Source organism: Streptococcus sp. HMSC076H09 (genome assembly GCF_001811765.1).
Classification (GTDB): Bacteria; Bacillota; Bacilli; order Lactobacillales; family Streptococcaceae; genus Streptococcus; species Streptococcus agalactiae.
Window position 1 is genome coordinate 1 of record NZ_KV806589.1, and the last position, 57,671, is coordinate 57,671.

The 57,671-nt window shown below is 38.4% G+C and carries 66 protein-coding genes (1 of these 66 running past the window's edge); 1 reads left to right on the forward strand and 65 read right to left on the reverse strand.

Annotated elements, in window-relative coordinates; all coding sequences use genetic code 11:
- Positions 1-342: 342 nt before the first annotated feature.
- The 44 genes from rplQ to purD all read right to left on the reverse strand — a co-directional run bounded on the left by rplQ (position 343) and on the right by purD (position 33,328).
- Positions 343-729, reverse strand: coding sequence for a 50S ribosomal protein L17 (gene rplQ / locus HMPREF2818_RS00795; RefSeq protein ID WP_000331497.1), 387 nt, complete (start codon positions 727-729; stop codon positions 343-345).
- Positions 730-743: 14 nt separating this feature from the next.
- Complete coding sequence (locus tag HMPREF2818_RS00800; protein WP_000568977.1) at positions 744-1,682, reverse strand: DNA-directed RNA polymerase subunit alpha; 939 nt, start codon at positions 1,680-1,682, stop codon at positions 744-746.
- Positions 1,683-1,731: 49 nt separating this feature from the next.
- Positions 1,732-2,115 (reverse strand): 30S ribosomal protein S11, encoded by a 384-nt coding sequence (gene rpsK, locus HMPREF2818_RS00805; protein ID WP_001118387.1) that lies wholly within the window; start codon positions 2,113-2,115, stop codon positions 1,732-1,734.
- 17 nt (positions 2,116-2,132) lie between these two features.
- Positions 2,133-2,498: a 30S ribosomal protein S13 gene (gene rpsM, locus HMPREF2818_RS00810; protein WP_000090785.1), complete on the reverse strand. Its 366-nt coding sequence runs from the start codon at positions 2,496-2,498 to the stop codon at positions 2,133-2,135.
- Positions 2,499-2,515: 17 nt separating this feature from the next.
- Complete coding sequence (rpmJ, locus tag HMPREF2818_RS09655; protein WP_000868345.1) at positions 2,516-2,632, reverse strand: 50S ribosomal protein L36; 117 nt, start codon at positions 2,630-2,632, stop codon at positions 2,516-2,518.
- A 25-nt stretch (positions 2,633-2,657) separates the two neighbouring features.
- A complete protein-coding gene (gene infA, locus HMPREF2818_RS00815) occupies positions 2,658-2,876 on the reverse strand; it encodes a translation initiation factor IF-1 (protein WP_001040189.1) in 219 nt (72 codons plus the stop codon).
- Positions 2,877-2,991: 115 nt separating this feature from the next.
- Positions 2,992-3,630 (reverse strand): adenylate kinase, encoded by a 639-nt coding sequence (locus HMPREF2818_RS00820; protein WP_001050420.1) that lies wholly within the window; start codon positions 3,628-3,630, stop codon positions 2,992-2,994.
- Positions 3,631-3,724: 94 nt separating this feature from the next.
- Positions 3,725-5,029 carry a preprotein translocase subunit SecY gene (secY, locus tag HMPREF2818_RS00825; protein WP_000478891.1) on the reverse strand — a complete coding sequence of 435 codons (1,305 nt, stop codon included), beginning with the start codon at positions 5,027-5,029 and terminating at the stop codon, positions 3,725-3,727.
- 20 nt (positions 5,030-5,049) lie between these two features.
- Positions 5,050-5,490, reverse strand: coding sequence for a 50S ribosomal protein L15 (gene rplO / locus HMPREF2818_RS00830; RefSeq protein WP_000766093.1), 441 nt, complete (start codon positions 5,488-5,490; stop codon positions 5,050-5,052).
- A 124-nt stretch (positions 5,491-5,614) separates the two neighbouring features.
- Complete coding sequence (gene rpmD / locus HMPREF2818_RS00835; RefSeq protein ID WP_000057245.1) at positions 5,615-5,794, reverse strand: 50S ribosomal protein L30; 180 nt, start codon at positions 5,792-5,794, stop codon at positions 5,615-5,617.
- Positions 5,795-5,808: 14 nt separating this feature from the next.
- A complete protein-coding gene (gene rpsE / locus HMPREF2818_RS00840) occupies positions 5,809-6,303 on the reverse strand; it encodes a 30S ribosomal protein S5 (RefSeq protein WP_000874200.1) in 495 nt (164 codons plus the stop codon).
- Positions 6,304-6,321: 18 nt separating this feature from the next.
- Positions 6,322-6,678 carry a 50S ribosomal protein L18 gene (gene rplR / locus HMPREF2818_RS00845; protein WP_001865622.1) on the reverse strand — a complete coding sequence of 119 codons (357 nt, stop codon included), beginning with the start codon at positions 6,676-6,678 and terminating at the stop codon, positions 6,322-6,324.
- Between the two features lie 100 nt (positions 6,679-6,778).
- A complete protein-coding gene (rplF, locus tag HMPREF2818_RS00850) occupies positions 6,779-7,315 on the reverse strand; it encodes a 50S ribosomal protein L6 (protein WP_000086620.1) in 537 nt (178 codons plus the stop codon).
- Between the two features lie 109 nt (positions 7,316-7,424).
- Entirely contained in the window at positions 7,425-7,823 is a 399-nt protein-coding gene (gene rpsH, locus HMPREF2818_RS00855; protein WP_000245501.1) for a 30S ribosomal protein S8, read from the reverse strand.
- Between the two features lie 154 nt (positions 7,824-7,977).
- Positions 7,978-8,163 (reverse strand): type Z 30S ribosomal protein S14, encoded by a 186-nt coding sequence (locus HMPREF2818_RS00860; RefSeq protein WP_001085698.1) that lies wholly within the window; start codon positions 8,161-8,163, stop codon positions 7,978-7,980.
- Positions 8,164-8,180: 17 nt separating this feature from the next.
- Positions 8,181-8,723: a 50S ribosomal protein L5 gene (rplE, locus tag HMPREF2818_RS00865; RefSeq protein WP_000013545.1), complete on the reverse strand. Its 543-nt coding sequence runs from the start codon at positions 8,721-8,723 to the stop codon at positions 8,181-8,183.
- A 23-nt stretch (positions 8,724-8,746) separates the two neighbouring features.
- On the reverse strand, positions 8,747-9,052 hold the full coding sequence (rplX, locus tag HMPREF2818_RS00870; protein WP_000497687.1) for a 50S ribosomal protein L24: 306 nt from the start codon (positions 9,050-9,052) through the stop codon (positions 8,747-8,749).
- 79 nt (positions 9,053-9,131) lie between these two features.
- On the reverse strand, positions 9,132-9,500 hold the full coding sequence (rplN, locus tag HMPREF2818_RS00875) for a 50S ribosomal protein L14 (protein WP_000615920.1): 369 nt from the start codon (positions 9,498-9,500) through the stop codon (positions 9,132-9,134).
- Between the two features lie 24 nt (positions 9,501-9,524).
- On the reverse strand, positions 9,525-9,785 hold the full coding sequence (rpsQ, locus tag HMPREF2818_RS00880; RefSeq protein ID WP_000440811.1) for a 30S ribosomal protein S17: 261 nt from the start codon (positions 9,783-9,785) through the stop codon (positions 9,525-9,527).
- Positions 9,786-9,810: 25 nt separating this feature from the next.
- Entirely contained in the window at positions 9,811-10,017 is a 207-nt protein-coding gene (gene rpmC / locus HMPREF2818_RS00885) for a 50S ribosomal protein L29 (RefSeq protein WP_000775731.1), read from the reverse strand.
- 9 nt (positions 10,018-10,026) lie between these two features.
- The gene (gene rplP, locus HMPREF2818_RS00890; RefSeq protein WP_000960950.1) at positions 10,027-10,440 is read right to left on the reverse strand and encodes a 50S ribosomal protein L16; all 414 of its coding nucleotides are present in this window, start codon (positions 10,438-10,440) and stop codon (positions 10,027-10,029) included.
- A 3-nt stretch (positions 10,441-10,443) separates the two neighbouring features.
- Positions 10,444-11,097, reverse strand: coding sequence for a 30S ribosomal protein S3 (rpsC, locus tag HMPREF2818_RS00895; RefSeq protein WP_000529929.1), 654 nt, complete (start codon positions 11,095-11,097; stop codon positions 10,444-10,446).
- Between the two features lie 12 nt (positions 11,098-11,109).
- Positions 11,110-11,454: a 50S ribosomal protein L22 gene (gene rplV / locus HMPREF2818_RS00900; protein WP_000818141.1), complete on the reverse strand. Its 345-nt coding sequence runs from the start codon at positions 11,452-11,454 to the stop codon at positions 11,110-11,112.
- 15 nt (positions 11,455-11,469) lie between these two features.
- Positions 11,470-11,748, reverse strand: a complete 279-nt coding sequence (gene rpsS / locus HMPREF2818_RS00905; RefSeq protein WP_000533765.1) for a 30S ribosomal protein S19 — start codon at positions 11,746-11,748, stop codon at positions 11,470-11,472.
- A 98-nt stretch (positions 11,749-11,846) separates the two neighbouring features.
- The gene (rplB, locus tag HMPREF2818_RS00910; RefSeq protein WP_000511737.1) at positions 11,847-12,680 is read right to left on the reverse strand and encodes a 50S ribosomal protein L2; all 834 of its coding nucleotides are present in this window, start codon (positions 12,678-12,680) and stop codon (positions 11,847-11,849) included.
- 17 nt (positions 12,681-12,697) lie between these two features.
- Positions 12,698-12,994: a 50S ribosomal protein L23 gene (locus HMPREF2818_RS00915; RefSeq protein WP_001055343.1), complete on the reverse strand. Its 297-nt coding sequence runs from the start codon at positions 12,992-12,994 to the stop codon at positions 12,698-12,700.
- Positions 12,994-13,617, reverse strand: coding sequence for a 50S ribosomal protein L4 (gene rplD, locus HMPREF2818_RS00920; protein WP_000024418.1), 624 nt, complete (start codon positions 13,615-13,617; stop codon positions 12,994-12,996). Before rplD ends, HMPREF2818_RS00915 begins: the two co-directional genes overlap by 1 nt.
- A gap of 23 nt (positions 13,618-13,640) precedes the next feature.
- Entirely contained in the window at positions 13,641-14,267 is a 627-nt protein-coding gene (gene rplC / locus HMPREF2818_RS00925; protein WP_000160206.1) for a 50S ribosomal protein L3, read from the reverse strand.
- 136 nt (positions 14,268-14,403) lie between these two features.
- Positions 14,404-14,712, reverse strand: coding sequence for a 30S ribosomal protein S10 (rpsJ, locus tag HMPREF2818_RS00930; protein WP_001284518.1), 309 nt, complete (start codon positions 14,710-14,712; stop codon positions 14,404-14,406).
- Positions 14,713-14,917: 205 nt separating this feature from the next.
- Positions 14,918-16,198 (reverse strand): MATE family efflux transporter, encoded by a 1,281-nt coding sequence (locus HMPREF2818_RS00935; RefSeq protein ID WP_001270716.1) that lies wholly within the window; start codon positions 16,196-16,198, stop codon positions 14,918-14,920.
- 104 nt (positions 16,199-16,302) lie between these two features.
- Entirely contained in the window at positions 16,303-17,793 is a 1,491-nt protein-coding gene (gene thrC / locus HMPREF2818_RS00940) for a threonine synthase (RefSeq protein ID WP_001029130.1), read from the reverse strand.
- Between the two features lie 120 nt (positions 17,794-17,913).
- Positions 17,914-18,930: an alcohol dehydrogenase AdhP gene (gene adhP / locus HMPREF2818_RS00945; protein WP_000649197.1), complete on the reverse strand. Its 1,017-nt coding sequence runs from the start codon at positions 18,928-18,930 to the stop codon at positions 17,914-17,916.
- 179 nt (positions 18,931-19,109) lie between these two features.
- Positions 19,110-21,752 (reverse strand): bifunctional acetaldehyde-CoA/alcohol dehydrogenase, encoded by a 2,643-nt coding sequence (gene adhE / locus HMPREF2818_RS00950; RefSeq protein WP_000137036.1) that lies wholly within the window; start codon positions 21,750-21,752, stop codon positions 19,110-19,112.
- 268 nt (positions 21,753-22,020) lie between these two features.
- Positions 22,021-23,799, reverse strand: a complete 1,779-nt coding sequence (locus HMPREF2818_RS00955) for an acyltransferase family protein (protein WP_001220911.1) — start codon at positions 23,797-23,799, stop codon at positions 22,021-22,023.
- On the reverse strand, positions 23,796-24,176 hold the full coding sequence (locus HMPREF2818_RS00960; protein ID WP_000787702.1) for an MORN repeat-containing protein: 381 nt from the start codon (positions 24,174-24,176) through the stop codon (positions 23,796-23,798). Before HMPREF2818_RS00960 ends, HMPREF2818_RS00955 begins: the two co-directional genes overlap by 4 nt.
- A gap of 6 nt (positions 24,177-24,182) precedes the next feature.
- On the reverse strand, positions 24,183-24,620 hold the full coding sequence (locus tag HMPREF2818_RS00965; protein ID WP_000754817.1) for a low molecular weight protein-tyrosine-phosphatase: 438 nt from the start codon (positions 24,618-24,620) through the stop codon (positions 24,183-24,185).
- A gap of 151 nt (positions 24,621-24,771) precedes the next feature.
- A complete protein-coding gene (gene ruvB, locus HMPREF2818_RS00970; protein WP_000196633.1) occupies positions 24,772-25,770 on the reverse strand; it encodes a Holliday junction branch migration DNA helicase RuvB in 999 nt (332 codons plus the stop codon).
- A 288-nt stretch (positions 25,771-26,058) separates the two neighbouring features.
- Positions 26,059-26,961 carry a helix-turn-helix domain-containing protein gene (locus tag HMPREF2818_RS00975; protein ID WP_000912098.1) on the reverse strand — a complete coding sequence of 301 codons (903 nt, stop codon included), beginning with the start codon at positions 26,959-26,961 and terminating at the stop codon, positions 26,059-26,061.
- A 152-nt stretch (positions 26,962-27,113) separates the two neighbouring features.
- Positions 27,114-28,412 (reverse strand): adenylosuccinate lyase, encoded by a 1,299-nt coding sequence (gene purB / locus HMPREF2818_RS00980; RefSeq protein WP_000893937.1) that lies wholly within the window; start codon positions 28,410-28,412, stop codon positions 27,114-27,116.
- A gap of 85 nt (positions 28,413-28,497) precedes the next feature.
- Complete coding sequence (locus HMPREF2818_RS00985; RefSeq protein ID WP_001867169.1) at positions 28,498-29,601, reverse strand: DUF6287 domain-containing protein; 1,104 nt, start codon at positions 29,599-29,601, stop codon at positions 28,498-28,500.
- 365 nt (positions 29,602-29,966) lie between these two features.
- Positions 29,967-30,224, reverse strand: a complete 258-nt coding sequence (locus HMPREF2818_RS00990; protein WP_000590468.1) for a hypothetical protein — start codon at positions 30,222-30,224, stop codon at positions 29,967-29,969.
- A gap of 9 nt (positions 30,225-30,233) precedes the next feature.
- Positions 30,234-31,307 carry a 5-(carboxyamino)imidazole ribonucleotide synthase gene (purK, locus tag HMPREF2818_RS00995; protein ID WP_001048172.1) on the reverse strand — a complete coding sequence of 358 codons (1,074 nt, stop codon included), beginning with the start codon at positions 31,305-31,307 and terminating at the stop codon, positions 30,234-30,236.
- Positions 31,294-31,785 (reverse strand): 5-(carboxyamino)imidazole ribonucleotide mutase, encoded by a 492-nt coding sequence (purE, locus tag HMPREF2818_RS01000; RefSeq protein WP_001875905.1) that lies wholly within the window; start codon positions 31,783-31,785, stop codon positions 31,294-31,296. Before purE ends, purK begins: the two co-directional genes overlap by 14 nt.
- Before the next feature lie 280 nt (positions 31,786-32,065).
- Positions 32,066-33,328: a phosphoribosylamine--glycine ligase gene (gene purD / locus HMPREF2818_RS01005; RefSeq protein ID WP_000772162.1), complete on the reverse strand. Its 1,263-nt coding sequence runs from the start codon at positions 33,326-33,328 to the stop codon at positions 32,066-32,068.
- 282 nt (positions 33,329-33,610) lie between these two features.
- Here purD and HMPREF2818_RS01010 point away from each other — a divergent pair, with 282 nt between their 5' ends.
- A complete protein-coding gene (locus tag HMPREF2818_RS01010; protein ID WP_000158189.1) occupies positions 33,611-34,414 on the forward strand; it encodes a MurR/RpiR family transcriptional regulator in 804 nt (267 codons plus the stop codon).
- Between the two features lie 22 nt (positions 34,415-34,436).
- Here HMPREF2818_RS01010 and HMPREF2818_RS01015 read toward each other — a convergent pair whose 3' ends face one another.
- The 21 genes from HMPREF2818_RS01015 to HMPREF2818_RS01115 all read right to left on the reverse strand — a co-directional run.
- A complete protein-coding gene (locus HMPREF2818_RS01015; protein WP_000573442.1) occupies positions 34,437-35,414 on the reverse strand; it encodes an alpha/beta fold hydrolase in 978 nt (325 codons plus the stop codon).
- Between the two features lie 7 nt (positions 35,415-35,421).
- Positions 35,422-36,303, reverse strand: coding sequence for an ROK family protein (locus tag HMPREF2818_RS01020; RefSeq protein ID WP_000198868.1), 882 nt, complete (start codon positions 36,301-36,303; stop codon positions 35,422-35,424).
- 16 nt (positions 36,304-36,319) lie between these two features.
- Positions 36,320-37,237, reverse strand: coding sequence for a dihydrodipicolinate synthase family protein (locus HMPREF2818_RS01025; protein ID WP_000654093.1), 918 nt, complete (start codon positions 37,235-37,237; stop codon positions 36,320-36,322).
- Positions 37,234-37,896: a YesL family protein gene (locus HMPREF2818_RS01030; RefSeq protein ID WP_000710137.1), complete on the reverse strand. Its 663-nt coding sequence runs from the start codon at positions 37,894-37,896 to the stop codon at positions 37,234-37,236. Before HMPREF2818_RS01030 ends, HMPREF2818_RS01025 begins: the two co-directional genes overlap by 4 nt.
- A gap of 19 nt (positions 37,897-37,915) precedes the next feature.
- Positions 37,916-38,359, reverse strand: coding sequence for a NanQ anomerase/TabA/YiaL family protein (locus HMPREF2818_RS01035; RefSeq protein WP_000638661.1), 444 nt, complete (start codon positions 38,357-38,359; stop codon positions 37,916-37,918).
- A 12-nt stretch (positions 38,360-38,371) separates the two neighbouring features.
- A complete protein-coding gene (locus HMPREF2818_RS01040; RefSeq protein WP_000730582.1) occupies positions 38,372-39,202 on the reverse strand; it encodes a carbohydrate ABC transporter permease in 831 nt (276 codons plus the stop codon).
- Between the two features lie 9 nt (positions 39,203-39,211).
- A complete protein-coding gene (locus tag HMPREF2818_RS01045; RefSeq protein WP_001260027.1) occupies positions 39,212-40,099 on the reverse strand; it encodes a carbohydrate ABC transporter permease in 888 nt (295 codons plus the stop codon).
- An 87-nt stretch (positions 40,100-40,186) separates the two neighbouring features.
- Positions 40,187-41,503, reverse strand: coding sequence for an ABC transporter substrate-binding protein (locus HMPREF2818_RS01050; protein WP_000023462.1), 1,317 nt, complete (start codon positions 41,501-41,503; stop codon positions 40,187-40,189).
- A 46-nt stretch (positions 41,504-41,549) separates the two neighbouring features.
- Positions 41,550-42,248: an N-acetylmannosamine-6-phosphate 2-epimerase gene (locus HMPREF2818_RS01055; protein WP_001120326.1), complete on the reverse strand. Its 699-nt coding sequence runs from the start codon at positions 42,246-42,248 to the stop codon at positions 41,550-41,552.
- 246 nt (positions 42,249-42,494) lie between these two features.
- On the reverse strand, positions 42,495-43,799 hold the full coding sequence (locus HMPREF2818_RS01060) for a surface immunogenic protein Sip (RefSeq protein WP_000783422.1): 1,305 nt from the start codon (positions 43,797-43,799) through the stop codon (positions 42,495-42,497).
- Between the two features lie 146 nt (positions 43,800-43,945).
- The gene (locus HMPREF2818_RS01065) at positions 43,946-44,845 is read right to left on the reverse strand and encodes a lytic exoenzyme target recognition domain-containing protein (RefSeq protein WP_001045908.1); all 900 of its coding nucleotides are present in this window, start codon (positions 44,843-44,845) and stop codon (positions 43,946-43,948) included.
- A gap of 192 nt (positions 44,846-45,037) precedes the next feature.
- Positions 45,038-46,588 (reverse strand): bifunctional phosphoribosylaminoimidazolecarboxamide formyltransferase/IMP cyclohydrolase, encoded by a 1,551-nt coding sequence (gene purH / locus HMPREF2818_RS01070; protein ID WP_000197236.1) that lies wholly within the window; start codon positions 46,586-46,588, stop codon positions 45,038-45,040.
- An 18-nt stretch (positions 46,589-46,606) separates the two neighbouring features.
- Positions 46,607-47,227 carry a hypothetical protein gene (locus tag HMPREF2818_RS01075; protein WP_000183891.1) on the reverse strand — a complete coding sequence of 207 codons (621 nt, stop codon included), beginning with the start codon at positions 47,225-47,227 and terminating at the stop codon, positions 46,607-46,609.
- Positions 47,228-47,245: 18 nt separating this feature from the next.
- Positions 47,246-47,809: a phosphoribosylglycinamide formyltransferase gene (purN, locus tag HMPREF2818_RS01080; RefSeq protein WP_000686116.1), complete on the reverse strand. Its 564-nt coding sequence runs from the start codon at positions 47,807-47,809 to the stop codon at positions 47,246-47,248.
- A 167-nt stretch (positions 47,810-47,976) separates the two neighbouring features.
- Entirely contained in the window at positions 47,977-48,999 is a 1,023-nt protein-coding gene (gene purM / locus HMPREF2818_RS01085) for a phosphoribosylformylglycinamidine cyclo-ligase (protein ID WP_001291337.1), read from the reverse strand.
- A gap of 27 nt (positions 49,000-49,026) precedes the next feature.
- Positions 49,027-50,481: an amidophosphoribosyltransferase gene (gene purF / locus HMPREF2818_RS01090; RefSeq protein ID WP_000220683.1), complete on the reverse strand. Its 1,455-nt coding sequence runs from the start codon at positions 50,479-50,481 to the stop codon at positions 49,027-49,029.
- A 411-nt stretch (positions 50,482-50,892) separates the two neighbouring features.
- Positions 50,893-54,618 (reverse strand): phosphoribosylformylglycinamidine synthase, encoded by a 3,726-nt coding sequence (locus tag HMPREF2818_RS01095; protein ID WP_001042254.1) that lies wholly within the window; start codon positions 54,616-54,618, stop codon positions 50,893-50,895.
- A 122-nt stretch (positions 54,619-54,740) separates the two neighbouring features.
- Positions 54,741-55,445, reverse strand: coding sequence for a phosphoribosylaminoimidazolesuccinocarboxamide synthase (gene purC, locus HMPREF2818_RS01100; RefSeq protein WP_000184494.1), 705 nt, complete (start codon positions 55,443-55,445; stop codon positions 54,741-54,743).
- 123 nt (positions 55,446-55,568) lie between these two features.
- Complete coding sequence (locus HMPREF2818_RS01105) at positions 55,569-55,808, reverse strand: phosphopantetheine-binding protein (RefSeq protein ID WP_000085641.1); 240 nt, start codon at positions 55,806-55,808, stop codon at positions 55,569-55,571.
- Between the two features lie 10 nt (positions 55,809-55,818).
- Positions 55,819-56,811, reverse strand: coding sequence for a phosphate acyltransferase PlsX (gene plsX / locus HMPREF2818_RS01110; RefSeq protein WP_000716823.1), 993 nt, complete (start codon positions 56,809-56,811; stop codon positions 55,819-55,821).
- 77 nt (positions 56,812-56,888) lie between these two features.
- A protein-coding gene (locus HMPREF2818_RS01115) for a CPBP family intramembrane glutamic endopeptidase (protein ID WP_000420128.1) crosses the window boundary here: on the reverse strand, positions 56,889-57,671 show its 3' portion. It continues 96 nt past the right edge of the window; the window shows 783 of its 879 coding nt (coding positions 97-879); its start codon lies beyond the right edge, outside the window; it ends in the stop codon at positions 56,889-56,891.

Sequence of the window (57,671 nt, forward strand, 5' to 3'; positions counted from 1 at the left end):
TAAATATTTCTACTTCCTGTCAATACTATTTTTGTATTTTATAAATTTAGTATAGACATAACTATTCCTCTATATTCAATTAAGAGAAATTATATAACCACTATTGAAAAATGTAGTCTAGCGATTAAACTCTTTGCTCATCGAAAATATCCAATAAATATAATACATAAAACGCCTGCTTACGAAATATAAACAAAATTGTTTGCATTTCGTAAACAAGCGTTACCTATTTAACAATATATGATGAGTGTTCCCGCTGAGAATAATTCTCAGCGGTAGACCAGAGCTAGACTAAGAATCGATTGATTCCATCATCATAACACTCAACAAAATTGATAAAAATTATACTAATTCAATAATTGCCATTGGGGCAGCATCGCCACGGCGTGGTTCTGTTTTAAGAATACGAGTGTATCCTCCGTTACGTTCAGCATAACGAGGTGCGATGTCGTCAAAAAGTTTTTGAAGAGCTGTTGTTGATGTATATTTATCAGAAGCTTCATCATAGTTTTCTGATGCAATTTCATTACGTACATAAGCAGCAGCTTGACGACGAGCATGTAAATCACCACGTTTACCTAGAGTAATCATTTTTTCAACTGTTTTACGGATTTCTTTAGCACGTGCTTCAGTAGTTACAATTGATTCGTTGATAAGAAGATCGGTTGTCAAATCACGAAGCATTGCCTTACGTTGTGAGCTAGTGCGTCCTAGTTTACGGTAAGCCATTATGTCCTCCTATTTTATTTATCGTTTTTTAATCCAAGACCTAGATCGGCAAGTTTAATTTTAACTTCTTCAAGACTCTTACGTCCTAAGTTTCGGACTTTCATCATTTCAGGCTCAGTTTTTTCTGTTAAATCAAATACTGTATTAATTCCAGCACGTTTTAAACAGTTATATGAGCGCACTGACAAATCAAGTTCCTCAATTGTGCGGTCAAGCACTTTCTCATCGTTCACTTTCTCTGTTTCCTTCATTACTTCAGTTGCTTTAGCAACCTCTGTTAAATCAGTAAACAAGTTTAAGTGTTCAATTAAGACGCGAGCTGAAAGACCAAGAGCATCCTCAGGAATGATTGTGCCATTTGTCATGATTTCAATAGTTAATTTATCAAAGCCATCGTTACTACCTACACGAGCAGGTTCAACTTGATAATTAACTTTTTTCACTGGTGTATAGATTGAATCTACAGCCAATGTTCCCACTGGTGCATCATCTTTTTTATTTCCTTCTGCTGGAACATAACCTCGGTTTTTAGCAACTGTCATTGTTGCTTTCAAACTGTGACCTTCAGCAATTGTGAAAAGATAATGGTCAGGGTTTACAATTTCGATATCACTATCTGTTAAAATATCTCCGGCAGTAATTTCTGCAGGACCTTCAACGTCTAGTTCGATAATCTTTTCGTCTTCGACGTAAGATTTCACAGCAAGTCCTTTTACATTAAGGATGATTTGCATCACATCTTCACGTACACCTGGGATAGTATCAAATTCGTGTAATACTCCATCAATTTTGATTGATGTGACTGCTGCACCTGGAAGTGAAGACAGAAGCACACGACGAAGAGAGTTTCCTAGAGTTGTACCGTAGCCACGTTCTAGTGGTTCGATGACAAATCTGCCGTAATCTTTATTTTCATCAATTTTTGTTATTATTGGTTTTTCAAACTCAATCATTTAGTTACTCCCTCTTAAACGAAAAGTTGTGTACTATAAAATGCTATGATTATACACGACGACGTTTTGGAGGACGAGCACCATTATGTGGTACAGGAGTCACATCACGAATTGCAGTTACTTCAAGACCAGCTGCAGCAAGGGCACGGATAGCAGATTCACGACCTGAACCAGGACCTTTTACAGTAACTTCAACAGTTTTAAGACCGTGTTCTTGTGCAGATTTAGCAGCAGCTTCAGCAGCCATTTGAGCAGCAAATGGAGTAGATTTACGAGAACCTTTAAATCCAAGAGCACCAGCTGATGACCATGCAAGAGCGTTACCATGCACATCTGTAATCATAACAATAGTGTTATTGAATGTAGCGTGAATATGAGCAACACCAGATTCGATGTTCTTTTTCACACGACGTTTGCGTGTTGGTTTAGCCAATTGTTTTACCTCCTATTTTATTTTTTCTTACCTGCAATCGCAACAGCTTTACCTTTACGAGTGCGAGCGTTATTTTTAGTATTTTGTCCACGGACAGGAAGTCCACGACGGTGACGGATTCCACGGTATGAACCGATTTCCATCAAACGTTTAATATTCAAGTTTACCTCACGACGTAGGTCACCTTCAACTTTGATTGCATCAACTTCACGACGGATAGCGTCCTCTTGATCTGGTGTCAAATCTTTAACGCGGATATCTTCAGAAATACCTGCAGCTGCTAAGATTTTTTTAGATGTAGAAAGACCAATTCCGTATACATAAGTAAGTGAAATTACTACACGTTTGTCATTTGGAATATCAACTCCAGCAATACGAGCCATTTTATCTCCTTTCTATATTATCCTTGACGTTGTTTGTGTTTTGGATTTGTCGGACAAATTACCATAACACGACCGTTACGACGAATAACTTTACAGTATTCGCAAATTGGTTTAACCGATGGTCTTACCTTCATGTTTTAATCCCTCCAATTATTTCGACTATTTAAAGCGGTATGTGATGCGTCCACGTGTTAAATCGTATGGGCTCATTTCAACAGTAACACGATCACCTACCAAAATACGGATGTAGTTTTTACGGATTTTTCCTGATACAGTTGCCAAAATTTGGTGTCCATTTTCCAACTCAACAGTAAACATTGCGTTAGGCATAGTTTCAACAACTTTACCTTCAATTTCAATCACATCTTCTTTTGCCACGCAAAAGTACCCCCTAAATTTCGATTTGATGTCCTCTATAAAGAGGTAACAATTATAAGTCAGACTAACTTAGTATATCATTACTAATCTACTTATGCAAGTAGATTAGCATAATTTATTTGAGTTCTAGCAACGCTTTTTCAACATCTGCAAAAACTTCTGTTATTTCTTGATTACCTTCAATATCTGTAACAAGACCAAGCTTACGATAGTGTTCAAGAATAGGTTCTCCTTGAGCAATATTAACGTCCAAGCGACGTTTGACAGTTTCAGGCTTATCATCTTCACGTTGATAGTAATCTTCTTCTTTATAATCTACTGGTGGGTTGAACACTTTGTGGAAAGTTTCACCAGTTTTACGATTGATAATACGACCACTCAAACGCTCTATAAGACATGATGGATCCACTTTAATATTAATAACACCATCTAAGCGTAGTCCTAGTTCTTCAAGCGTAGCATCTAAGGCGTGTGCTTGTTCAATAGTACGTGGATATCCATCAAGTAAAAAACCTTTTTCTGCGATATCATCCTCAGCTAAGCGCTCTTTTACAATCCCGTTTGTTACTTCATCAGGAACCAATTCACCTTTATCAATATAACTTTTAGCTAAACGTCCCATTTCGGTTTGATTAGCCATTGCGGCGCGGAACATATCCCCTGTTGAGATGTGAGCAACACCAAATTCTTCAACGATCTTAGCTGCTTGAGTACCTTTACCAGCACCAGGCAAACCCATAATTAAAAGATTCATTATAGTCTCCTTATTTTGTTTTTAAATAAATCCAACACAGCATGTCGGACTTATTAAAAAACAAAATAGAAGGTTGACAGAGTCAACCTATATTCTATTCTGTTGTATTCATGAATCCAACATAGCGTCTCTTCAAAAGATAGCCCTCGAGTTGTTTCATACCTTCAATACCCGTTGCAATCAAAATGAGTAAGCTTGTCCCACCTAACGCAATACTTGATGACAAATGCAACGCTTGTTGAGCAATAATTGGTAACAAGGAAATAAATGCTAGAAATACTGAACCAATTGTTGCTAATTTTTTCAATAGCGATGACATATATTCTTCTGTTTCTCGTCCTGGTCGAATACTTGGAATGTAGGACGAATTTTTTTGAAGATTCTCTGCTGTCTTTTCAGGGTTTACTTGTACAAAAGTATAGAAGAAAGAGAACAGAATAATCAAGATAGCATAGATAATCATACCGACTGGGGTTTGATAATTAAGTAATTCTTGGAGTTTAGTAAGCCAAGGAATTTCTTTGCCATTTTGAAAGAAAGGAATAATCGTACTTGGAATTGTTGTAATCGAGCTAGCAAAGATAACGGGAATAACACCAGCTGGATTTACTTTTAGAGGAAGATATGAACTTGTAGGAGCTCCTTGAACAAGTTTTGTATATTGGATTGGAATTTTGTATTCAGCTTGTTGAATAAATGTTGTAAAAAATACAATTGCTAATACTGCTACAATAAGAATCCCGACAAAGATGTAAGAATTTGTAATTGCTGAAGAGCGTACATTTACAAAGAAATCTTCGTAGATAGTTGTAATTGCACTTGGAATGGAAGAAATGATACCCGCAAAGATAATCATAGACACTCCATTTCCGAATCCCTTATCAGTAATTTGTTCACCTAGCCAAGTAACCACCATACTACCTGTTGTAAGGATTGCACCAATAAGCAAATATGTTTGTACATTCGGAGTTTTAACTAAAGCAACACTTGATAGAGTGTTAAAACCAGCAGTAATACCAATTGATTGTACGAATGCAAGGAACAAAGAAATATAACGTGTAGCTTGGTTAAGCTTACGACGACCTACCTCTCCTTGTTTTCCCCATTCAACAAACTTCGGAAGAATATCCATTTGAAGTAGCTGAACAACAATAGACGCAGTAATGTATGGGCTAACTCCCATAGAGAATACCGAAAAGTTTCTCATTGCATTACCACTAACTAAGTTAAGCATATTTAGAAATGGAAGTTCACCCATTTGTTCTAAACTCTTAACATTGATGCCCGGTACTGTGATATGCGTTCCGATACGAAATACAAGAAGGATAAAGATAGTAAATAAAATTTTATTTCTTACCATCTTTACTTTGAGTGCATCTCTAAGTAATTTTAAAAACATAATGAGTTACCTCTCATTAATTAGATGACTTCGATTGAACCACCTTTAGCAGTGATAGCTGCTTCAGCAGATTTAGAAAACTTAGCTGCTTTAACAGACAATTTCTTAGTTAATTCACCATTACCAAGAATTTTAACGCCTGATTTTTCAGCACGCACGATTCCAGCTTCTTTAAGAACAACTGGAGTTACTTCAGTACCATCTTCAAAGACATTTAATTGGTCAAGGTTCACAAGAGCATATTCTTTTGCATTGATGTTTGAGAACCCACGTTTTGGCATACGGCGGAACAATGGAGTTTGTCCACCTTCAAAACCAAGGCGTACTCCACCACCACTACGCGCTTTTTGTCCTTTTTGACCACGTCCAGAAGTTTTACCATTACCTGAAGATGTACCGCGACCCACACGATTGCGGACTTTACGTGATCCTTCTGCAGGTTTTAATTCATGAAGTTTCATTATTTTTTCTCCTTATTTGTAAAATGCTAACGCCTTTACGAGGGGAAAGGTACTCCCCGCAAAGACTCGCCTATACGATTTGTTTAAATCGCACCAATAACAATCAGTGCGATTTAGCATTTAATTAAGCTTCTTCAACAGTTACTAAGTGAGAGATAGCGTTAACCATACCACGGATGGCAGCATTATCTTCCTTAACAACTGAAGAATTTAATTTACCAAGTCCAAGGGCAACAACTGTTTTACGTTGTTCTGGTTTGCGACCGATTGGAGACTTAGTCAAAGTAATTTTAATTTGAGCCATTATAATCCCCTTTCTTATGCTAAGTCAGAAACAGAAATGCCACGTAAAGCAGCAACTTCTTCTGCACGTTTTAATTGTTTCAAGCCCTCAACAGTTGCGCGAACAATGTTGATTGGAGTGTTTGAACCAAGTGATTTAGATGTAATATCTGCAACACCTGCTAATTCGATGACGGCACGAACAGCACCACCAGCGGCAACTCCAGCACCCTCAACAGCTGGTTTCAACAATACTTTCGCTCCACCAAATTCTGAACGAACTTCGTGAGGAATTGTTGTACCGACCATAGGAACTTCAACCATGTTTTTCTTAGCAGCTTCAACAGCTTTGCGAATAGCTTCTGGTACTTCTTGAGCTTTACCTGTACCGAAACCAACACGACCATTACGGTCACCAACAACTACAAGAGCTGCAAAACGTAGACGACGTCCACCTTTAACAACTTTTGTAACGCGGTTAATCGCAACAACGCGCTCTTCAAGTTCTACTGCATTATCTTTAAATGCCATTATTAAGTGTCCTCCCTATTAGAATTTCAATCCGTTTTCACGAGCTGAGTCAGCCAAAGCTTTTACACGTCCGTGATAGAGATATCCACCGCGGTCAAACACCACTTCAGAAATACCTTTAGCTACTGCGCGTTCAGCAACAAGTTTACCGACAACAACGGCTTGTTCTGTTTTTGTTCCGTTAGAAACTTCTTTATCAAGAGTTGATGCACTTGCGAGCGTTACACCCGCTACGTCATCAATTACTTGAGCGTAGATGCCTGTATTAGAACGGAAAATGTTCAAACGTGGGCGATCAGCAGTTCCAGAGAGTTTACCGCGAACGCGACGGTGGCGTTTTTGGCGGATTTTATTTTTATCTGGTTTCGAAATCACAATTTTCACCTCTTAAATATATTGTTATGTCAAAATGACAATATTAAAATGAAAGGATAGAGAATTTGCAGAAAAGATTCTACAAAAACTATCAATCCTATTATTTACCTGTTTTACCTTCTTTACGGCGTACGAATTCACCAACGTAACGAATACCTTTACCTTTATATGGTTCTGGTGAACGTAAGCTACGAACGTAAGCAGCAGTTTGTCCAACGCTTTCTTTGTTGATACCGATTACGTTGATTGTTGTTGGAGTTGGCACTTCAAAAGTAACGCCTTCTGGAGCTTCAACTTCGTCTTGGTGAGACTTACCAACAGAAAGAACAAGTTTTGATCCTTGAAGTTGTGCACGGTAACCAACACCGCGCATTTCAAGAGCTTTTTTGAAACCTTCAGAAACACCAACAACCATGTTGTTCAAGTTCGCACGAGTTGTACCATGAATTGTTTTCATTTCTTTTGAGTCGTTAGGACGAGTAACTGTTACTTCAGTCCCTTCAACAGTGATTCCAATATTTTTATTAAACTCACGAGTGAGTTCGCCTTTAGGTCCTTTTACAGTAACAACATTATCCTTGTTAATGATTTCAACACCTGCAGGCAATGTAATTACTTTATTACCAATACGTGACATGTTTATTTTCTCCTGTTAAATTGTCAAGCTGCTTGAGCAACTAGTTTTCACGGGGACTCATGAGACCACAGGATTATACTGTGACTCAATGAGCATTTTAGGTAAAATTTTACCAAATATATGCAAGTACTTCTCCACCAACATTTTTTTGGCGAGCTTCTTTGTCAGTCAAAAGACCTTCAGAAGTTGATACAATTGCAATACCAAGTCCGTTAAGAACTTTAGGCATATCTTCATGTTTAGTATAAACACGAAGACCTGGTTTTGAAATACGTTTCAAGTTAGTGATAACACGTTCACCATTTTGTCCATATTTAAGGAACACACGGATGATGCCTTGTTTGTCATCTTCAATAACTTCAACGTTTTTTACAAAACCTTCACGTTTAAGGATATCAGCAATCCCTTTTTTAATGTTTGATGCAGGTACTTCTAACACTTCATGTTTTGCTTGGTTAGCATTACGAATACGAGTTAAAAAGTCTGCAATTGGGTCAGTCATAACCATTTTTTAATTCTCCTCTTATTAGCAGTTTGAATTTAATCACTTGCTAATTAATGAGTCCTTACGGACGTTATAAGACTAGGTCTTAGTATATTTGCGTTTAAAAATCAGTGCCATTATCAATGACACCTTTTAAACACAAAGCATCATTAATTTATTACCAAGATGCTTTAGTTACGCCTGGTACTTGACCTTTATAAGCCAAGTCACGGAAGCAAACACGGCAAAGTTGGAATTTGCGGTAAACTGAGTGTGGACGTCCGCATTTTTCACAACGAGTGTAAGCTTGCGTAGAGAACTTCGCTGGGCGTTTGTTCTTAGCAATCATAGATTTTTTAGCCAATTTATTTACCTCCTAGATTACTTTGCAAAAGGCATTCCAAGGCCTTTTAGCAATTCACGTGACTCTTCATCAGTGTTAGCAGTAGTAACGATAACGATATCAAGACCACGTACTTTATCAACGTCATCAAAGTTGATTTCTGGGAAGATCAATTGTTCTTTAACTCCAAGAGTGTAGTTTCCACGTCCATCAAATGATTTCGTTGGAACACCATGGAAGTCACGTACACGTGGAAGTGAAACAGAAACTAATTTATCCAAGAATTCGTACATACGTTCACCACGGAGGGTAACTTTTGCACCGATCGCTACACCTTCACGAAGACGGAAGCCAGCGATTGATTTCTTAGCTTTAGTAATAAGTGGTTTTTGACCTGAAATAAGTGCTAACTCAGCAGCAGCTTTCTCAAGATTTTTAGCGTTTGATACAGCATCACCAACACCCATGTTAAGAACGATTTTCTCAACTTTTGGCACAGCCATAACAGATGAATAGTTAAATTTTTCTGTCAACGCAGGAACAACTTCATTAGTATATTTTTCTTTTAAGCGATTTGCCATTATGCTTCTCCTTTCCTTCGTGATTAATCAAGCACTTCGCCTGATTTTTTGTTGTAACGAACTTTTTTGCCGTCAACAACTTTGTAACCAACACGTCCTGCTACACCATTTTTATCAAGAACTTGAACGTTTGACACATGGATTGGAGCTTCTTTTTCAACGATAGCGCCTTGAGGGTTTTCGTTATTTGGTTTTTGATGTTTCTTGATGAGGGCTACGCCTTCAACAACAACTTTGTTTACTTTTGGAAGAGCTTTAAGAACTACAGCTTCAGTGCCTTTGTCCTTACCAGCAATAACGCGAACTTTGTCGCCTTTTTTTACAAACATTTGAGTTTTTCTCCTATTTTTCTTACGCCTCGAAAGGCACCCTAGGAAATCCTAGGGGACTACGTTTGTTAATCTGAGATTAAAGTACTTCTGGTGCCAATGAAACGATCTTCATGTAGCCACCTTCACGCAATTCACGTGCAACTGGGCCAAAGATACGAGTTCCGCGAGGAGTTTTATCGTCACGGATGATTACAGCAGCATTGTCGTCAAATTTGATGTATGAACCGTCTGGGCGGCGTGCACCAGTTTTTGTACGAACGATAACAGCTTTAACCACATCACCTTTTTTAACTGCTCCACCAGGAGTAGCTTGTTTTACAGAAGCAACGATTACGTCACCGATGTTAGCGAATTTACGTCCTGAACCACCAAGTACTTTGATAGTCAAGATCTCACGAGCACCGCTATTATCAGCAACTTTCAAGCGAGTTTCTTGTTGAATCATTTCAATTTTCTCCTTTTAGTTTGATTAGATAATAACAGCTTTTTCCACTACTTCCACAAGACGGAAACGTTTTGTAGCTGAAAGTGGGCGAGTTTCCATGATACGAACGATATCGCCTTCTTTAGCAACGTTGTTTTCATCATGTGCTTTATATTTTTTAGAATAGTTGATACGTTTACCATAGACTGGGTGGTTACGTTTAGTTTCAACTACAACTGTGATTGTTTTGTCCATCTTGTCAGACACTACGCGTCCGTAAAGAGTTTTACGTTGATTACGTTCCATTTAGAATTTCTCCTTTCCCAATCTATTATTTCATTTCTGATTGCACAGTTTTAACACGTGCAATTTGTTTCTTAACTTCGTCAAGGCGAGCAGTCTTTTCAAGTTGACCTGCTGCAGCTTGGAAACGAAGATCAAACAATTCTTTTTTGAGTTCGTTTTCTTTCTTAGCAAGTTCTTCTTGAGACAATCCACGAAGCTCTTTAACAAAATCTTTAATTTCTTGAAGTTTCATGTCTTCTCCTTATTCTGCTTCACGTTTTACGAATTTGCATTTAACTGGTAATTTGTGGCTAGCAAGACGTAATGCTTCACGTGCAACTTCTTCAGAAACACCAGCAATTTCAAACATCACTTTACCACGTTTAACTGGTGCTACCCAACCTTCAGGTGCCCCTTTACCAGAACCCATACGTACACCGATAGCTTTTGCAGTGTATGATTTGTGTGGGAAGATTTTAATCCAAACTTTACCACCACGTTTCATGTAACGAGTCATCGCAATACGGGCAGCTTCGATTTGACGGTTTGTAATCCAGTGGCTAGTTGTAGCTTGAAGTCCGTATTCACCGAATGAAACTTCTTTACCACCTTTAGCCTCACCGCGCATTTTTCCACGGAATTCGCGACGGTGTTTAACACGTTTAGGTACTAACATTTGTTATTTGCCTCCTTTAGTGTTTTTACGAGCTGGAAGAACTTCTCCACGGTAAATCCAAACTTTAACGCCAAGTTTACCATAAGTTGTGTCAGCTTCTTCCCAAGCATAGTCGATATCAGCACGAAGCGTGTGAAGTGGAACAGTTCCTTCTGAATAACCTTCAGCACGAGCGATATCAGCACCGTTCAAACGACCAGAAACTTGAGTTTTAATACCTTTAGCTCCTGCACGCATTGTACGTTGGATTGCTTGTTTTTGAGCACGACGGAAAGCAACACGTTGCTCTAATTGACGAGCAATATTTTCACCAACAAGGTGAGCATCTAAATCAGGTTGTTTGATTTCAATGATGTTGATGTGTACTTGTTTTCCAGTTAATTTGTTAAGTTGACCACGAAGAGCGTCAACATTTGCTCCACCTTTACCGATAACCATACCTGGTTTAGCAGTGTGAAGTGAAACAATAACTTTGTTTACTGCACGTTCAATTTCAATAGTTGAAACTGATGCGTCAGCTAATTCTTTATTAATGAATTTACGGATTGCAAGATCTTCATGAAGGTAATCCGCGTATTCTTTTTCAGCATACCATTTCGCATCCCAGTCACGGATGATTCCGACACGCATACCAATTGGATGTACTTTTTGACCCACGATTTTACCTCCTTATTTTTCTGATACAACTACAGTTACGTGAGTTGTACGTTTGTTGATTGGTGAAGCTGAACCTTTCGCACGTGGACGGAAACGTTTCATTGTTGGTCCTTCGTTAGCGAATGTTTCAGATACTACCAAGTTTGCTTTTTCCAAACCAAAGTTGTTCTCTGCATTTGCAATTGCTGAGTTAAGAGTTTTCTCAATAACACGAGCTGCTTTGTTTGGAGTGAATTTTAAGATTGCGATTGCGTCAGCAACATTCTTACCACGGATAAGATCAAGTACTAAACGTGTTTTACGAGGTGAAACACGCACTGTACGAGCCATTGCTTTAGCTGAAGTAATTTCTGCCATTGTGTCCTCCTCCTATTAACGACGTGTTTTCTTGTCGTCAGCTGCGTGACCTTTGTAAGTACGTGTTGGTGCAAATTCACCAAGTTTGTGACCTACCATGTCCTCTTGGATATAAACAGGAACATGTTTACGTCCATCATAAACTGCGATTGTGTATCCGATGAAACTTGGGAAAATCGTTGAACGACGTGACCAAGTTTTGATTACTTTTTTCTTTTCGTCATTTGCTTGAGCTTCAACTTTTTTCATTAAATGCTCGTCGACGAAAGGTCCTTTTTTAAGACTACGTCCCATTTTGTAGTTTTCTCCTTTAAATAATGTACCACAACGGCCTGTACACTATAGTGTACTACCGAGCTGGCGGATTTGTATAAGATTATGCTATTAACCTATTATTTTTGGTTACGACGACGAACAATAAGTTTGTCTGATTTAGCTTTCTTATTACGAGTTTTAAGTCCAAGTGCAGGTTTACCCCATGGAGTAGATGGTGCTTTACGACCAACTGGTGCTTTACCTTCACCACCACCGTGTGGGTGATCATTAGGGTTCATTACAGAACCACGAACTGTAGGGCGAACACCTTTCCAACGATTACGTCCTGCTTTACCAATGTTAACAAGTGATTGTTGTTCATTACCAACAGTACCAATTGTTGCACGGCAAGTACCAAGGATCATACGTACTTCACCTGATTGAAGGCGAACAAGAACATATTTACCTTCTTGACCAAGTACTTGAGCAGAAGCACCCGCGGCACGAATCAATTCAGCACCTTTACCTGGTTGCAATTCAATATTATGGATAACTGTACCGACTGGAATGTTAGCAAGTGGAAGTGCGTTACCAACTTTGATATCTGCTTCTGGACCAGAAATAATGCGTTGACCTACTTCAAGGCCTTTAGGCGCAAGAATGTAAGCTTTAACACCATCAGTATAGTGTACAAGAGCAATATTTGCAGTACGATTTGGATCGTATTCAATTGTTTTAACAACTGCTTCAACACCATCTTTATTACGTTTGAAGTCAATCAAACGGTAATGACGTTTGTGTCCACCACCTTGGTGACGAACAGTAATACGTCCGTTGTTGTTACGTCCTGCTTTATTCTTTAGTGAAACAAGCAATGATTTCTCAGGAGTGTTTGTAGTGATTTCTGCAAAATCCAAAGAAGTCATATTACGACGGCCATTTGTCGTTGGTTTATAAACTTTAATACCCACGTTATTTCCTCCTTAGATTATTCAGCTTCAGCAGCAAACAACTCGATTGCTTTTGAATCAGCTGTAAGAGTGATGATAGCTTTTTTAGTTTTTGAAGTGAAACCTGTGTAACGACCAACACGTTTTGCTTTTGGTTTAACTGTCACAGTGTTTACACTTGCAACTTTTACTCCGTCAAATGCAGCTTCAACAGCTTGTTTGATCAAAAGTTTGTGTGCACGTGTGTCAACTTCAAATGTATATTTCCCTGCTTCAAGAGCAACCATTGATTTCTCAGTGATAACAGGTTTTTTGATTACGTCATACAAATTCATTATGCAAGAACCCCCTCGATTGTAGAGATTGCTTCTTTAGTAACAAGAAGTTTGTCTGCGTTAACGATATCAAGAACACTTGCAGTAGTTGCAGTAGCAACTGTAACGTTTGGAAGGTTACGCGCTGAAAGTGCAGCAAATTCGTTACCTTCTTCAAGGATTACAAGTACTTTTGAATCAATGCTAAGTGCTGAAAGAACTGACGCAAATTCAGCAGTTTTTGGAGCTGCAAATGAAAGGTTTTCTACAGCTACAAATTTATCTTCAGCAACTTTTGCTGAATAAACTGATTTCAACGCAAGGCGACGAACTTTTTGTGGAAGTTTGTAGCCGTATGAACGTGGAGTTGGTCCAAAGACAACACCACCACCACGCCATTGTGGTGAGCGGATAGAACCTTGACGAGCGCGTCCAGTTCCTTTTTGACGCCATGGTTTACGTCCACCACCAGATACTGCTGAACGGTTTTTAACCGCGTGAGTTCCTTGGCGAAGGCTAGCGCGTTGGCTGATTACAACATCAAAAACAACTGATTCGTTTGGTTCAATACCGAAGATAGCTTCGTTAAGCTCAACTGAGCTAACTTCTTTACCAGTTTGGTCAAATAGTTTAACGTTTGCCATTTTAACTGTTTTCTCCTTTCTTATTATTTAGCAGCTTTAACTGCTGATTTGATAGTGATAAGAGATTTCTTAGCACCTGGTACGTTACCTTTGATGAGGACAACGTTTTTCTCTGGGATAACTTGTACAATTTCAAGGTTTTGAACTGTTACACGGTTACCACCCATACGTCCTGCCAAGCGTTTGTTTTTGAAAACGCGGTTAGGCGCAACAGGTCCCATAGAACCTGGACGGCGATGGTAACGAGAACCGTGAGCCATAGGACCACGTGATTGACCATGGCGTTTGATAACACCTTGGAAACCTTTACCTTTTGATGTCCCTGTGACGTCAACAACATCACCAGCTTCAAATTGTTCTACAGATAATTCTGCACCAACTTCTAAGCCTTCAATGTTTTTGAATTCACGAATGAAGCGCTTAGGAGCTGTGTTTGCTTTTGCAACATGGCCTTTGGCAGGTTTGTTACTCAATACTTCACGTTTGTCATCAAAACCAACCTGAACTGCTTCGTAACCGTTTGTTTCAACAGTTTTAACTTGAAGCACAACGTTTGGAGTTGCTTCAATGACAGTAACAGGGATGAATTCGCCTGATTCAGTGAAGATTTGAGTCATTCCCACTTTTTTCCCTAAGATTCCTTTTGTCATGAGAAAATATTTCCTTTTCTTATTTTATTTCAAAAAGTTTTTTATGAGCGTTTTTTGTGCTCAAAAAAGTTTTTTACGAGCGTTTTTTGTGCTCAAAAAAGTTTTTTACGAGCGTTTTTTGTGCTCAGAAATCAAATTAAAGTTTGATTTCTACGTTGACACCACTTGGAAGATCAAGTTTCATCAAAGCATCAACAGTTTTTTGTGTTGGGTTGATGATGTCTACCAAACGTTTGTGTGTACGCATTTCAAACTGTTCGCGAGAATCTTTATATTTGTGAGTCGCACGAATAATTGTGTAAAGACTGCGTTCAGTTGGAAGCGGAACTGGTCCAGCAACTGTAGCACCTGTACGTGTTGCAGTTTCAACGATTTTTTCTGCCGCTGTATCAAGTGTACGGTGTTCGTACGCCTTCAAACGGATACGGATTTTTTTGTTTGCCATCTTTTCTCCTCTCGTCTATTTACGATAATAGGCTAGCTCCTCAAGAAAACCAACACGAGTTGCGTAGCAATGCAACCTAGCGTGTCGCAACCTCTTGCATCATAGCTAAAGCTGTTCATACACAGCACCAGTATATGATATCAAAAAAAAACAGCACACGCAAGCATTATTTTTTTATTTTCGAAAAAAATGCAACCATTTCTGGTTACATTTTTTGAATATATCGATGATAGTGAACTTTCAAAAACAGCCACCTAAAGATATTATCTGCTATCGTAGCCATCCAAACCCCAAGCAAACCTAATTCAAAAACTATTCCTAATAAATAACCAAGAACTACTCTGATTAACCACATGCCTATAGTCGTTGTGTAAAATGGGAGTTTAGCATTTCCTAATCCTTGCCAAGCTGCTGTATAAACCAAGGTCCCAATAGTAGCAGGTACTCCTACGAAAGATAGCAAAATAACAATCAAACTTCCTTTAATGGCAGAAGGATTATTTGTAAATAACTGTGTCAATGGTTTGCCTGCAAGAAGCATAAAACTTGATATAAGGATCATTAGAACTAAGCCAATATAATACGAACTTTGAATAGTTTCTTCTATAGATTCTCTATTTTTTTGTCCTACATATTTTGCAGTTAGGATAATTGTAGCAGTTGCGATGCCAAGCCCTGGCATATAATTAAATTGTGTCAAGGTTTCTCCAATAGCATTTCCCGCTACAACATTTGTACCTAACTGAACAACAATAGCAACTATAACAACATCTCCAGCTCGCATCATCAGACGTTCTCCTGCTGATGGTAAGGCAAGATTCCAAATTTGTGCACTGATTTTCCAAGTCATTCTTTTTATTATCTTTTTAATAGGAAGATACTTCGCAAGGATACAAATACCAATTAATCTTGCGATAAGAGTTGATACTGCCACTCCGACCAAACCATAGCGCCACTCAAAAATAGCAAAACCTGATAAGACTGCATTGAGGAAATTGACAAAAATACTGACATACATTGGTAAACGAGGTTGCCCTTGCACACGTAAAAATGAGCCTAGGGTGGTTAACATTCCTAAAGTAACAACACCTCCACCCACAATTGCTAAATATAAACCACCAACTTGTGCGACACTTTTTGTTGTCCCTAAAAGTTTAAAGAAAGTTTGTCCAAAAACAATCGAGATAATTCCTAATACTGCCCCTATCAGTAATGTTAGAAAAATGGCTTGAGAACATACTGAAATTGCATCATCCTTCTCACTACCTGCTAACGACTTGGCCAATAGACTTGCTATACTCGCCCCTAAAGCTATAAAAATAGCTTGATAAACAGTAATTATATTATTAGCAACTGAAACACCTGATACTGCTACAACACCTAACTGAGCCACTAGATAATTATCAACTACTCCCATGAGCATTTGTAAGATATTTTCAATCATAGCTGGTATAGCTAACTGAATAATCTCTTTACTATAACGCACAGTATCTCCTTTCTATTACCCAGGATCATTAAAAAGAGAGTGATGGGAAAATTTCTAAAATGTTTCTTTCTCGCTCTAAATATTTTAAAACAATCGTATTTTTATTATTGTTTCAAACCTAGACACTCTTCAACCGTTTCTCGCATATTTGAGGTAGGTACTACCGTTCTATGGATTACTTCGGCCTTTTGTAAATCTGTAACCGCCTTAGGTAAAGAAACACCTGACAAATCGTTTAAGATTGAAATAGCAGCGAAATCCTGTATCTCTTCTTTATTTGTAATAGCCTTTGTAACAACACTCGGGAACTTATAAGGACTTGCTGTTGACACAATTACTGTTGGAGTTTGATCTTTAGTTTCTGTCTGATAAGCTTGATAAACAGCTGATGCTACAGCTGTATGCGGATCCTCTATATACTGATACTGGTCAAATAAACGTTTGATGTCTAATTCAACAAATTGTTCTGTCGCAAATCCCGCTACAAAGCTCTCTAAAATATTTGCTTGCCTAGCCTCTAAGGCATACTCCCCAGTAGTCACTAAATCTTCCATTAATTTTTTAGTCGTTTCTGCATCATCGCCTAAAAGGTGAAAGATTAATCGTTCTAGATTAGAGGAGACCAAAATATCCATAGAGGGACTTGATGTCACTTTAAATTCTCGATTTTTATCGTAGGTTTGTGTCTTAAAAAAATCTGTTAGAACGTTATTATCATTTGAGGCACAAATGAGTTTGGTAACAGGTAATCCAATTTGACTAGCATAATATGCTGCTAAAATATTACCAAAATTTCCTGTAGGTACACTAAAATTAATTGGTTGACCAATTGAGATTTCCTTTGACTTAACTAATTGAGCATATGCATATATATAGTAAACAATTTGAGGAACAAGGCGACCCATGTTCATTGAATTGGCTGATGATAACTGCATATGCTGCTGTGATAATTTTGATCGAAGAAGGGAATTATTGAACATTTCTTTAACTGAAGTCTGTGCATCATCAAAATTTCCTTCAATCGCAACAACATGGGTATTTTGTCCGGCTTGTGTTATCATCTGCAATTCTTGGATATAACTAACACCATTTTTAGGATAAAAGACAATAATCTCAGTTCCTGGAACATCTGCAAAACCTGCCATCGCTGCCTTACCAGTGTCACCTGATGTTGCTGTTAAAATAACGATTTTATCATCAACCCCTTGTTTTTTGGCTGCTGTTGTTAGCAAATAAGGAAGAATGGATAAAGCCATATCTTTAAATGCAATTGTAGGACCGTGAAATAATTCAAGGTGATACCGGTCTCCAATCTTTACTATTGGGGCTATTTCAGTTGTATCAAATTTAGTATCATAAGCTTGACTAATACAGTAATCCAATTCTTGTTCAGTAAAATCATCAAAAAAAGCTGACAAAACGAGTTTAGCCACTTCTTGGTAGGAAGCATCCTTAAGTTTAGTGAAATCTAAATCAACTTTTGGAAAAGTGATGGGGGTAAAGAGTCCTCCATCGTCAGCTAATCCCTTTAGAATCGCTTGACTAGCTGTCACTTTATTACTAGCATCACGTGTTGATTGATATACTATTGCCATAAGAATCCCTCTTTATATAAATATCTTTTAGTTATTGTAACACAATTTAATAACATGTCCATTGTTCGTTATATAATTAACCCCCCTTTATTAAAATAAAGGGGGGGCGTAATATCATTATCACTTTGTAAAGTCGAGAACTTTACGTCCTTGAATCAATCCTCTTTCCATTTCATCGAATACTTGAGGAGCTGTATCCACAGGCACTTTTTCAACCACTGGTACTACCAAACCTTCTGCTCCAAATGCGAAGGCTTCTTCTAAATCTTTACGAGTTCCAACTAAGGAACCAACCACACGAATCCCATCAAGTACTGTTTTTACAATACTCAATTCCATATATTCTGATGGAAGACCAACAGCTACCACTGTACCTCCAGCACGAACGCTGTCAATCGCCTGATTAAACGCAACTTTAGAAACAGCAGTCACAACCACTCCATGACAACCGCCTGTCTTTTCTTGAATATAGGCCGCAACATCTTTTATTTCTTTGCCATTAACTGTCAAATCTGCTCCAACCTCTTTAGCTAATTGAAGTTTATCTGCGTTAATATCAACAGCTACAACATGAGCATTGAATACCTTTTTTGCATATTGGACTGCTAAGTTTCCAAGACCACCTGCACCATACACTGCAATCCACTGACCAGGAGCAGCTCCAGCTTCTTTGATAGCCTTGTATGTTGTTACTCCAGCACAAGTGATTGATGATGCTTGAGCTGGATCTAATCCCTCAGGAACCTTAACCGCATAGTCCGCGGTAACGACAGCGTATTCACTCATACCACCATCAACACTGTATCCAGCATTTTTAACACTACGACAAAGCGTCTCACGTCCTGTAGTACAGTATTCGCAATGACCGCACCCTTCAAAGAACCATGCAATAGAGACACGATCACCAACCCTCAAAGACGTTACGCCTTCTCCAATTTCTTCTACTATACCAATGCCTTCGTGACCCAAAATGCGTCCTGGTACCTGGCCGAAATCTCCATGTGCAACGTGTAAATCAGTATGGCACACACCACAGTATTCTACTTTTACAAGTGCTTCACCATGACCAACTTTTGGAAGATCATGCTCAACAACTTCAACACCTGTACTAGCTTGATTAACAACAACCGCTTTCATGATAAAACCTCCTAGAAATAAATATATCTTATTTTGTAATCGTTTACATTTTATATTGTATTATTCTTCACAAACTATGTCAAGTGATTTTCAGAAAATTTTTTGAAAAATATTCTTAACTGGTTAATCTTTTTGAAACTAAAAATCCCACTCAATAGAGTGAGATTCTTAGACTGCTGTTACTTACGACGTCCTGGACGTTCCTCATAACCATAATAAGCATCTTCGATGATTTCTTGCATGTGATCTACCATCGGAAGGCGTGGATTTGCTGGTGAACATTGATCTTCATATGCTAAGAAAGCTAGTTCACGAGATTTTTCTTTCCATTCTTTTTCATCAATGCCTTGGTCGCGGAAATTCATCTTAATACCTAAACGTGTTCCAAGGTCATACACAGCTTTTGCATATGATTCGACAGCTTCTTCTGGTGTTGCTGCTGGTAAGCCGAGTAATTTAGCGATATCTTGATATTTTTCATCAGCACGATAGTAATTGTACTTAGGCCATGTTGCTGTTTTAGCTGGACGAGTTCCATTATAGCGGATAACATACGGCAAAAGAATTGCATTTGTACGTCCGTGTACGGTATGGAATTGTGCGCCAATTTTATGCGCCATTGAGTGAGAAATACCTAAGAATGCATTGGCGAAAGCCATACCTGCCATAGTTGACGCATTGTGCATCTTTTCACGTGCTTCAAAATCAGCATCTTTTACTGAGCGTTCTAAGTAGTCAAACACAATTTTAATTGCTTGAAGGGCAAGTCCGTCTGTATAATCATTTGCCATCTGTGAAACATAAGCCTCTGTTGCATGTGTCAATACATCCATACCCGTATCAGCCGCAATAAAACCAGGAACAGTCATAACAAGGGCCGGATCAACGATAGCTACAGTTGGTGTTAATGAATAATCAGCGATTGGATATTTACGATTATTTGCTTTGTCAGAGATAACGGCAAATGGTGTCACTTCAGAACCTGTTCCAGAAGTTGTTGGAATAGCAACAAATTTTGTTTTCTTACCAAGTTCTGGGAATTTGAACGCACGTTTACGGATATCCATGAATTTTTGAACGAGGTCATGGAAATCAACTTCTGGTTGTTCATAGAAGAGCCACATAACTTTCGCAGCATCCATAGGAGAACCACCACCTAATGCAATAATAGTGTCTGGTTTGAAGGTACGCATCAAATCTGTTCCTTTCATTACTGTTGTAATGTCTGGATCTGGTTCTACTTCAGCAAAAATCTGATAAACAACTTTATTGCGACGAAGATCAAGTTGTTCAATGATACGATCCAAGAAACCAAGCTCAACCATGGCGTGATCTGTAACAATCATGACACGTTCAACATCGCGACATTTTTGCAAATATTGAATAGAATCACGTTCGAAGTATGTTTTTGAAGGGACTTTAAACCATTGCATATTATTTCTACGTCTTCCTACTTTTTTGATATTCAAGAGATTTATAGCACTAACGTTATCACCAACTGAGTTACGTCCATACGAACCACAACCAAGAGTCAATGATGGCAAGAAAGCATTGTAAACATCCCCAATACCACCAAAAGTAGAAGGAGAATTCCAAATAACACGGATAGCACGAATTCTAGTTCCAAATTCACGAGCTAAGTCTGCATCTTTTGTATGAATAGCAGCTGAGTGTCCTAGACCATTAAACTCAACCATTTGACGAGCTTTTTCAACACCATCTTCTGTAGATTCAGCTTTCAATACGGCAATAACAGGTGATAGTTTTTCACGTGTCAAAGGTTCTTTTTCACTAACTTCAGTACATTCTGCGGCAAGAATATTTGTTCCTTCTGGAACAGTAAATCCAGCTTGTTCAGCAATCCAAACTGCTGATTTTCCAACAATATTTGGATTTAATTTTGCACCAGCACAGTTTTTGCTATTTGCTTTTGCACCAAAACAGAATTCTTCAAGAAGAGCTTTTTCTTTCTTATTAACGAAATAAGTATGATAAGATTTAAATTCTTCAACAAATTCTTTATAAATTTCTTTATCAATAATAACAGCCTGTTCTGATGCACATACCATACCGTTATCAAATGATTTAGACATAACAATATCGTGAGCGGCTTGTCGGATATTAGCTGATTTTTCAACATAAGCTGGAACATTCCCAGCACCTACACCAAGGGCAGGTTTCCCACATGAGTAGGCAGCTTTAACCATCGCATTACCACCTGTCGCAAGGATAGTGGCAATACCATCATGGTTCATCAAAGCATTAGTTGCATCAATCGATGGTTGTTCAATCCATTGGACACAATTTTCAGGAGCTCCAGCAGCAATAGCAGCATCACGAACAATACGTGCTGCATGTGCTGATGATTCTTGTGCTGATGGGTGGAAGGCAAAAATAATTGGATTACGTGTTTTAAGAGAGATTAATGACTTGAAAATAGCAGTTGAAGTCGGGTTGGTTGTTGGCGTAATACCACAGACAACTCCCACTGGTTCAGCAATTAATGTCAAGCCTGTGACATCGTCTTCTTCAATAACTCCCACTGTCTTTGTATGACGCATGTTGTTAACGACGTGTTCACATGCAAATAAATTTTTTGTCGCTTTATCTTCAAAGACACCACGACCAGTTTCTTCTACTGCATGAAGAGCAAGTTCTCCATGGGCATCCAAGGCTGCAACAGAAGCTTTAGCTACAATATAATCAACTTGTTCTTGATTAAGTTGACGCATCTCATCAAGTGCTTTTAAACCGTTTTGAACCAATGTATCAATTGCAAGAGCAACATCTGTAGTTTCTACCGCTTTAGTTTTTTCAGTCATTTGAGACTCCTTTTGATTTGTTAAATGTTTCACAAATTTGTTTACGAGATTATTATAGCATATTTAAAAACTTTGTAAATAGTTTCACAACTTTTTTGTGAACTTTTTTCCAATCTTTCGGAAACATTTCTTGAAAGCGCTTTAATTGAACTTGTTTTTTCATTACTAATTTTCAGATTAAAGCCAATCGATTTCATTTGTATCACCATAAACGGAGGTATCTATTATTCGTTTTCACAAAAAAGCCGAGTACATGACTCGGACTTGTTTATTTTGCAGCTCGTTGAGCTGATTTTTGAATAGCTTTTTTGACGTTACTAACATATAAATCAGCCCCTGTAGTATCGCTATCACTATAATGCACACCATCTGTATTTCCCCAGATTTCTGGATGTTCTGTCGCAACCTTATACCAGTCAGCAACCGTTATGTAATTATATTTTTTCATTAGCGAGAGTTCATAATCACGCACTGTCGTAACTTGACTCATATTTTTAGCATTATAAGGCGTTACTATAATCAAACGGTGTCCCTTAGGCAAAGATTTAATAAATTGGCTCAAGTCTGTCTTGTAGTTATCTAATGAATTCACACCAACTGCCAAAACAACAATTTTGGACAAGGCTTTATTTTGAATACGGTTTTCAAAAATATCAAATGATTTACTAAAATTACGACTCACCGCAGCATCTAATTGTACTTCTGGTAACAATTTATTAAAAGCAGCACTTGACCTTAAGGCAACTGAATCTCCGATTACCGTCACATCACTAAGAGCACCTGCATCCCCTGCGGCTAGTGTATGTGTTCGGTTAGTATTTGTTCTAGCTTGTTGTAACGAATTCTGCAATAATTCTGTCTCAAAACTTCCTATACTTGGAGCTGTCAACATTGTCACTACAGTAATAAGAGTTAGTACCCCTCCGATACTAAATAACCACTTTTTGTAAGGCAACAAGTCAAATTCATAATCAAGGAATTTAGGTTTTCTACCTAAAATAAAAGGTTCAATGATATAAAACGATAATGTTGAGAAGACTGCTGATAATACTACTGTCAAAATAACAGCTATCCAGTTTGGGGATAAACGACTAAAAATAATATAAAATGGCCAATGAAAAAGGTACATACCGTAACTGATATCAGCAAGATAAGTAATCACGAAAGGTTCTGAAATATCTGGTGTATGCTCGTGTAAAATACGTGCATTGTAAATCATTACACTAGCAAAAATGCTAGACAAAACAAAACCAAAAAGATATGTTAGCCGATTATCAAAATCAAGTGCAAAAGTTAAAATCATTAGACCAGCAAAAGCACTACCCATCATGATTAAATTATGCTTCAAAGTCAGATTTTTGATATTTTTCTTGAATCGTCCGGTAATCTCTCGAATACCAGATATTGTAGCCACCATCGCTCCTAAAAAGAACGGAAATATATGTGATAATGTAGAGAAATATATCGTTGAAAAATTATCAACGAAAAAGGCTCTAACAAACATGGTAAGGAAGCTGACTCCAAAAACTCCCATGGAAATAAGGAACAAAGTCCCCCTCAATTGCTTTTGATCTTTTGATCTTTTCGATAAGAGCCATACCGTTAAGCCCCATAAAACATAAAAATGGACTTCAATAGAAAGACTCCAGGTATGCACAAATAAGTGAGGGATAAATTGACTTTCGTAGTTACCACCAGTCAAGATTTCGTAAAAGTTGCTGGTAAAACCTAAAGCAGTCATAATTTGAGAGCCAATACTTGCTCTAAAATCACTTTTAACCAGAAATACAAAAGGTATTGTCACCAAAACCATCAATACTAATGGTGGGAAAATACGGTAAAAACGTCTACGACAAAAACTAACAAAATCAATTTTTTTCGTTTTAGAAAATTCATCAATCAATAAGGCCGTAATCAGAAAACCAGAAAATGTAAAGAAGATGTCAACGCCAACAAATCCTCCTGGAAAACTATTCTTAAAGAAATGGTAAAGTAAAACAAGTAGTAGTCCTGTTATACGTACCAAAGAAAACCATTTTATTCTCATTTTTGATAAATCCCCTGTTTAAATGTCCCCTTATAGACTTTCTTATTTTTAGCATTGAGGCGACCTTGTCCATCAGGTTGACCTTTTTTAAAGTCACCTGTATAGGACCAGCCATGAACTGAAACAAATGTTCCTTTCCCTTCAAAGACCCCATTTACAAAATCGCCCTTATAGTAATCCCCATTCTCATAGGTTAATTTACCTTTACCAGTCATATGGTGATTAACAATAGAGCCCACATATTTTATCTTGCCGCCATCATAGCTAAGGACTCCTTGACTAGAAGTCGTTAAGGTAAATACTGATAAACCAAAAACAACAATAATTATCAAAGATAATATTTCTAGATGAGTTCGTGTTATTTTAAAATTCTTCATTTCTACTTAATCTCTACTATTATTTATTAGCGTTAACCACTGTTTACAGCCATCATTGACTAGACGATAGGTTTCCTCAAAATCACCAGTATACCATGGATCAGGAACACCACCATCACAAAAAAGGCTAATCTTATCATCGTAGGTTCCTTGTGATAGAGCTTTTAAATCCTTGACATTTTGCTCATCCATACCGATGATATAATCAAAATATGCTAAATCGTCTTTAGAAATAGGTTGTGACCCTTTATCGTTAATGTAAGGAATTTGATAACGCTGCAAAATCGCTTGCGTTCCCCTATGTATAGGATTTCCATGCTCCCATGTTGAAGTCGCACGACTCTCAACCGAGAGGCTATCCTCCTTATCTAAATTCGCCATAACAAACTCAGCCATCGGGCTACGGCAGATATTTCCAAGACAAACAAAACAGACTTTCTTCATAGCAAACTCCTTTTGGTCTATTATAACAGAAAAAAGGTACTTATAATACGTTTAACTGCTCAAAGAATAACTACAACATATCTAATACTTAACATTGCATGAAAATTAAAAAATTAAGACTAGATACCCTAGCCTTAAAATGACTTATGTTTTATTTATCAAATCGCTGATAACCTAAATGTTCATATGCCTTATCCGTAGCTACACGACCGGTACGGGTACGCATAATAAAACCTTTTTGAATTAAATAAGGTTCGTACATGTCTTCAACAGTATCTCGTTCTTCAGCAATATTAACGGATAGAGTTCCTAAACCAACAGGACCTCCATTATACATTTCAATCATGGTTCTTAAGATTTTTTGATCGACGTAATCAAGCCCCTCGTGATCAACATCTAACATCGTTAATGCTTTATCTGTAATATTGTCATCTATCAAACCATCTCCCATGATTTGAGCATAATCTCGAACACGTTTCAATAAACGGTTAGCGATACGTGGCGTTCCACGACTGCGACGCGCTAATTCAGAAGCAGCTTCATAAGTAATTTTCATTTCAAAAATGTCTGCTGTACGCTCAATAATTTCTGTCAGATCATTTTCTTCATAATACTCCATATGCCCTGTAATACCAAAGCGAGCACGTAAGGGATTAGATAACATACCTGCACGTGTCGTTGCACCAATTAAGGTAAAGGGCGGCAAATCTAGATGAACACTTCTACTAGTTTCTCCTGCACCAATCATAATGTCAATATAAAAGTCTTCCATTGCACTATAGAGCACCTCTTCAACCGCCATCGGCATACGATGAATTTCATCAATAAAAAGAACATCACCTGGTTCTAAATCATTTAAAATGGCTACTAAATCCCCTGATTTTTCAATTGCGGGACCTGATGTTTGTTTGAGATTGACACCCAACTCATTAGCAATTACAAATGCCATGGTTGTTTTCCCTAAACCAGGAGGGCCAAATAATAACACATGATCCAATGACTCATCACGCAATTTAGCAGCTTCAATAAATATTTTTAGCTGATCTTTAACCTTATCTTGTCCAATATACTCTCTTAAATACTGCGGACGAAGTGTACGTTCTACCAATTCTTCGTCACCCATTGCATCACTATCTAAAAATCTTGTCATGATATTATTATAACATTTGTATAGGAAAAGTTAAGAACTAAGTTGGTGTATTAGTATCTCCCTTATTTAAAGAAGGTAAGTGATACATATAATTTATCTACACTAACAAACGATAGATAGGGTGGACTATGCTAAACTACTTTAAAATATTTAGAAGTCATAGACCCCACCACCCCATTGTTAACAAAGTTCCAACAAGTTTAATAACTAAAGTCATCTGATTTACTCCTTACTTAATTTGTAAACACAGTATATCAATGACTGACATTTATCTACATGACATCCTTGTCATGTTAAATCTTTATTCCACTCCTCTATTAATTTTCCTTTTAAATATAGATCACCTATTAACTCTGCAAATAGAATTGATTGTTTAAAACATGTTTCTGCTTTTGTTCTATCTTTTTCAATAATTAATAAATATTTCCACTCTATTAAGCTTAGTATTGGTCTTTTTTGAAAATCATGGATTTCTGTCATAATAGCATTACTTCTATGAATAATTTGCTGTACATATTTTTTCTGCTTAAATTGAAAAGCTAATTCGACATGATTTAATAAAACGTTGTTCAATTGAAAATTATCCTCAGGAAGTAAATTATCTTGCTCTAACAATTTTGACATAATAAAATGATAGTTCTCTAAAGAATACAAGCTCTTCATTCCATAGTTAATAGAAAAGCAAAGTAAATATAAATCTATCATAACAAAATCATTTGTGGTATATTCCTTTTTTTTCTTAATTTGATCAAAGTAGTCATGTAAAATAGTGATTCCAAAATTATCATTAACAGAAAAATGAACATCTAATTTTGATTGCATACAATCAATAATTAGTCTTTCATCTTCTGGGAGCTCCTCATAAAATACTTCATAGATTTCATCAAAATATGCTTCTCTAACTGCAAGTCTATTAGCATCTCCGTAAGTCGGGGTACGCAACAATTTGTACTTCAACTCTTTATACCGTTTAGGTAATTCTAAGCTCTCTCCTCCTGTTAAAATATCCAATTTTACATTCAATTGTTTAGCTATGTAGTGAGCTTTAGTCAAGTTTGGAATTGACTGTCCACTTTCAATCCTAGCTAATTGTCTTACAGATAACTCAGTTTCATCACCACAAAAATCTTCGCGAGTAATATTTCTAGTTACTCTCAAATTTCTTACTTTACTACCAAAATGTTTTAACATTTTCCTTTAAAAACTAACTCCTAAATTTTTCTTCTTATTATATATTATCATAATAAACTCATTTTAAGTATGTTTTTTTAATATTAATTCCTTTTAAATCAATAAAAATTCCATTACTGGTTAAAAAAACGTTAACCAGTAATGGAATTTTCTTATTTTTCTAATCCTAACCTTTCAAAAATATCATCAACACGTTTTGTGTAATAAATCGGATTAAATAGTTCATCAAGTTCTTCCTGTGTAAGACAAGAGGTAACTTTGGTGTCTTCTTCTAAAAGTGGTTTGAAATCCACTTGATTGTCCCAGGAATAAGCTGTCTTAGGTTGAACTAAGTCATAAGCTTCTTCTCGTGTCATTCCTTTTTCAATCAATTTGAGCATAACACGTTGACTATAAATCAAACCAAAAGTTGATTCCATATTGCGCATCATATTTTCTGGGAAGACAGTCAAGTTCTTAACGATATTGCCAAAACGGTTGAGCATGTAGTCAATCAAGATAGTTGTGTCTGGTGTGATGATACGCTCAGCTGATGAGTGCGAAATATCACGCTCGTGCCAAAGTGCCACGTTCTCATAAGCCGTCACCATGTGACCACGAATTACGCGCGCTAGCCCTGTCATGTTCTCTGAACCGATTGGGTTGCGTTTGTGAGGCATAGCAGAGCTACCTTTCTGACCTTTGGCAAAGAACTCTTCAACTTCACGTTGTTCTGATTTTTGCAGACCACGAATCTCTGTCGCCATACGTTCGATAGATGTTGCAATACTTGCAAGCACTGCAAAATATTCTGCGTGGAGATCACGTGGAAGAACCTGTGTTGAAATTTCTTGCGGATGGATGCCTAATTTGTCACAGACATATTCTTCCACAAAAGGTGGGATGTTGGCAAAGTTACCAACAGCACCTGAAATCTTACCAGCTTCCACTCCTGCGGCAGCATGTTCAAAACGCTCAATATTACGTTTCATCTCACTGTACCAAGTTGCCAACTTAAGACCGAAAGTCGTTGGCTCAGCGTGAACACCGTGGGTACGACCCATCATGATGGTGAACTTGTGCTCCTTAGCTTTCTCAGCCACGATATTTGTGAAATTCTCAAGGTCACGACGGATAATGTCGTTAGCCTGCTTGTAGAGGTAACCGTAGGCAGTGTCCACCACGTCAGTCGACGTCAAACCGTAGTGCACCCACTTGCGCTCCTCACCAAGCGTCTCAGAAACCGCACGAGTGAAAGCCACCACATCGTGACGCGTGTCCTGCTCAATCTCAAGAATGCGGTCAATGTCAAAATCCGCCTTCTCACGAATCTTAGTCACATCCTCCTTAGGAATTTCACCCAACTCAGCCCATGCCTCGTCAGCCAAAATCTCAACCTCCAACCAAGCACGATATTTATTTTCTTCTGTCCAAATTGCCGCCATCTCAGGGCGTGAATAACGTTCTAACATTTTTTCTCTATCCTCTTATTCTTTAAAAATTAATAGTCACAGTGGTAAAAGAGCTTATTGTTACATCAAGGTCATAGAATGATATTTAGTAACGATAGTAATAGGCATCTGTAGGAAAATCTCCAGGGTTAAGCCCAATAGCTAAGCGCGGTCGTGTCGTGTCCGATGTATGCCCGTTCTCTATATAAGGATTCGATACACCAATTTGGAAGAGATAAACAGATACCCCAAAATTACCACTACTCATCCCTACAGAGGGGAGTCTACTTTTTTCTGTACTCCCGATACTAATTCTTTCACCATCATCTGTACTGCCATCATCATTAATAGTTAAAACTTCCCCTTTACCATTTCTCCAAGTTCCTTTCAACGAGGAAAAGTCACCTCTATAAATAGCGTCAACATCTAAATCTTTTTCTAATCCAGATTTTTTATATCTTTTCCACCAATCCGGAGATTGATAGGAAAGAGAAATTAATTGATTATTAGCTCCTACTTCAAAAACTTGTCTTTTTGATAATACTTTTCCATCTGGCCCCTCCACTTTTGGGGGAACTAAATAGAATATACGTTTCAAACTACCTGTACTATTTATCGCTCCAGAATTAGCGCCATACACATGTATTTCATAATAATTTTTAATTTTCTTGGGTAAATCATCGTTTTTTATAACATAACTACCATGAGACGTTATGCCATTCCAATAGCCTGTCTTCGTTATTGCAGGAAAAACTGTTGTTCGCCCCTCATAGTAGTCTTTCGGTTCATATCCCCCATAAGTCATACCCGAATCTACAATAGTTTGGTTAAAACTATCACTTGAAAATTGACCCATAAATGGGGTTAAATCTCCTTCCAAAACCTTATCATAAGAATGGTTGGTAGTAGATTCATCTCTATTTAACATATTATTAGCAAATTTCTTCTTCGAAAACTGCATAGTATGCTCTGGGTTATCATCAAACATTTTGATTTTCACATTTGAAGTACCTTTATAATAAATTTGGATAGAAAAATTGTTATTACCATCTGATTTTGTCATTTTTGAAGTTGAGATATAGCAATGGGAACCTGTTTTTTTAAACATTGGACGAAAAGTCGCAACAACATTCCCGTCTAGTGTTTTGTAAGTCATGGACCATGCGCCGCTTTTTTTCCTCTGAATTTTAGCCTTTTCACCAGAAGCCAAATCGTAATAAATACCTCCTAAATAAAAATGTTTTTTTGAGAAGAAGATTTATATTCTTGACTTCTAGTACTACTAATTTTACAGGAATATAATGGAAAAACACAAGTAACAAGCAAACCTAAAATAACTAATCTATTTTTTAACAACCTTATCACCTAACTTATTCTATATAAAAAATCAAAAGCCCTTTCGCTCCAAAGAAGATAAATTCGTACTTTTAATAAAATTGAAATATTGAACTTGATTATTATCTATTTTCATTCACTCTTATTTAGGAATAAAAAGCATCTGTCTATCTATTTTTAACTTCCTAGGAATATCTCCTTAATTACATTCTCCAACGAGCAGTGAATTTTAATTTAAGACTAGCTATTCTCATTAGTTTCATTAGCCTTTTCTTCATGAAAGTCCTCTTTACTAATTGCTACTGATGGGTAGTGGGACAGTTTATTTAAATCTGTATCTAATGGTAAATCATAAATAGCTAAATAATCACCTGGGTAGTGGCGCTGAAATTCTGACATTTTAGTCATCAAGAGTTTATCATCTGATGTCGCAAATAATACTTCAACAACACCTATTTTACCACTATTAATAAAAGCATGAACAATGATTTTAATCATACAAACCTCCTAAAACTCCTCCACCTCATCCGCATCTTCCGTAAACACCGTCACATGTCCCATCTTGCGGTTATGTTTCGCTTCTAGTTTACCATATATGTGGAGGTGAGCGCTAGGGTTTTCGGCAACATAGTCAATCGCCTGCTGGACATGTTGTCCAAGGACATTAAGCATGACGGCTGGGGCATGGAGCTTGATTGGTGGGAGAGGTTGCCCCAGCACACCCAAGATATGAGTGTCAAACTGTGAAAAGTCACAGGCTTCGATAGAATAGTGCCCTGAGTTGTGGGGGCGTGGGGCGATTTCATTGACGATGATATCATCTGCGGTCACAAACATTTCCACACAGAGGGTTCCTGATAGCTGGAGTTCCTTGGCAATCTGTACCGCCATTTTCTTAGCCTTGTCAGCTAGTTGGTCTGAGATGCGAGCTGGTACGATAGTTTTTGATAGGATATTGTTGCGGTGGATATTTTCCTGAACGGGAAAGACCGTCACATCCTGACCATTTCCAGACACGATGACTGAGATTTCAAGATCAAAGTCGACAAACTCTTCCAAGACACACTCGGCTGAGTTGGCTAATTGCTGCGCCTCTGGCAGGTCTTCTGCTGAGCGGATAACCTTTTGCCCATGACCATCATAACCACCTGTCGCTGTCTTGAGGACATAGGTCTTGGTCAAGTCAAACCCCTCTAGGTCAAGGCTAGACGTCACCACCTTGTAAGGAGCGACAGTCACACCAGCCTTATTTGCCAGAAAGTCTTTTTCAAAGATACGGTTTTGAGAAATGCGGAGCAAATCAGTCCCCTGCGGTAGCTGACCAGCCGATACAACGGCATCCAGACCGTCGGCATCAACATTCTCAAACTCATAGGTCAAAACATCGCAACGCGCAGCTAATTGTCCCAAAGCCTCAACATCATCATAAGGCGCTACAATCACTTCGCTAACGCGGGAGGCAGAGCAGTCACTAGCAGGATCCAGCGTGATGACCTTGTGGCCCATGTAGATAGCCGCAATTGCCATCATCTGCCCCAGCTGACCACCACCGATAATCCCAATGGTCTTAAATAAGTTCATTGCTTGACTCCTCCGCGATTTTTCCTTGTTCCTCATGGAAATGAGCTAGCGCATCAGCCAGATTTTGGTCCTCAATAGAGAGGATACGGAGGGCTGTCAAGGCAGCGTTAGTCGCTCCCGCTTCTCCGATAGCCATGGTCGCCACAGGCACACCACCAGGCATCTGCACAATAGAGTAGAGCGAATCCAAACCTGAAAGGGCACGTGTTTTGACCGGCACACCAATAACAGGTAGTGTTGTCTTAGCTGCCACCATACCAGGCAAGTGAGCTGCCCCACCTGCTCCAGCGATGATGATTTTGATACCACGGCCACGTGCTTCCTCAGCATGCTTGAACATGAGGTCTGGCGCACGGTGGGCAGAGACGACTTTCTTCTCGTAAGCAATGCCAAAGTTATCTAGAACTTCAGCCGTTTTTTGCATGGTTCCCCAGTCGGATTTGGAGCCCATGATAATAGAAATAATTGGAGTTTTCATAAATAAGATACAAAGGGACGTTTCGACTTGTCGAAAATTTCCGTAGAAAAATATGCGGTAAGTCCGAAATCTTTGATTTCGAAGATGCACCCACGTCAGGGCGACTAGGTGCTTTAGCACCAGACGCCTACGACGCAGAAATCTAACGATGACGCTTGCGTTCAGGTAGTTTTATTTTTTTCCTAGGAAATTAGTCCCGTGTTCAGTTCCTTTCTTCTTTCTTTTTGGAGCGACCTTCGGTCGCTGATTGCCGACGCTAATATTTGAATGAGTAGTCTTATTACTTAATAGCTTTGCTTCCGATATCATTTCGGTAGAAGAGGCCTGTTGTGTCTTGTTGGGCTAGTTGGGTATAGATTTTGTCCTGCCCTGCTTTGACGCTACCTTCTGTGGTGACGAGCATATAGACACGTCCACCGTTTGAGAGCAGTGCTTTGCTATTTTCCGCAAACTTAGCTCCTGCATAGTAGGTGATGATGTCGCCGTCGGTCTTTTCAGGCAGTGGCACACCTTTCTCGTAATCGAGCGGATAGCCTTCTGAGGCAACGACAACGCCCAAAGTCACGCCGTCCTTCTGCCAAGTGATGTAAGGCTCAATGCCCATCATGATGTCGTCGATGTTCTGAGCAAAATCGGAAGTTAGGCGAGGGAGGATAATCTGAGTTTCAGGGTCACCGAAACGTGAGTTGAACTCGATAACCTTAGGGCCATCAGCTGTCAGGATAAGCCCCGCATAGAGGACACCTAGATAAGGACGCCCTTCAGCAATCATGCCCTCAAGGACAGGCTTAATGATGGTCTCAACCGCTGTATCCACCACGCTCTGAGGCAGATGAGGAACAGGCGCATAGGCACCCATACCGCCAGTGTTTGGTCCCTTGTCTCCGTCAAAAGCACGCTTGTGATCCTGAGCTGTCGGCATGATGTAGAACTTATCGCCATTAGCGAAGGCAAAGAGGGAGAACTCTTCACCATCCAAGAACTCCTCGATAACCACGCGCGCTCCTGAGTCGCCAAACTTGTTGTCTAAAAGCATCTCTTGCGCCGCCTCTACCGCCTGTTCAACGGTTTCAGCCACGACCACGCCCTTACCTAACGCCAAGCCGTCAGCCTTGACCACGATTGGTGCGCCCTGCTCTTCGATGTAGGCTTTAGCTTTTTCAAAATCTGAAAATGTGCCATAGGCTGCTGTTGGAACATTGTATTTGACCATGATTTCCTTGGCAAAGTCTTTTGACCACTCTAGCTCCGCTGCTGCCTTGGTTGGACCAAAAGCTCTGAGTCCAGCACTGTTGAAATCATCAACGATACCAGCCGCTAGCGCATCATCAGGACCAATAAAGGTCCAAGCGATCTCATTCTCCTTAGCAAAGTCAATTAGCCTAGAATGTTCGGAAATTCCGATATTTACCAAGTCTAGACCATCCAAGGTCATACCATCATTACCAGGTGCCACAAAAACCTGATCCACATCCTTAGACGCTAACAACTTCTTAGCAATCGCATGCTCACGACCACCAGAACCAACAACAAGCAATTTCATATCAGAATAACTCCTATTAAATAATATAAAAAGAAATTTGCAACAAAAACGTATTACTTATAAAATTATAACACATTTGTTCGCTTTTAAGTTTTTTTATTACATCTTTTTTGAAAAATTAATAACATAATATATACTTCACATATATTATGTTATTAATCCTTCATATTGCTATTTAAAACTTATCATTGCTGTTTCTTAGAACTTAGTTTGGTCCCTCGCTAACTTTATGTTATACTGAATATATTAAGCGCTTTCTTAAAGAGGAGAGGACCGTGTATTATGACTATTTATGACCAAATTGAGTCTGCTCTTGATTTAATGACTGATTTAGAACGTGAAATTGCTTGTTATTTTATGGGGCAACCCATTTCAAAAGACGCTCTTGCTTCTACCATTGTCACTAAGCAACTACACATTTCACAAGCAGCATTAACGCGTTTTGCTAAAAAATGTGGGTTTAAAGGCTATCGTGAATTTGTTTTTGAATATTTAAAAAGCCATGAGACCATCAGTCAACAATTATACGGTCTTCAAAATGACAACACTAAGAAAGTATTTATGAATTATCAAGAGATGGTTTCTAAATCCGCTGATATTATTGATGAAGAACAGCTTCTAGAAGTATCACATATGATTGAGCAAGCTGATCGTGTTTATTTTTATGGCAAAGGGAGCTCATCGCTAGTAGCTAAAGAATTTAAAATACGCCTTATGAGGCTAGGAGTGATTTGTGAGGCTCTGGATGATACAGATAGTTTCTCATGGACTAATAGTATTGTTAATGATAGATGCCTCGTCATTGCCTTCTCACTTTCTGGGAATACCAACTCTGTTATCGGTGCCTTAAAAATCGCAAGTAGTCACGGAGCTAAAACCGTTCTATTTACAAAACAACCTCACACAATTGACTATGCTTTTGACAAGATTATTCAGGTGGCTTCTGCTAGGCATTTAGACTACGGCAATAGAATTTCGCCTCAGATCCCAATGTTAATCATGGTAGATATTATCTATGCACAATTTTTAGATATTAATAAAATAGAAAAAGAGCGAATTTTTAGAGAAACCATTATTCAACGCTAAATGAAAATCGAGTAGAAATAATCTACTCGATTTTTTGCTTTGTAAATTGACTTCCTGTCAGTTGATCAAAAATATAGTCTTTTACTTGCACTGTCATTGGATCATGTCCATAATCTGGTAATAAAAGATGCTTTTTAGTTGATGTCAGACGATTAAAAATGGCAAATTGAGTTGATGGAGGACAAATATCATCTTTCAAGGCTGTTAGTAAAACAACGGGGCAAGAAATCCTATGTGCAAAATTTTTAACATCAATATAAGCCAAAGTTTTTAACACACTATTCTCTGTTTTATGAAAAGGATCACTATATTTAAAATAGCGGAAGAGTTCATCATAGGGCTCACTGACACCCCCTAAATCTAATACTCGTCTAAAGTCTGACAAAAATGGGTAAACAGCAACGGTCTTGACGATTTTGGGATTAAGAGCTGCAGCTATCAAAGCAAGTGCTCCACCTTGAGACCAGCCATAACTATAAAGTTGATTACTATCAACACTCTCTAATGTAGCAATGATATCAATCAATTGGAAAACATCAAGATAAATGTCTTTATAAAAAAGATGATTTGGTCCTGAGATCATTCCTCGCACAATTTGGCCCTTAACTGTAATGCCATCAAAATGCCCCTTGTCTTGAGACTGTCCAGCTTGACCTCGAACATCCATTGAAACAACGCCGTAACCTGCTGCTACATAATTAAGTTGGTCACTCCAGTCAGGACTTTGGTTTTGGTAGCCATGAAAATAAAAAACTACAGGATAGGGTTTATTTGTTTTAGGGAATAAACATTTGGCATAGACAATAGAGTCATTGCTACCTTTAAAATGAAGATCATAAGCTTGTGCAAAAGTAATATTGAAATCTTTTTTGTCTAGACGATACTCAATATTCCCTTGATATTTCATTGTTTGTTTTTTCCAGAAGTCATCAAAATCCTCGGGAATTTGGTCTTGACCTAGGTATTCTCTCATGTCATCTAGCGACATTGTTTCAATCATATACCCGTCACCCCCTGTTTTTAAAATGGTAGTAAGCTCCTAGCATACCAGCTTGGTTTTCGTGTTGTGCAAAAACTATTGCTGTTTTTTCAGCAAGACTTGTCACAAGATTTCGTTTCAAAGATTCACTAAGTTTATCTTGTAAATAATCTTTTTGAGCCATGATTCCACCACCTAAAACAACTTTTTCAGGATTTACCACATAAACCATATTAGCGATTCCTTGACCAAGGTAGTTTATCATACGGTCTATACTTGCAATACATTTCTCATTACCTTCTTTAGCCTCCTGAAAAATACGACGTCCATCCCATCGGCTAATTTCATCTCCATGCGCTTTGGCAACATCAGCAATCAGTGCAGTTGTAGAGGCTAAATCTTGAAAATCACCATCTGAAAGGTGCATATATCCAACTTCACAAGCAGAATTACTAAAGCCATGAAAAACTGTTTTATCAATAATCAGACAACCACCAATACCTGTTCCAATAGTAAGACAAAGCGCTATTGAACTATCTTTGGCACTACCTGAGACAGCTTCAGCTAATCCTGCACAATTAACATCATTTTCAATTTCTGTGCGTACTTGATAAGTGTCTTCTAAAACTTTCTTAAATTGTGTCCCAGCATAGTTTGGAATTTGAGGACCAGAGTAAAATATGCATCCTTCATCTGGATCTACCATGCCAGCAGATGAGATAGCAATTCCATCAATGCTCCCTTCTGTTAGATAGTTATCGATAATTTGACAAACTTTTTGTAAAATGCCTGGACCACCTTTGTAGGCTTCTGTGGCAAGCTCACTTGCCTCAACAATACAACCTAAATTATCCACAATGCCATGCTTAATCATTGTACCGCCAATATCAATTGCTACTGTTCTGGTCATAATTATCTACCTCACTTTAACAAAACTGTTTTTTAGCATGTCTAATCATTTCTGCTGCCTCTTTAATAATAGGTTTATCTTCTTCTGTTACAGATGCTAAAGGTAACCGAACGGAACCTATAGTTAGTTGCTCATTGATTTCCAATACAGATTTAATCACAGCATACATATTACCATGACCTGAACAAAGCTTTGTGATAATATCGTTAATTGTAAATTGAAGTTCACGCGCTTTTTCTAAATCTTTATCAACAATTAACTGATTTAAAGTCAAGTATAATTCTGGCATTACGCCATAGGTACCACCAATACCTGCAGCTGCTCCCATGAGACGACCACCCAAAAATTGTTCATCTGGACCATTAAAAACAATATGATTTTCTCCTCCAATAGCCACAAAATTCTGAATGTCTTGAACTGGCATGGAAGAATTTTTAACACCAATTACTTGCGGATTTTGTAACATTTTTCGATATAAATCCGATGTCAAAGCAACCCCTGCTAATTGAGGAATATTGTAAATAATAAAATCAGTTTGTGGTGCTGCTTGACTAATAGTATTCCAATAATCTGCTATGGCATACTCTGGTAATCGAAAATAAATTGGTGGAATTGCTGCAATAGCATCAACACCTATAGCTTCAGCATGCATAGCCAACTCTACGCTATCCTTAGTATTATTACATGCCACATGCGCTATTACTGTTAGTTTACCCTTAGCAACGGACATAACATTTTCCAGTACAAGTTTACGATCTGCTACACTTTGGTAAATACATTCTCCTGATGAACCATTAACATAAAGTCCTTGAACACCTTTATCAATAAAATAATTGGTCAGGGCTTTTACTCGTTCGGGACAAATATCACCCTTATCATCATAGCAAGCATAAAATGCAGGAATAATTCCTTGATATTTTTGTAAATCTTTCATTGATAATCTCCTTGTTGTTTGCTGAAATAGGCAAATTGTTTTTGTAAAATAATAATTTTAAAGTAAGCAAAGGCGGTATAAGCAAAAATAAATATAGCTGACACTGTAAGCATAAATAAGAGACTAGACTGCACCATAATAAACCAAGTCATGATTAATAAAAACATCAATACACCAGTCCATTTCAAGTTTAAACATGCCATTATAAAGCTCTTTTTCACGGTATCTAAAAGAGACATTTCGTAGCGGGCAGCCATAGGAAATAGGTATATGCTCGTCATCACAGTCAATAACAAAAAGGCGTAACAAGTTATCTTCAAGAAAGACACAATGAAACCTATTTGATAATGAAGAATTGTTAAATCAAATATGATCACAACCAAAATACTTAGTTCAACCAAACCTAAAAGCATACCTTGGAACCACTCTTTTTTTAGGTGTTTTATATACAATATTAAAAGATTTGTCTGATCACCTTCTAATTTTTGCCACAACGTTCGATACAAACTAATTTTAGCAGCACCAATAGTTACCAATGGTAGGCAAGTTATCATAAAAAGAAGGTTTAGTAATGCTAGATCAAAAACAACATTGCAACCTTGCATAAAGGTGTTGTTAACATCAAAAATCGCTGCTATTAATTGATTTGCTTTTTTCACAATATACTCCCTGTATTTCTTACGCCATTAACACTTTCAATACCCCTTTTTTGACATAATTACCTAGACTTCCCATACCATTTGGCTGATGAGCTTCTTCTGGGAAAAAGAAGGCTATATAATTATCTCTCAAATCAAAAGAAGTCTCTTCTGAGCACTTGATAAATCCTATATCGCCTAAGTATTCCTCTACCTCTACCTTATCACCTTTTCCCAATTTGATAACTTCATGTCCTTCAATGACATAATGTATATCAAGGTATTTTTTATGGTATTCAAAAATATGATCAAATGACTCACTAAGTTGATTTGATTGGACCATGAGTATCACTTCTGGGCTAATATGATAGGTGCCTATATCTAAATTCCTTAAATCATGACTTAGTAGATAATCAATCGCTAAATCTAAATTAGGATTAATATCTTTATAATGCGTTAAATTCAATAAATGATCGTAAATCATAATAAATCCTACCTATCCTTTAACAGCTCCCATTGTAATCCCCTGAGTAAAGGATTTTTGGAAAACTAAGAATACTGTCACAATAGGAACAGCAGCTAAGGCTGCACCTGCCATAATTAAGCCATAGTTTGTTGCCATTTCAGCCTGCATAGTAGCTACCCCAAGAGAAATGGTCAGATTATTTCTAGAAGTTAGCATAACTAATTGCATAAAATAGTCATTCCAAGTATTGATAAATGTGAAAATAGCTAGGGCAGCAAATCCAGGTTTGACAATTGGAAATGCTACATTAATAAATGTTCGAATCTCTCCACAACCATCAATTTTAGCTGATTCCAGTAATTCTGTTGGAATATTTTCAGAAAACTGTTTCATCAAGAAGACCCCAAAAGGCCAACCAACAAGAGGTAAAATAACCGCCCATAAGGTATCATGTATCCCCATAAAATTGATAATTCTAACTAATGGCACTAAAACAACTTGTTTAGGTAAAGCCATAGCAGCAATAAAAAGGGAGAACAATATTTTTTGACCGTAAAATCGTTTCTTAGCTAAAACATAGCCTGCCATTGACGATGTACAGCAAACTAGGAACATTGTCATAATTGAGATAAAGACACTATTCCAAAGCCATCTCAAAGCTGGGTTTTGTACAGTTAAAGCTTTAAAATTTTCTAAGGTCGGTGCTTTGGGCCACCATTGTGGGGGGATGATAATAGTATCAGGTTGAGATTTAAAAGCTCCTGTCATAATCCAATAAAATGGAAAGATAAAAAGCACTGTCAAAAGACAAAGGATAAGAGCCGTTAAAAAGTTATAAGCACTGAATGTTTTCTTTTTCATGTTTTCCTCCTAATATTCCACATCATTTCCTAAGATCTTAAATTGAGCAAAACTTATTAAAGCAATCATTACTGCTAGGAATACTCCCATAGTATTAGCATAGCCATATTCTGATAGTTTAAAGGCTTTTTCATAAAGATAATACATCAAAGTGCTTGTTGAATAATTTGGTCCACCAGATGTTAGGAGCTGGATTAAGGCAAAACATTGAAATGAATTAATTGTTGTTATAACTGCAATATAGAGTGTAGTTGGTAAGAGACTCGGCCATTTAATTTGCCAAAAAACTTGCATTTCATTGGCTCCATCAACACGCGCAGCTTCGCAAAGAGAATTATCAATATTTCCCATCGCCGCAATATATAGAATAATAGGTTGACCAACTGAAGTCGTTAGCAAAATAATAATAATAGCAAGTAATGCCCAGTGCTTATCACCAAGCCAGCTAATATTCTGTTCAATGACATGGCCTGATTTCAAAATGTAATTTAAAATTCCGGACATAGGGTCATAAATCCATTTCCAAACAACTGTGACTGCAACACTACCAGTTACTACTGGCAAGAAGAAGACACAACGGTAGAAAGAGCGTGAAAAAACATTTTTTTCATAAGTATTGGCAGCAACAAAAAGTGAGAAGAAAACCACTACTGGCACAGAGCCAATCACAATGATTACTGTATTTATCAAGGATTTCATGAAAATAGAATCATGAAACATACGATTGTAATTAGCTAACCCAATAAAAGTGAACTGTGTCATAGAATAATTAAAAAAACTAGTGACAAAGCCCATAACCATCGGTGCAAAAACAAAAATTAAGAAAAATAAGAGAATAGGCGCTAGAAAAGCATAAGCTATCATCGTTTCCCTCATCTTTAACTTATTAGTACGCATACGGTACTCTCCTTTACATCTTAACTTGACTAAAAACTCCTCTTCTATCCCAATATGTGATTGACCATAGAAAAGGAGTCTCCTTAATTATTTAGCTGCTTTTTTAATGGTATCATTTGCTTTTTGAGTAAAGTCTTTCAAAGCATCTGCCGGTTTTTCATCACCATTGGATACAGATTGAACCATTGGGAACCATAAGGTTCTCATTTCAGAAAATCCATCGATAGTGTTGTAATATGGTGAATAATATTGAGTCCATTTTGAAATCTTCATCATACGTTTATCACCTTTATAAAGATCCCCAAATGATGTTCTAACTGGGAAAGCACCTGTACGTATAACATCTTTTGGTCCCCATTTTTTATCGTCAGCAATAAAAGTGATAAATTTCTTAGAGGCTTTTACTTTGTTTTCATCTTTATTATTAAAGACCGCAAAACCATTAACAAGGTATTCTAAATCTGGTTTTCCATCTTCTGATGGGAATGGCACTTCAAGGTAATCCACTTTACTTGACTCTAATAATTTTGCTTGAGTTTTTGGTTGAGCTGGAGCCCATAGGATAGTGAAAGCAGTTTGTCCATTAGCAAAGTTTTGAATGTCAGCTGAGCCATCATACTGAGACCCATTCATCAAGTAGCCTTTCTTAATCCATTCAACTATTTTTTTCATTGATTTTACAGAATTTTTAGTGTCAGTGGTATATTTTGTTACTTCTTTATCTGTTATTGGAGCACTATAAAGATTAGCAAAAAATGCACGCGGTCCTTGATCTCCTCCTTGCCCGTTTGCAAAGAATGAACCTGGTGTATAGCCTTTATTTTTTAGTGCTTTTAGTACTTTTTCAAAATCACTAGTAGTCCAACCTTCTTTTACAAGTTTCAAAACTCCTGCATCTTTAAGCATTTTTTTATTGAACGCCATATAAAATGGGGCAGAACTTATTGGATACATGTAGGCTTTATCGCCAGACTTAGAAGCTTGAATGATGTTCTTATTATTGACATCCTTAATAAATTGGTCTGTAAATAAATCATTCAAATCTGCTAATTTACCATTTTTACCATATTGAATAATTCGCCCTGGTGCATCAAAAAGCACATCAGGTGCTGTCCCTGCTTCAATTGCTGTAGTGATTTTTTCAGGTCCAGATGTGAAATCAATTGTCTCTAGTTTTACTTTTATATTAGGATTTTTCTTTTCAAAAGCCTTGATGACTTTTTTCTCATAAGTACCTACTCCATCCTTAGCCTTTTCTTGAGTAAAGGTTGGAAAAGCCCACCACGTAATTTCGACTTTATCCTTCTCGGCAGCCATAACAGATTGACTACTGTCTACACAAGCAAACATTGATAATGCTGCAGCTCCGAGGCAAAAACCAATCACACTTTTTTTGATACTCATAACTATTCCCCTTTTTTATTTTGATTTTGATTTTTGAGTAACACTTTTAACTAAGTCCTGAGATGAAACGCTCCGCTATTTCTTTTGGTCTAGTGATAGCACCACCAACTACAATTCCTGCAACACCTATATGATTAATTTCATTAGCTTGCTTAGGAGTATGAATTTTACCTTCCGCAATCACATCTATACCGGCTTGACAAAGCTTATTAAGGAGTTCTATATCCGGTCCTTCTTCTTGGCGGCTGTAATCTGTGTATCCAGATAGAGTTGTACCCACAAAATCAACTCCTGCTTCAAAAGCATTTTTACCTTCTTCAAAAGTACTTATATCAGCCATTAGCAACTGTTCAGGATATTTCCCTTTTATCTTTTGAATAAACTCAGCTACACTCAAACCATCATGACGCTCTCTAAGTGTACAATCTAAGGCTATTACTGCAATATCTAAACTAGCTAATTGATCCACCTCTGTCATCGTAGCAGTGATAAATGGTTCTTGTGGAGGATATTCACGTTTAATAATGCCGATGATAGGTAAATTAGTAACTTCTTGAATTTCCTTAATGTCGCGGACACTATTGGCTCTTATACCAACCGCTCCTGCTTCTTGAGCTGCCAAAGCTAAAAGAGGCATAACACCTCCACTTTCAGTATAAAGAGGCTCCCCAGGCAAAGCTTGACATGACACAATAATGCCATTTTTTATTTGCTTTTTAAAAGCTTCTTTACTTAGATGTGGCATATTCTCACTTCCTTATCTTTTTTAATTTTAGATATCTACAAACCTTATTATATCTGTTTTTAAAGCGTTTTCAATAATCTTTACAGACTTAGATTTTAGTTTTAACGTTTTGATTTAGTCACGGTTAACGTGAAAGTAGTTTCAGACTTATAGCTTAATCTCCTCAATTTAATAAAAATTAGATAAGAACCTTGAAAGTCTATTCAAGGCATATAAAAAAGAAGCCAAATAGCTTCCTTTTTTATATTATTTGTTAAATGATACGTGAACATGGTCATAATGGTTGGCAGTAACGCCACCACGATCTGGCATTGCATTCCAAGTATTAGCAGGTCCATAAATACTATTTGTATTTGAGTAAAACTTTTGTTGCCAGATAACATATGAAATGTTATTTGCTGCCATATTTTGTGTAGAGTACTGTGCAACTTCATTACCAAGTGCTTGGTTTTTACCTACAATAAAGTCGACTGCTAAACCTTTACCATGATCACCTGGATCACCTGCACGGTATGTACTGAATTCATTAACTCCATAAGTTGACGCTACTTTTTCTTTATAAGCTGCAACATGAGGTTGGAGCCCTGCATTTTCAGGATGTGCAGCTACTGCATTTGTTGTTGAAGCTGGTTGTGCTACCGGTGTTGCTGTTGGAGCTTTTTGTGCTACCGGAACGCTCTTAACTTCAGTCGCTTGTAACTTACTGTCTGTAGCTGTTGAAGTCGTAGTCACAGGAACTGCTGGAGCTGATACATGCTCTGGTGATGCACCAGTTTCTACTTTAGGAGTGACTACTTTAACACTTGCCACTCTAGGGGCTGCTACAGTTCTTACCGGTGCTACTTTAGCTACTGGAGCTGGTGTTTCAGCGGCAACAGAAGCTGGTGATACTGTTGTTGACTGACTGACTGACGTCTGAGTTGGTTTAACTTCCTCTTTAGCTGCTGGAACTTCTGAAGTAATCGACTTCACAGGAGCTGTTGATACCTGTTCATTAGCTGCTGCTTGACTAACAGCTTGCTCTTGTGCTAATACTTCTTTTGATTTCAAAGCTGGCGCAGAAGAATATGTCTTCATTGGCGAAACAATCGTTGTTGCTGCTTCTGGTGTCATACCTTCCGAAATTGTATTGAGAGAAACTTTTTGGTCTGCAACAGAAACTTGATTGGTTTTCAAATCCACAGTAGCTGTTGTTTGACCAGCAGCATTTGTTGCTGGTGTTTCTATTTTCATTGAAGTGGCAGTATGACTCTTCTGATCGTAAGTTACTGTCAGTGTTGTCTCAGGATAAATAAGATTGATATCTGCAATGTTATTAATTTTTGCTAAGACATTCATATCAATTGACATTGCTTCTGAAATAACGCTTAGTGTATCACCATATTTCACAGTATATGATGATTTATTGTCTTGCTTTACCAAATCAGCCTTTACCTCTGAAACAGTACGTGCTGTCCACGTCGTATCTGTTTCTTGTGCTTGAACACTTGCGACTGATAATAGCGAAGCTGCCATTGTCGATGTCAATAGTACCTTTTTATTCATTTTCATTGCTTCAATTCCTATTTCCTTTTTATTAGTCCGAGACTATAATATCACACTTTACTGGACTATAAAATTATTTTCAGACGGTTTAAAGAAATTGTACTTAGTTAGTAACAAAACTGTCATTTAAAACAATGAATCAATACCTCAAACTATTTGTAAAGCAGTTCTTGACTGTTGTCAACGCGAAGCCAAACTGAACTACCATTAGCAAAGCGTGTCTTAGCCCAAGTTAAACCAGCTGTTCCTTGGATGGGTTTTTCTACAGTCTTAAGAGTTTTAGGATTAAAGATAAAGTAACCACCTTTTTGAAGAACCTGGTCAGCTGTCAAATTACCATTAGCATCAACCTCATCAATTTCTGATGCTGGTATACCATTATCGTTCCAATCAAACCCAGTCGGCGTTAGGGTGTTATTTTTGACTAACCAAACACCATTAACCTTTTGTAATTCATCTACTCGATACACTTTTAATTTACTAGATTGATTCTGTACAGGAGCTGATTGTAATGGCTTAATGCTTGGAGCTGATGCTTGCGTTTTTCCACTAAAGGTCGCAACGTTAGCAATTAGTGACGTTGGATTGATACGTCCATGGAAACCATTTTGAAAATTAGGGTTAGCTGGTAAAAATTCAAAATGAAGGTGAGGTCCCGTCGCCATACCAGTTGCTCCTACGTAACCGATGATATCTCCTTGTTTGACTTTTTCCCCAGTCCTAGCCACCACACGTGACATATGAGCGTAACCACTATGCATTCCATCCGCATGTTGAATCATGACACAATTTCCTGCTAAGTCTGTCATCCAAGAAAAGTTGGCTCCAGCTCCTGCAAATTTCACAGTACCATCTGCCACTGCCCTAATAATCGTTCCAGTCGGAACAGCATAATCCACCCCACAATGTCCAGGATAACCATTGAAACCTGTTGTAATTCTACCATTATCAATTGGACGGACATAAGTATCCGCTAAAACTCGGGAACCCGCAGATAAAACCATACCACCTAAAACAACTAAGGAACTTGCCTTAACTAACCATTTATTCAAGAAAAACCTCCAAATAGAATTAATATAATGAAGTGCTCAAACACTTGCAATTAACTTATTCGAAAATTTAAATCAAAATATCAAAAAAAGTACTCACCTTGATGAGTACTTAGGAGGTTTAATAAAAAGAAAAGTTTTTAGGATATACGTAGTATACCTGAGTTAACTTAAGAAAACCTAAACTACTATTTTTTAATGTCTAAAATGTCTCACGCCTGTGAAGATCATGGTCAAGCCATGTTTGTTTGCGGCGTCAATAGATTCTTGGTCACGAACTGAACCACCTGGTTGGATGATTGCTTTGATCCCTGCGGCAGCGATTTCTTCAATGTTGTCCGCAAATGGGAAGAAGGCATCTGATGCTAGAACGGCACCGTCAAGGTGGTCCTTAGCCTGCTCGATAGCAATCTTGACTGAGCCGACACGGTTGGTTTGACCTGCACCGAGTCCAAGCGTCATGTGATCGTTAGTAATAATAATCCCGTTAGACTTAACATACTTGATAGCCTTCCAGGAAAACTCAAGGGCAGTCGCCTCTTGTTCTGTTGGCTGGCGGTCTGTCACCACTTGCCAGTCAGATGGATTTTCAGCCACAACGTCTTGGTTTTGCACCAAAAGTCCACCAACTACGCCAGTGTACTCAGCTTCCACTTCGCTGGCAGCTTGGGCATCAAACGGCAACTCAAGGATACGCAAGTTTTTCTTTTTATTTGTGAGAATAGCTAGCGCTTCTTCTGAGTATGATGGTGCGATGATGATTTCCAAGAAGATAGGGTGCATCTTCTCAGCTGTCGCTGCGTCAACTTCACGGTTAAGGACAACAATTCCACCAAAGATTGAAACTGGGTCAGCTTCATAAGCGTAATCCCAAGCTGTCTCAATATCATCAGCTTGTCCGATACCACATGGGTTCATGTGTTTGAGGGCAACAACCGTTGGACTGTCTTTGAAATCGCGGATAATACGGATTGCTGCATCAGCATCACGGATATTATTGAAGGACAATTCTTTTCCATTGAGCTGTTTAGCTGAAGCGATTGAGTAGTCTGTTGGTAAGGCTTTTTGGTAGAAATCAGCGTCTTGTTGTGGATTTTCTCCGTAACGCATAGCCTGTTTAAGGTCATAAGTGATGGTCAATTTTTCAGGCTTAGCCTCTCCCACTTGAGCTGTGAAGTACTCAGCAATCAAAGCGTCATAGGATGCCGTATGACGGAAGACCTTAGCTGCCAAGCGTTGACGAGTTTCAAATGTCGTCTGACCAGCGTCAGCCAATTCTCCCAAAACAGTGGCATAGTCCGCTGGGTCAACCACAACGGTTACGCTAGCGTGGTTTTTAGCGGCTGAGCGAAGCATTGATGGACCGCCGATATCGATGTTTTCCACCGCCAAATCGTAGGTCACGTCTGGGCGAAGGATGGTCTCCTTGAAGGGATAGAGGTTGACAACCACGAGGTCAATCAACTCAATATTGTTGTCCTTAGCAGCCTGAAGGTGGCTGTCAGCGTCGCGACGAGCCAGAAGCCCACCGTGAATGTTTGGGTGGAGGGTCTTAACACGACCGTCCATCATTTCTGGGAATCCAGTCACATCGTCGATGGTAATGGTCTCAACACCAGCATCGTCAAGGGCAACCTTAGTCCCACCAGTTGAGATAATATCCCAACCCAAGTTTTTCAATTCTTTTGCAAAGTCAATAATTCCTGACTTATCAGAAACTGAGATTAAAGCACGTTTTCTTGTCATTGTTTTTCCTTTTATCAATTAAATTTTCGTTCCAGCTGAATCTACATACCAAAAATGCTCGCTATTTCTTTTACATTCTAAAGCCGGCACTCTCTTGGTAATTTTGATCTTTTTGATATTTCCATTTTCGTCATAATGATTAATCCAATCATATGGCTTATTGTAGTATTTCAATTTTCCACCACATTTTGGACAAGGAGTTATATGCAACTTTTCAATATTCAATCTTTTACCTACACCACTGATTGCATAGTTAAAACCCAAAGGATAGCGAGTTTGACTCTTAGTAATTCTTCGCAAAGAAAAAATAACAACTGAAAAAATAAACAAACCTAAAAAAATAAACAAATAAATTTGACTACCCTGGACATTGGGAATATTTCCATCAAAAGAATTTTTAGCCCAACTTATAATCGGTTTTAAAAAATTATAAAGGGGTAACAAACTTCCTATCGAAGTGAAGAAGCCAATCCAACTCAACACTGCCATTGTAATCGGACTTCTCCAAATAGGTTCAACATCATATTTAGCGACTGGTTGCTCTGCTTGAGAATTAGTAATATTAATTATTTGATCTCTACCAGCTGAATTGCCTGAACCAATATTATGTCCTCCATTAAAACTATTATTATTTGTCATATTCTTTTCTACTCTCCTTTATTTAGTATTCCATTCTTTCCTCTCCACTCCCAAGCTATCTAAAACAGCTGGATAGAGTTGATATTCAGTTTCGTGGATACGGGTTTCAAAGCTTTCTAGGCTATCATCTGCTAGGCGTGGCACGCGCACTTGTTGGATGACCTGACCGGTATCCACACCAGAGTCCACCCAATGGATGGTCACGCCAGACTGGTCAACACCAGCTTCCCAAGCATCCTCGATACCGTGGGTACCTGGAAATTCAGGCAGGTAGGCTGGGTGAATATTGATGATACGGCCCTCATAGGCTGAGAGTAAGGTTTCTCCAACAATCTTCATATAGCCCGCCAGACAGACCAAATCAATCTCGTGTTTGTCCAACAAATCAACAATGGCTTGCTCGTAAGCCGTCTTATTCTCAAACTCCTTGAGTTCAAAAGCGAAACTTGGAATGGCTAAGTTCTGAGCACGCTCTAAAACATAGGCATCACGATGATCTGAAAAGACAAAACTAACTTGAAACTGCTCTGCTATGACCTGAAAGTTGGAACCATTACCAGAAGCAAAAACAGCGATTTTCATATTCGATACAAAGGGATGATTCGGCTTGCCGAAAAATTTCGTAGAAAAATAGGAAAACGAACAACGACGCTTGCGTCTAAGTCGTTTTATCTTTTTTCCTAGAAATTTAATCCCGTGTTCAGTTAGGCAAACTAACTAAACACTCCTTTCTTATAAAATTTAGTGACTTATTTAATCACCACACTATCGTCTGCTTTCTTGATGATACGACCGATTTCATAGACTGGTTCGTCCAAAAGTTCTTTGACACGGTCAACATTTTCAGGGTTAACATCCAGCATAAGACCGACACCCATGTTGAAGATTTCAAACATTTCTTCGTGCTTGATGTCACCATATTTTTCAAGCGCCTTGAAAATCGGAAGTACAGGCACCTTATCCTCATCGATTTCCGCAGCCAAATCATCCGCAAACATACGAGGAACATTCTCGATAAAACCACCACCCGTGATGTGGGCGATACCGTTAACTAGTTCTTCCTTGATCAATGGCAGAGCTGCTTTAACATAGATACGAGTTGGCTCAAGAAGGACATCCTTGAGTTGTTTGCCTTCAAGCTCTGGAAGCACCTCATCACCAGTGTAGTCAGCAAAGACACGACGTACCAATGAATAACCATTTGAATGGATACCACTTGAAGCAAGTCCAAGAAGAATATCCCCTTCTTTTACCTTTGAACCGTCGATGATTTGAGATTTTTCAGCCACACCAACAGCAAAGCCTGCAAGGTCATAATCATCTTCGCCATACATACCAGGCATCTCAGCCGTTTCACCACCGATAAGAGCTGCGCTAGCTTGAACACAACCTTCAGCAACACCAGCGACAACCTGTTCCAATTTGGCAGGTTCGTTTTTACCAGTCGCGACATAGTCAAGGAAGTAAAGGGGCTCAGCACCTGCTGCAATAATATCGTTGACACACATGGCAACACAGTCTTGACCGATTGTGTCGTGCTTGTCGTACTTGATAGCAAGCATGAGTTTAGTTCCGACACCGTCAGTCCCTGAAATCAAGACAGGTTCTTTAACACCTGTTTGTGACAGGTCAAACATACCACCAAAGCCACCGAGAGCTCCCATGACACCAGCACGTTCTGTGCGAGCAACGTGTTTCTTGATACGTTCGACAACTTCGTAGCCCGCTTCTACATCAACACCAGACTGGGCATAAGCATTTTTTTCAGACATGTTTTCTCCTTATATAATTAGCAGAGCTTATTTCACTTTTTGAATATAAAAACTTGTTTTTTCTTCTAAACTTCTGAGGTATTCTTCTTCATAATCATAAAGCGGTGTTGGATAATGTCCATCAAAGTAAGCTACGCATAAACCACCATTTGGTGCTTTTGTTTCGAGTCCAATTGATTTAATTAACCCATCGATTGATAGATAAGTTAGACTATCTGCGCCAATAATATCACACACTTCGTCAACAGCGTGATTTGCTGAAATTAATTCTCGTCTTGTTTGAATATCAATTCCATAAAAACAAGGATACTTTAATTCTGGACTAGCTATAGCAACATGTACTTCAGTAGCTCCTGCTTCTCTTAATAATCCTACAATCCTTCTAGAAGTCGTTCCTCTTACAATTGAGTCATCAATCATAACAACGCGCTTTCCTTTGACAACACCAGATACCGCTGATAATTTCATTCGAACACCTTGTTCCCTTAATTCTTGTGTCGGTTGAATAAAGGTTCGCTGCGTATACTGATTTTTTACAAGGCCCATCTCATTTGGTAATCCGGATTCTTCAGCAAAGCCCATAGCAGCCGATAAGGACGAATTTGGGACACCAATTACAATATCAGCATCCTGTTTAAATTCTTGTGCAAGACGCTTTCCCATATTTTTTCGAGCCGTATGAACATTAACACCATGTATAGTTGAATCCGGCCTTGCAAAATAGACATATTCCATCGAACAAATTGCCAGTTGCGTTTCATCAGTATAACGATCACATTGAATACCACTATCGTCTATAAGAATAACTTCACCAGGTTCAACATCTCTAACCCATTTTGCGCCTACCACCTCAAAAGCACAGGTCTCACTGGAAATAACCCAGGCACCATTTTGCATTTGTCCAATTGACAAAGGACGAAAGGCATTAGGGTCAAGAGCAGCAATTAATTTATCTTCTGTCATCAGTAGATAGGCGAAACCTCCCTTTACAGTGCTTAAAGCTTCTTTTACCTTCCCCATAAAACTTGGGTTATGGCTTCGACGAATCAAATGCATTAAAATTTCAGTATCTGAGGAGGCATTGAAAATTGCACCTTGCTTTTCTAATTCTTTCCTTGAGGAAATAGCATTTGTCAAATTACCATTATGACATAAAGCAAATTGCCCATCATGAAATTTATAAAGAAAAGGCTGAATATTGCGAATATCTGCAGAACCTGCAGTAGCATACCGAACATGTCCAATAGCCGCATTCCCAGTTAAATTATCTAATTCAGATTGATTCTTAAAAACTTCAGAAAGGAGCCCAACATTTCGATAACCATAGAGTTTCCCATTATCATTTGAAATAATACCAGCTCCTTCTTGACCGCGATGTTGAAGGCTATGAAGCCCAAAGTAAGTGACTTGAGCTGCCTGAGGATACCCCCAGATACCAAAGACTCCACATTCTTCATTTAGAGATTTTACTTCGTATGTCATTCTTTTTTCCTAATTCTTTTTGTATCTCTTCTTAAGTAGCTTTGATGATTTTCTCAATTTTGGATCTGTCGTCATCAATGCCAACATTAAAATAGAAAATCTATCAAGCTAGCCATTGAACCTTAGTCTCAATGACTCCCAAATACCAATACGGCGGAAAGATACGGTTAAGCTCGCTTCGTTCAAAAGATAGCGAATTTCTATCTAACCTCGCCTTCACTAATTCAAGGCGAGGGCTAAAGCTAGGACAAAAGTCCTAAGCCTCCATATTTTTTATAATCTAGTTCGCAAAACGTAGGGGTTGAGTGGGCTCTAATTCGCTGATAAATCAACTCTTACAGCCCCACTCAACTGTGCGGAGGGGGACGACAAAATCGAATTCCTTTGGAATTACCGATTTTTGTCCCACTCTCACTTCCCTGTAAAGTATTTTACAGCACTTTCAAAGAGTTTTTGGTCTTTGTTTCCAGGGATATTTTGGAAGAGTCCGTCTTCCCAGCGTTCTGAGTGCCCCATCTTACCGATGATTTGACCATTCTTGCTGGTAATCCCTTCGATGGCATTGACAGAGCCGTTTGGATTGTATTTAGAATCCATAGATGGTTGTCCGTCAAAGTCCACATATTGGCTCCAGATTTGACCATTGTCTCTTAGCTCTGCAAATTCAGAAGCGCTGACAACAAATTTACCTTCACCGTGTGAAACTGGAATGGCATGAATATCGCCGACCTCAACTCCTGCCAACCAAGGTGAATTGGTATTTGCGATACGAGTCTCAACCATCTTTGCAACGTGCTGGTTAGCATCGTTATAGAAGAGGGTTGGACTTGTCTCACCAGCTTCCTCGAAGTTTCCGTATGGAAGAAGACCTGATTTAACAAGGGCTTGGAAACCATTACAGATACCGATGATAAGGCCACCTTTTTCGATGAAGCTGTCAATAGCTGCGCGAACCTTCTCGTTAAGCAAGATATTGACGATAAACTTAGCAGAGCCATCTGGTTCATCCGCTGCTGAGAAACCTCCAGCAAAGAAGATGATATTTGCCTTAGCAATATTAGCAACCATCGTATCAACTGACTCAGCAATAGCAGCCTCATTCAAGGTTACAAATGGCACCAAGTTGACGCTAGCTCCAACCTGTTCAAAGGCCTTAGCTGAATCGTACTCTGAGTTAGTACCAGGAAAGACTGGGATGTAAACTACTGGTTTTTCAATAATTTCCTTAGCCTTGATAACAACATCTGATACCACAGCAGGAACTTCCTCAATAGCATCTACCTGTTCAAACTCTGTTGGGTAAACTTCTTCTAATTTACCTTCGAAGGCTGATAGAAGGCTTGCACCAGCTAGGTCATTTCCATTGACAGTGACTGTAAAGTCTGCCTGAGTTTGACCGATCTTCACAACGTCAGCAATTTCCTCAACTGATGTAAAGACAAAGCCTCCGAGTTGAGCTGTCAAGCTGCTGTCAAGCTCTGCAATTTCAACAGAAGCACCGATACGGTTACCAAAAGTCATGAGAGCAAGACTTTCTAGGACACCACCGTATTTAACGGCTGAGGCAGCGGTAATCTTATGTTGAGCTTGAATAGCCTCAAACTGGCTAAAGTTAGCCTTGATAAGGTCAAAATCAATATCTTCTGAAATAGCTTGACCTGGAATGTAGTAGATATTCTCACCAGCCGCTTTAAACTCAGGAGAGAGAACCTTGCGGCTGTCCGCTGTTGTCACACCGAAAGCTACCAAGGTTGGTGGTACTGTCAATTCTTCGAAAGTACCAGACATAGAGTCCTTACCGCCGATTGATGGCAAACCAAATTGAATCTGAGCCTCAATAGAACCAAGAAGAGCTGATACTGGCTGACCAAAACGCTCTGCCTGTTTATCCATACGCTCGAAATACTCTTGGTAAGAGAAACGTGCACGAGACCAGTCAGCACCCGTTGCTACCAAGCGAGCTGTCGCTTCAATAACAGCATAGGCAGCACCGTGATAAGGTGACCACTCTGCAATATAAGGATTGTAACCTTGAGCCATAACAGATGCTGTTGTTGTCACACCATATTGAACTGGCAATTTTTGAACAGAACTTTCTGTCGGTGTGATTTGGTAACGACCACCGATTGGGTGGTTAACGGTTGAACGACCAACAGATGAGTCAAAGATAGTTTGAAGACCTTTTTGACTAGCGTGATTGAGGTCAGACAAGACCTTAAGCATATCTGCTTCAAGTGTCTCTGCTGATGTTGTGCGCGCTTCTGGAACTGTTAAGTCCTTGTCAACGACTTTGGCATCAACTACGACACGAACACCGTTGGTATCAAGGAAACAGCGTTCCAAATCAACAATTGTTTCACCATTCCAAGTCATGACAAGATTTGGTTTTTCAGTAACTGTCGCAACAACAACTGCATCGATATTTTCCTTGTTACAGGCTGCGATGAAGGCATCCACATCACTTGGACCAACAACAACTGACATCCTTTCTTGAGATTCTGAGATAGCAATTTCAGTACCATTAAGACCTTGGTATTTAAGTGGCACCTTGTCCAAATCGATTTCAAGACCATCAGCTAATTCACCGATGGCAACACAGACACCACCTGCACCGAAGTCATTTGATTTCTTGATTAGGCGAGTGACATTACCATCACGGAAAAGGCGTTGAATCTTACGTTCTTCGATGGCATTCCCTTTTTGTACCTCTGCGCCAGCTGTTTCCACAGATTCAACCGTTTGAACCTTAGATGAACCTGTCGCACCGCCGACACCGTCACGACCTGTTTTACCACCGAGCAAGACAACCACATCGCCTGCCTCTGGTTTTTCACGAACCACATTTTCCTTAGGTGCAGCACCAACCACAGCTCCAAGCTCCATGCGTTTAGCTACGAAGCCAGGGTGGAAGTACTCACGCACATAAGTTGTCGCAAGCCCAATTTGGTTACCATATGAAGAATAGCCGTGCGCCGCAGTCTTAGAAATAACCTGTTGTGGCAATTTACCAGCACGTGTTTCCGCAATCGGAGTCGTGATATCTCCTGCGCCTGAAATACGCATAGCCTGATAAACGTATGAACGTCCTGACAATGGGTCACGAATGGCACCACCGATACAAGTCGCCGCTCCACCAAATGGCTCAATTTCTGTTGGGTGGTTGTGAGTCTCGTTCTTAAACATGAGGAGCCAAGGCTCTTTCACACCATCAACATCTACTTCAATTTCAACTGAGCAGGCATTGATTTCATCTGAGACTTCCATATCGTCCAGACGACCATTGGCACGCTCATAACGACCAAAGATAGTCGCCATATCCATAAGTGTCTGCGGCTTTTCAGAACGACCAAGCTCATCACGCATGGCAATGTATTTGTCATAAGTCGCCTGCAATTGTTTTTGGAATTTAGAGGCCGAAAAATCAATGTTTTTCAATTCAGTTTCAAAGGTTGTGTGACGGCAGTGGTCTGACCAATACGTATCCAAAACTTTCAACTCAGTCTCAGTTGGCACACGCCCGATTGATTTGAAATAATCTTGGATGAAGAGAAGGTCATCGACCTCCATAGCCAATCCCTGCTCTGCCTTATAGGCTGCAAAATCGTCAGCCTGATAAGTTTCGAAGAAATCAAGATTAGAGATTGTCTTATCAGACACAGAGAAAGCCTGCACTTCAAGTGGCAAGGTAATATCCTTGAAACGTGAATCAACGGGATTCAAAAGATAGTTCTTAACGGCTTCAAGCTCTGCTTCTGCAATATCCTTATTGACCAAGTAAAGCTGAGCTGTATTGACCTTGACCTGACTGTCACTTCCAAGCAATAGCAAAGCTTCTTGCGAACTAGCAGCACGTTGGTCAAATTGACCAGGAAGCGCCTCAATGGCAAAGAAGGCAACCTTATCAAGCTCCGCAGTGATTTCAGCTTCTGTCAAAAGACGGTCTGTCACCTGCTCAGAGAAAATATGCTTCTCAGCACGCGCCAGCAAATCCTCAGCCAAATTGAAGACATCATAGACCTGCACGATACGCAAATCCTTCAAAGAAGCCAGTTGTAGATTATGCGTCAACTCTTTCACAAGACTAGCCGATTTAATGCCAAAGTCAGCCTTTTTCTCAACAAAAATACGTTTATTCATATAAGATACCAAGTCCGACAAGGGAGCGACTCGAAAATAGGAGGACGTCTGAAATTGAGATTTCAGTAAGCCCAATCTTTTTTCTGAGTTTCCCGAACGGATTCAATTCCTTCCTCTTCTAATTACAATGCTATCAACTTCTCAAGTACAACTTGATAGACATCGGTCAAGCTACCAAGATCCCTACGAAAAACATCCTTGTCCATATGATTACCATCAGCATCCCAGAGACGGCAGTTGTCAGGTGAGAACTCATCAGCCAAGATGATTTTGCCATCCTTGTCAAATCCGAACTCCAACTTGAAGTCAATCAAGTTAAGCCCAATCTGAGCAAACCAATCTTTCAAGAGTTCATTAATATGGCGAGTCTCTCCTTTCAGATAAGCAATCTCCTCATCATTAACAATACCCAAAAACTTCACATGCTCATCATTGATAAAAGGATCATTCAGATTATCATTTTTGTAGTAAAATTCCACGATTGGCGTTTCAAGAACGTGTCCTTCTTCCACTCCAAAACGTTTTGAAAATGAGCCTGCTGTCACATTCCGTAGCACCACCTCAAGTGGAATAATATCAACTTTTTTATTCAATTGTTCGTTTTTTGAAATTTGCTCAATATAATGTGTCACCACCCCAGCCATATTTAATTTCTCAAAAATAAGAGATGAAATCTGATTATTTAGTGCTCCCTTGCCATCAATAGTCTCCTTACGAGCTCCATTCAACATAGTAGCTTGGTCTTTATAGACCGTTCTAATCACATTTTCATCTTTTGTACTATAAATATCTTTCGCTTTTCCTGTATAAATAAGCTGGTTAGTCACTTGATTATTCGCCTTTCTCTTATTTTAAGAGTTATTCTAACACACAACATTATCTAATACAACAAAAACTTTATTTAAAATCAAAAAAAAGAAGAAACGTTCGTATTTTCTTCCTTTTTATTATTACTTATGTTCAATGATATAATCTAATAGTTGTTGGACGCTTGACATGTGTTCGACAGCCTCATCTGGAATCTCTAGATGAAACACATCTTCCAAATTGATAATAAACTCTGTTAAAGCGATAGAGTCAATTGCTAAATCATCATGTAACGATGACTCTGGTGTGATATCTAACTGTGGGTCACCAAGTTGCTGCCTTAATAATTCCAGCATCTTTTCAAAAACTTCATCTCTTGACATGAGTTCACTCCTATTCATCTGTAAAGGCATCAACTAATTGATCAACTACTTGAGTTTCCAACATTGTACGAACTTGCTTCAAAGTAGAATAAACAGCTTTAGAATCACTTGATCCATGGCATTTTACTATTGGAGCTTTTAAACCAAAAAGAACCGCTCCACCCGCGCTTGAATAGTCCATACTATCTTTTAGCTGATATAGGCTATCTTTTAATAGAAGTGCTCCTAATTTAGCTTTCACGCCACCTGATTTAATTGAAGATTTTAGGCTTCCCATAATACTCATAGCTGTACCTTCCATTGTCTTTAGAACAGCATTTCCAGTAAAACCATCAGTGACAACAACATCTGCTACACTAGACATCAAATCACGTGCTTCAATATTTCCAATAAAATTAATAGAAGGCTCTGCTGCTAACAGTTCATAAGCTTCTTTATGAAGAGAATCGCCTTTTGTTTCTTCCGTTCCGTTATTTAAGAGACCTACACGAGGAACTTCAATACCACGGACATTTTTTGCATAAAACGACCCTAAAATAGCATATTGATGAAGATGAGAAGCTGTGTTTTCTGCATTAGCTCCTAAATCAAGCATATCAAAACCCACACCATCTAACGTAGGCATAGTTGACATTAAGCCTGGTCGATCAACACCTTTTATACGTCCTACTACAAACAAACCAGCAGCTAATAAAGCTCCTGTATTCCCTGCAGAAATAAAGGCCTGTGCAACACCATCTTTGACTGCCTTAGCTCCTAAGACCATCGAAGACTGTTTTTTACGACGAACAGCTTTAGCAGGCTCATCATCAGAATTAATTTTTTCTTCAGTATGAATAATACTAACTCGCTCCGTTACTGTTAAATATTTCTCAATTTTTTTCTGATCGCCATAGAGTTGTACTTCAATATCACTAAAATCTGAAATAGCTTGATTAACACCCTCTACAATAGCTTTGGGAGCGTAATCTCCACCCATAGCATCTATAGCAATTTTCTTCATGAATGAACTCCTCATAAAAACTTAGTGGCTATATTATAGCACGTTTCTTTATTTTTTTCACAAGAAGGCAATAATAGCTAATATCTAACAGATACTCTCACGCTTTCCAAAGAAAAGTATGCTAAACAACCTACTAATATCAAAGAACATAGTACTCCCCCTTCAAAACCAAAATCCCCACCATTCCAAAGAGCAAAGCTAGAATTTTCAGTAATTCTAAAAAGAGAAACAGGAGAATCCCCCCCACTAACCTTATTACCTAATACACATCCCATAGTAAAATTCCATGTAGTATGAACTCCTGTAACAAAAAGAATATTTTTGGTCATATTAAAAAGAATAGAAAAAATAATACCAAGTAAAAATAAATTAAAAAGTGCTATTGCTGTGATACCATAGTTTCTAAAGTGGATAAAAGAAAACAACATAGAATTACATAAAACACCTGCAAAACTACCTTTAAATTTGGTAACTGTTGTCATAACATATCCTCTAAATAAAATTTCCTCTGTCAAGCTTTGGATAAAGTATGCAAGAAATAAAAAGAAAAAAGGTCCAAAAGAAAAGGAATTGCTGGAAGAAATTTCCACAAAACCTGATAACCAGTGGCAAATATAAATAAAAAACATCAGTAAACTACCAGTAATAAATCCTGAGATCGTTGTTAAAACATTATTATCTTTAGTAAATCCCAAGGAAGTAAAATCCCTTTTTTGAAAATAGATTAAAAATAGTAAAATACTTGCCAAAATAGGAACAAATAGTAAAAGCGCAATGTATAAATTGAATTTATAATCATCAGGTAGCAATTTTACTACAAGGCGTCTACTTACAATGATGCCGATAACTTGAATTAGAAC

What these genes read in the sequence shown, in the direction of transcription:
- rplQ (WP_000331497.1), bottom strand. Translation starts at nt 729, where the DNA reads ATGGCTTACCGTAAACTAGGACGCACTAGCTCACAACGTAAGGCAATG.
- HMPREF2818_RS00800 (WP_000568977.1), bottom strand. Translation starts at nt 1,682, where the DNA reads ATGATTGAGTTTGAAAAACCAATAATAACAAAAATTGATGAAAATAAA.
- rpsM (WP_000090785.1), bottom strand. Translation starts at nt 2,498, where the DNA reads ATGGCTCGTATTGCTGGAGTTGATATTCCAAATGACAAACGTGTAGTA.
- rpmJ (WP_000868345.1), bottom strand. Translation starts at nt 2,632, where the DNA reads ATGAAGGTAAGACCATCGGTTAAACCAATTTGCGAATACTGTAAAGTT.
- HMPREF2818_RS00820 (WP_001050420.1), bottom strand. Translation starts at nt 3,630, where the DNA reads ATGAATCTTTTAATTATGGGTTTGCCTGGTGCTGGTAAAGGTACTCAA.
- secY (WP_000478891.1), bottom strand. Translation starts at nt 5,029, where the DNA reads ATGTTTTTAAAATTACTTAGAGATGCACTCAAAGTAAAGATGGTAAGA.
- rplO (WP_000766093.1), bottom strand. Translation starts at nt 5,490, where the DNA reads ATGAAACTTCATGAATTAAAACCTGCAGAAGGATCACGTAAAGTCCGC.
- rpmD (WP_000057245.1), bottom strand. Translation starts at nt 5,794, where the DNA reads ATGGCTCAAATTAAAATTACTTTGACTAAGTCTCCAATCGGTCGCAAA.
- rpsE (WP_000874200.1), bottom strand. Translation starts at nt 6,303, where the DNA reads ATGGCATTTAAAGATAATGCAGTAGAACTTGAAGAGCGCGTTGTTGCG.
- rplF (WP_000086620.1), bottom strand. Translation starts at nt 7,315, where the DNA reads ATGTCACGTATTGGTAATAAAGTAATTACATTGCCTGCAGGTGTTGAA.
- rpsH (WP_000245501.1), bottom strand. Translation starts at nt 7,823, where the DNA reads ATGGTTATGACTGACCCAATTGCAGACTTTTTAACTCGTATTCGTAAT.
- rplE (WP_000013545.1), bottom strand. Translation starts at nt 8,723, where the DNA reads ATGGCAAATCGCTTAAAAGAAAAATATACTAATGAAGTTGTTCCTGCG.
- rplX (WP_000497687.1), bottom strand. Translation starts at nt 9,052, where the DNA reads ATGTTTGTAAAAAAAGGCGACAAAGTTCGCGTTATTGCTGGTAAGGAC.
- rplN (WP_000615920.1), bottom strand. Translation starts at nt 9,500, where the DNA reads ATGATTCAACAAGAAACTCGCTTGAAAGTTGCTGATAATAGCGGTGCT.
- rpsQ (WP_000440811.1), bottom strand. Translation starts at nt 9,785, where the DNA reads ATGGAACGTAATCAACGTAAAACTCTTTACGGACGCGTAGTGTCTGAC.
- rpmC (WP_000775731.1), bottom strand. Translation starts at nt 10,017, where the DNA reads ATGAAACTTCAAGAAATTAAAGATTTTGTTAAAGAGCTTCGTGGATTG.
- rplP (WP_000960950.1), bottom strand. Translation starts at nt 10,440, where the DNA reads ATGTTAGTACCTAAACGTGTTAAACACCGTCGCGAATTCCGTGGAAAA.
- rplV (WP_000818141.1), bottom strand. Translation starts at nt 11,454, where the DNA reads ATGGCAGAAATTACTTCAGCTAAAGCAATGGCTCGTACAGTGCGTGTT.
- rpsS (WP_000533765.1), bottom strand. Translation starts at nt 11,748, where the DNA reads ATGGGACGTAGTCTTAAAAAAGGACCTTTCGTCGACGAGCATTTAATG.
- HMPREF2818_RS00915 (WP_001055343.1), bottom strand. Translation starts at nt 12,994, where the DNA reads ATGAATTTGTATGACGTAATCAAAAAACCTGTTATCACTGAGAAATCA.
- rplD (WP_000024418.1), bottom strand. Translation starts at nt 13,617, where the DNA reads ATGGCAAACGTTAAACTATTTGACCAAACTGGTAAAGAAGTTAGCTCA.
- rplC (WP_000160206.1), bottom strand. Translation starts at nt 14,267, where the DNA reads ATGACAAAAGGAATCTTAGGGAAAAAAGTGGGAATGACTCAAATCTTC.
- rpsJ (WP_001284518.1), bottom strand. Translation starts at nt 14,712, where the DNA reads ATGGCAAACAAAAAAATCCGTATCCGTTTGAAGGCGTACGAACACCGT.
- thrC (WP_001029130.1), bottom strand. Translation starts at nt 17,793, where the DNA reads ATGGCAATAGTATATCAATCAACACGTGATGCTAGTAATAAAGTGACA.
- adhP (WP_000649197.1), bottom strand. Translation starts at nt 18,930, where the DNA reads ATGAAAGCGGTTGTTGTTAATCAAGCTAGTACAGGTGTTGAAGTTGTT.
- adhE (WP_000137036.1), bottom strand. Translation starts at nt 21,752, where the DNA reads ATGACTGAAAAAACTAAAGCGGTAGAAACTACAGATGTTGCTCTTGCA.
- HMPREF2818_RS00955 (WP_001220911.1), bottom strand. Translation starts at nt 23,799, where the DNA reads ATGAGAATAAAATGGTTTTCTTTGGTACGTATAACAGGACTACTACTT.
- HMPREF2818_RS00960 (WP_000787702.1), bottom strand. Translation starts at nt 24,176, where the DNA reads ATGAAGAATTTTAAAATAACACGAACTCATCTAGAAATATTATCTTTG.
- HMPREF2818_RS00965 (WP_000754817.1), bottom strand. Translation starts at nt 24,620, where the DNA reads ATGAAGAAAGTCTGTTTTGTTTGTCTTGGAAATATCTGCCGTAGCCCG.
- ruvB (WP_000196633.1), bottom strand. Translation starts at nt 25,770, where the DNA reads ATGACAAGATTTTTAGATAGTGATGCAATGGGTGACGAAGAATTGGTA.
- HMPREF2818_RS00975 (WP_000912098.1), bottom strand. Translation starts at nt 26,961, where the DNA reads ATGTTAAAACATTTTGGTAGTAAAGTAAGAAATTTGAGAGTAACTAGA.
- purB (WP_000893937.1), bottom strand. Translation starts at nt 28,412, where the DNA reads ATGTTAGAACGTTATTCACGCCCTGAGATGGCGGCAATTTGGACAGAA.
- HMPREF2818_RS00990 (WP_000590468.1), bottom strand. Translation starts at nt 30,224, where the DNA reads ATGATTAAAATCATTGTTCATGCTTTTATTAATAGTGGTAAAATAGGT.
- purK (WP_001048172.1), bottom strand. Translation starts at nt 31,307, where the DNA reads ATGAACTTATTTAAGACCATTGGGATTATCGGTGGTGGTCAGCTGGGG.
- purE (WP_001875905.1), bottom strand. Translation starts at nt 31,785, where the DNA reads ATGAAAACTCCAATTATTTCTATTATCATGGGCTCCAAATCCGACTGG.
- purD (WP_000772162.1), bottom strand. Translation starts at nt 33,328, where the DNA reads ATGAAATTGCTTGTTGTTGGTTCTGGTGGTCGTGAGCATGCGATTGCT.
- HMPREF2818_RS01010 (WP_000158189.1), top strand. Translation starts at nt 33,611, where the DNA reads ATGACTATTTATGACCAAATTGAGTCTGCTCTTGATTTAATGACTGAT.
- HMPREF2818_RS01015 (WP_000573442.1), bottom strand. Translation starts at nt 35,414, where the DNA reads ATGATTGAAACAATGTCGCTAGATGACATGAGAGAATACCTAGGTCAA.
- HMPREF2818_RS01020 (WP_000198868.1), bottom strand. Translation starts at nt 36,303, where the DNA reads ATGACCAGAACAGTAGCAATTGATATTGGCGGTACAATGATTAAGCAT.
- HMPREF2818_RS01025 (WP_000654093.1), bottom strand. Translation starts at nt 37,237, where the DNA reads ATGAAAGATTTACAAAAATATCAAGGAATTATTCCTGCATTTTATGCT.
- HMPREF2818_RS01035 (WP_000638661.1), bottom strand. Translation starts at nt 38,359, where the DNA reads ATGATTTACGATCATTTATTGAATTTAACGCATTATAAAGATATTAAT.
- HMPREF2818_RS01040 (WP_000730582.1), bottom strand. Translation starts at nt 39,202, where the DNA reads ATGAAAAAGAAAACATTCAGTGCTTATAACTTTTTAACGGCTCTTATC.
- HMPREF2818_RS01045 (WP_001260027.1), bottom strand. Translation starts at nt 40,099, where the DNA reads ATGCGTACTAATAAGTTAAAGATGAGGGAAACGATGATAGCTTATGCT.
- HMPREF2818_RS01050 (WP_000023462.1), bottom strand. Translation starts at nt 41,503, where the DNA reads ATGAGTATCAAAAAAAGTGTGATTGGTTTTTGCCTCGGAGCTGCAGCA.
- HMPREF2818_RS01055 (WP_001120326.1), bottom strand. Translation starts at nt 42,248, where the DNA reads ATGCCACATCTAAGTAAAGAAGCTTTTAAAAAGCAAATAAAAAATGGC.
- HMPREF2818_RS01060 (WP_000783422.1), bottom strand. Translation starts at nt 43,799, where the DNA reads ATGAAAATGAATAAAAAGGTACTATTGACATCGACAATGGCAGCTTCG.
- purH (WP_000197236.1), bottom strand. Translation starts at nt 46,588, where the DNA reads ATGACAAGAAAACGTGCTTTAATCTCAGTTTCTGATAAGTCAGGAATT.
- HMPREF2818_RS01075 (WP_000183891.1), bottom strand. Translation starts at nt 47,227, where the DNA reads ATGACAAATAATAATAGTTTTAATGGAGGACATAATATTGGTTCAGGC.
- purN (WP_000686116.1), bottom strand. Translation starts at nt 47,809, where the DNA reads ATGAAAATCGCTGTTTTTGCTTCTGGTAATGGTTCCAACTTTCAGGTC.
- purM (WP_001291337.1), bottom strand. Translation starts at nt 48,999, where the DNA reads ATGTCTGAAAAAAATGCTTATGCCCAGTCTGGTGTTGATGTAGAAGCG.
- purF (WP_000220683.1), bottom strand. Translation starts at nt 50,481, where the DNA reads ATGACATACGAAGTAAAATCTCTAAATGAAGAATGTGGAGTCTTTGGT.
- HMPREF2818_RS01095 (WP_001042254.1), bottom strand. Translation starts at nt 54,618, where the DNA reads ATGAATAAACGTATTTTTGTTGAGAAAAAGGCTGACTTTGGCATTAAA.
- HMPREF2818_RS01105 (WP_000085641.1), bottom strand. Translation starts at nt 55,808, where the DNA reads ATGTCAAGAGATGAAGTTTTTGAAAAGATGCTGGAATTATTAAGGCAG.
- plsX (WP_000716823.1), bottom strand. Translation starts at nt 56,811, where the DNA reads ATGAAGAAAATTGCTATAGATGCTATGGGTGGAGATTACGCTCCCAAA.